The following is a 42,170-nucleotide window of genomic DNA, read 5'->3' on the forward strand; positions in this document are numbered from 1 at the left end:
GCTCGGCACTCACTTCCGAGAAGTTGTTGACGAAGTTCAAGGGGTTCTGAATCTCGTGGGCGATGCCGGCCGTGAGTTCGCCCAAGCTCGCCATCTTCTCTTTCTGAATGAGTTGGGCCTGGGTCGTGCGCAGCTCGGTCAGGGCCTGGGTGGTCTGGTCGCGCTGGGTTTGGATTTCGGCTTTCTGCTCGCTCAGCAGGGCGTTGGCCCGCTGCTTGAGTTGGTTGCTGCGCCACAGCAAAAACGCGAACCCGCCGATGAGCGCCAGCACCGCGAGCACGGCCCCGAGCACCCAGCGCTGGCGCCGGGCCCGGGCCACGTCCTGCTGCTGGGCTTGCCGCAGGCCGGCTATGCGCGCGGTCTGGGCACGGTCGGCTTGCTCGATTTCGTAGCGGGCCACGTGCAAGGCCCCTTCGCGCGCCTCGAGCGAATCGGCCAGCGCCAAGGCGGCTACCGCATAGCGTGCAGCCGGCGAGGACTGGCCGTGCTGCTGGTAAAAGCGGGTGAGCGCGCGCAAGTAGGCTAGGCGAAACTGGGTGCTGTGGGCATCGCGGGCTTTGCGGTAGGCCGCGAGCCAATGCGCTTCGGCGCCGGCCGCATTGCCCTGCGCCGCTTCATAGCCCGCCCAAGTTGCATCCAACTGCAGGGCACCTTGCGCCATTAGTAACGGGAGGTGGAGCGAATCGGCCAGGTGCTGGGCAGCTTGCAAAAACGGGTGGGCCAGCGCTGGGCGACCCTGCGCCACCAGCACCGCACTGCGAAGCGTAAAAACTAGGGCTTTTTTGGAAGCCATAGAAGAATACTCGTGTTCCGGGGGCACGAGGGCCTTGTCGAGCACGCGCAGCGCAGCCGGATAGTCGTGTCGCTGCACGTACACCTCGGCCATCATTTTATAGGCGTAGAAGCAGTCGTCGTGGCGGCGCTGCAGCCCGGCCACAGACTGCTGTAGGTAGTGGAGGGCCTTCGCCGTGTTGCCCCACGTGGCGTAGCGAGCGCCAATCGTGGCCAATTGGTTGTTGTAGGTATTGCCGTCGAAGAAGCGGTAGCATTGCAGGGCTTGCAGGTTATAGCTCAGGGCTTGGTTATAGTTGCCCTGCGCCCCGTAGTAGGAAGCTAAGCTCAGGTAGCAAGGCGCCAGGCTTTCGGGGGCCCCGCGCGGCTGGTAATACACCAGCCTGGCCTGGTAGTAGCGGCGCATGGCTTCTAACTGCCTCAGTTCGCCAAAGACGCTGCGCAGGGCATACAGCAGGTTGGAAGCAAGCCGACCCTGCTGGTCAAACGCCACCACGGCGGCCTGCAGGGTGTCCAGGGCGCGCGACACATCGTGGGCGTTGTAGAGCCGTTTTCCAGTCGCCATCAGGCGGTAAGCGCGCCGCTCGGGGCGGTGTAGCCGGGCACTGAGGTCGGCCGTTTCCATTATCTCCTCCACCTTTAGGTTCGTTTCGTTCCCTACCAGGAGGGACACATCGACCAGGTGCATGAGCGTGCGCAGCCGGGCCGTGTCGGCGCGCTGGGTAGCCAGCACCTGCCGCAAGGAATCAGGCCGGGCATCCCAATAGCGGTGGCGAGAGGCCGCCGGAGTTTGCGCCGATAGTGGCCCGTGGCTTAGCCCCAACAGCAAGAGCCAAGCCGCTACGCGGTAAAATGAAGCAGGAAACATAGGTTAGCCAGGTAAGGAGATAGTAAACGCGGTGCCTTCGCCCTCTTGGCTTTCCACGGTCAGGGAGCCGCCGTGGCCCTGGGCGATGATGTCGTGGGAGAGCGAAAGGCCCAGCCCGGTGCCCTCGCCCGTGGGTTTGGTGGTGAAGAAGGGCTGGAAGATTTTACCCTGCACGGCGTCGCTCATGCCGGTGCCGTTGTCCGTCACCTGGATCTGGACCTGCTGGTTCAAGACCAGCGTGCGCACCCCCACCTGGGGCTGGTAGCCGGGCTCGCCTTGCTGCTGGCGCTGGCGCACGGCGTAGAAGGCATTGGTAAAGAGGTTGAGCAGCACCCGGCCCACGTCGGCGCCCACCAGGGTTACTAGCGGCAGGTCGGCCATGAAGTCCGTATTTAGGGCCGCGTTGAAGCTCTTGTCTTTGGCGCGCAGGCCCTGGTAGGCCAGGCGCAGGTATTCGTCGCACAAGCGGTTCAGGTCCGTGGCTTCGCGCTCGCCGGCGCGGCTGCTCGAGTGCTCCAACATGCCCTTCACAATGCCAGCCGCGCGCTGCCCGTGCTGGGTGATTTTGACCAAGTTCTGGCGCACGTCGGCAGCCAGCGCCTTCGCTTCTTCCTCATCGCCGGCCGCTTGCGCTTCTTCCAACTCCAGCATGAGCTCGGCCGACACTTCCGAGAAGTTGTTGACGAAGTTGAGCGGGTTCTGAATCTCGTGGGCGATGCCGGCCGTGAGTTCGCCCAGGCTCGCCATCTTCTCCTTCTGGATGAGTTGGGCCTGGGTGGCGCGCAGCTCCGTGAGGGAGTTGTCGAGCAACGTATTGGCTTGCTGTTTCTGGCGGTTGCTGCGCCAGAGCACGAAGCCCAGGCCAGCGAGCAGGGCCAGCCCGGCCAGCGTAGCCCAGAGCACGCGGCGCTGGCGGCGGGCGCGGGCCGCCTCCAGCAGCTGGGTTTCGCGCAGGGCGGCGATGCGCTGCTGCTGGGCCTGCCCAACGCGCTCGGCCTCGTAGCCGGCCATATTAAACGTCCCCTGCCCGGCGCGAAGCGAGTCGCTCAGGGCCAGGGCGGTGCGGGCGTAGCGGCCGGCGGGTGCGGCCTGGCCCCGCCGGGCGTAGAAGTCAGTCAGCGCGCGCAGGTAGGCCAGGCGCAGCGGCACTGACCGGGAGCTTTGGGCCTTGTTGTAGGCGGTCAGCCAGGCTTTTTCGGCGCGAGCGGGCTCCCCGCGGGCGGCGTAGTAGCGGGCCCAGGTGGCATCCAGCTCCATCGCGCCGCCGCTGTTTAAAATGCCGAGCTTAAGCGAGTCGGCCAGCTGCTGGGCCCGCGCCAGTAGGGGGGCGGCCTCGGCCCCGCGGCCCATGTCGAGCAGGACGGCGCTTTTCAGCGTCAGCCCATAGGCCCGAACTTCCGGAACACGGGCGGCGTAGCGGCGGGTCGTATCTAAGGAAACGCCGGCCAGGGACTGGTCGGCGGCACGCAGGGCGGCGGGGTAGTCGCGTAACTGGCGGTAAGCCTTGGCCACGCCCCAGTAGGTGTAGGCGTTTTGGTCGTAGCCGTCGCGGCGGGGCAGCGCGGCCGCCACGGCCAGCGCCTGGCGCAGGTAGCGCAGGGCCTGGGCTGGGTTGCCCCACTCGGCGTAGTAGTAGCCCACCACCGTCAGGTGGTTGTGCTGCTGATACCGGTCAAATGAACTGGCTAGGTCGGCCGCACGCAGGTAGTGGCTGATGCTCTGGTTGTAGTCGCCCTGATTTGCGAACGGGTAGCCGAGCATAAAGTGGCAATAAGTCAGGTTTTGCCGGGACCCGCTGGCTTGGTACTGGGCCGCCTTGGCTTTCAGCCAGGCTATTCGTGCGGCCGGTTGTTTGCGCTTGGCAAAGAGCTGGGACACAGCTGACAGTGGCCACTCGATGGCCCAGCCCAGCCGGTCGAACGCCACCACGGCGGCCTGCAGGCTGTCGAGCCCCCGCCGCAGGCTGTCGCGCCCCGGCGCGGTGCCTAACCTGGCTTTGTTGAGTTGTATACCGGCCTGCCAAAGTCGAAAAGCGGGGGCTTCGGGACGCCGCAGCCGCCGCGTGAGCGTCACCTTTTCGGCCAGCTTGCGGTAGAAGTCAGCCTCTGAAAGGTAGCCGTCGAAGATGTGGTCCAGGTGCAGCAACGTGCGCAGGCGGGCGGTATCGGTGCGCTGGGTGTCGAGCACCTGGCGCAGCGAGTCGCCGTTGGCTTCCCAGTATTGGCGTGGAAAGGTTTGGGCCCGAAGCGAGCCGGCTGGCAGGAGCTGCGTCAGCAGACCCACGGTCACAGCAACCCGTTTGAGTAGCGTAGATACTAGCATAGCGACCAAAGGATTATGCAGGCAACGAGATGGTGAAGGCGGTACCCTGTCCTTCCTGGCTTTCAACAGCAAGGGAGCCACCGTGGCCTTGGGCAATGATGTCGTGGCTCAAGGAGAGGCCCAGGCCCGTGCCTTCGCCGGTGGGCTTGGTGGTGAAAAAGGGCTGGAAGATTTTCTGCTGCACGGCCGGGCTCATGCCCGTGCCGTTGTCGGTCACCTGAATGTGCACGTGCTGGTTGAGCAGCACCGTGCGCACCCCCACCTGGGGCTGGTAGCCGGGCTCGCCTTGCTGCTGGCGCTGGCGCACGGCGTAGAAGGCGTTGGTGAACAAGTTGAGCAATACTCGCCCCACGTCGGCGCCCACCATGGTGACCCGCGGCAGGTCGGTTAAGAAGTCGGTGGTGAGGGTGGCGTTGAAGCTTTTGTCCTTGGCGCGCAGGCCCTGGTAGGCCAGGCGCAGGTACTCGTCGCAGAGGCGGTTCAGGTCGGTGGGCTCGCGCTCGCCGGCTGCGGAACTGGAGTGCTCCAACATGCCTTTGACAATGCCCGCCGCCCGCTGCCCGTGCTGGGTAATTTTGCTCAGGTTCTGCGTCAGGTCCTCCAATAGCTCTTCTTCCAGGCCGGCATCCGCTTCCACTCCTTTGGCCCGTTCCTCGCGCAGTTCGGCCACCAGCTCGGCGCTGACTTCCGAGAAGTTGTTGACGAAGTTGAGCGGGTTCTGAATCTCGTGGGCAATGCCGGCGGTGAGTTCGCCCAAGCTGGCCATCTTCTCTTTCTGGATGAGCTGGGCCTGCGTGGCCCGCAGGTCGGTCAGGGAGCGTTGCAGCTCGCCCGTGCGCAGCTCCACCTGGTGCTCCAGCGTTTCGTTCTGTTCGGCCAGCAACGCTTGCTTTTCTTGCTCCTGGGCTAGGGTTTGCGCCGACAGCTGCTCCACCTCGCGCAGCTTCACTTGCAGCAGTTGCGCATCCAGGGCAAACTCACGGGCCAGAAACAGCGAAATCCCCAGCGCCGGCAGCAGGATGGACAACAGCAGAAAGAAGTTACTAAACAGCACAGGCAAGGGGAAGCCCAGCAACCTTAATCCCATGTAAACCACGATGACCAGTAGCCCTGCAGCATACCCCACGGCAATAATGCGCGCCCCCCGCCGATGCTGCCGCAACGCCTGCACGGTGAGGCGCAGTTGCTCGGCCAGCATGAGGGTCGCAAACAGCAGGTACGGAAATAGGTACCACGGCGAAATCAGGGTGAGCTCCTGCGCTACCAGGAACAAGCATCCGCTTGCCACCAAGCCCACGTAGACGCGGCCGGTCTGGAAGCCGAACAGGCTGTACATGGCCCGTGACATCCAGAAGGCACTGAGAAAAAGCAGTGTAAATTGAATCATCGACGTGGCGGCTGCCCACTCCCACGAGGGAACTTCCGTGTAGCCATGGGCCTGATACTTCACGCATAGCAGGCCCAGGCAAAAACACAGGGCGTAGCGGGCAAAATACCGGTTAGCCCGCTGGGCGGGGTTGTAGAGATAGAACGTGTAGTGCAGCAAGGCGAGCAGCAGAAACACCGTGGCCAACACCCAATAAATGGCATCCAAATTGGCAGAAAGAATCTCCCGGTGCTGCTGCTCTGGCACGGTAACCAACACCAATTGCAACGGAATTAACCGGTCGGCCCCAAGCAGCAGGGGGAGCCGGCGGGGCGCAAAGCGCACGGCCAGCACTTGCTCAGCGGGCCCATTGGGAGGCACTTCCAGCAGGCCGGGCTCGTAGAAGAATCCGCGCGTGCGTGCCCGGTGGGCACTGTCGGTCAGCAGCCGGCCGTTGAGGTAAATATCAACCGCGCCCATGCGGTAACATTGGAGCACCAGGGTGCGCTGGCGCAGGCTGTCGATTAGCCGGAAGCGCCGCCGTAGCCAGTACACCCCCGTTTGCGTAGTGCGGGGCATTTCGCGCCCCGGAAAGCGCAGCATCAGCGTGTCCCAGCGGCTGGCGTCGAAGTTGGGCCGGGCCCAGGCCGGGTTGTCGCCGGCGTGGTAGCGCCAGGCTTTGGCCAGCAGCAGCCTCGAGCGCGTGATGGTTGGCGCGAGGGTATCGGGGATTGGGCTGACGCCTTCCTTCGGTTGGGCCAGGCCCCTGGTGGTGCCTAACAGCACGAGTAGTACCAGTAAAGTGTGTTTCATGCAGGATAGAGAGGAGAATTAGCAGGGCAGGGTGATGGTGAAGGCGGTACCCTGTCCTTCCTGGCTTTCAACAGCAAGGGAGCCCCCGTGGCCTTGGGCGATGATGTCATGCGAAAGCGACAGGCCCAGGCCCGTGCCCTCGCCCGTGGGCTTGGTGGTGAAGAAGGGCTGGAAGATTTTCTGCTGCACGGCCGGGCTCATGCCCGTGCCGTTATCCGTGACCTGAATCTGCACCTGCTGATTGAGCAGCACGGTACGCACGCCTACCTGGGGCTGGTAGCCGGGCTCGCCTTGCTGCTGGCGCTGGCGCACGGCGTAGAAGGCATTGGTAAAGAGGTTGAGCAACACCCGGCCCACGTCGGCGCCCACTAGCGTGACCCGCGGCAAGTCGGCCAGGAAATCCGTATTAAGGGTAGCGTTGAAGCTTTTGTCCTTGGCCCGCAGGCCTTGGTAGGCCAAACGCAGGTACTCGTCGCAGAGGCGGTTTAGGTCGGTGGGCTCGCGCTCGCCGGCTGCGGAACTGGAGTGCTCCAACATGCCTTTGACAATGCCCGCCGCCCGCTGCCCGTGCTGGGTAATTTTGCTCAGGTTCTGCCGCAGGTCGCTCACCAGTTCCGCTTCCAAGCCAGCGTCGCGTTCCGGGCGGGCTTGCTCTTCGGCTAATTCGGTCAGCAACTCGCTGCTCACTTCGGAGAAGTTATTGACGAAGTTGAGCGGGTTCTGGATTTCGTGGGCGATGCCGGCCGTGAGCTCGCCCAGGCTGGCCATTTTCTCCTTCTGGATGAGCTGGGTTTGGGTGGCGCGCAGCTCGGTCAGGCTGGTGTCAAGCTGGTCGCGCTGGTTTTGCAGCTCCTGCTTCTGAGCCGTCACCGCTTGGTTGAGGCGGTTGAGCGCGGCGTTGGCCTGCTGCTGGCGGCGGTTGCCGCGCCAAAGCAAAAACGAGAATCCGCCAATGAGCGCCAGCAATACCAGCACGGCCCCGAGCACATAGCGCTGGCGCCGGGCGCGGGCCGCATCGAGCAGTTGGGTTTCGCGCAGGGCGGCAATACGGGCCTGCTGGGCACGGTCGGCCTGCTCGATTTCGTACTGGGCCACGTGGGTGGTGGCCTGGGCCGTGTTGAGCGTGTCGGTCAGGGCCAGCGCGGCCAGGGCATACGGATTGGAACGGGCGGGCTGCCCGCGCTGCTGGTAGAAGAGGGCCAAGGCCTGCAGGTAGGCCAGGCGCAGCGGCGTCCGGTGCTCCTGCCGGGCCTGGCGGTACGCGGCTTGCCAGGCCGCTTCGGCGCGGGAGGTGGCGCCCGTGGCCGTGTAGTACCGGGCCCAGGTTGCGTTCAGCTCGCAGTCTCCCACGGACGAGAACAGGGGCAGGCGCAGCGAATCGACCAGGTGCTGAGCGTATTGCAGCAAGGCAGGCACCTCGCCTTGCCGGCCCAGGGCCAGCAGCACGGCGCTTTGCTGCACCAGGCCCGCGGCTCGGTCGGCGGCCGACACGGTATCGGCGGGTGTGCGCGGGCGCAGGGCCTGCGTGGCGTAACGCAGGGCCAGCGGGTAACGCCCCTGCTGGAGGTAGATGCTGGCAATGGTGCGAGTCACGTACCGCTCACTACTAGGCGGCGTGCCGGACCAGTTCGCGCCTTGCTGCAGGTAGTGCAGGGCCCGGGCGCCATTACCCCAGGCGGCATAGTTGGCTCCAATGACGCGCATCTCATTGTAATACATGTATTTGCTAACGGTACGAAACAGTTCGACTGCCCGTAGCTCGTGACTAATGGCCTGGTTGTAGTCGCCCCGGGACAAATAGTACCCCCCGAGTCCGCGGTGGCAGTAAGCCACGTTTTCCGCGGCCCCGTGCGGCTGGTAGTAGGCGAGCTGGCGCTGAAAAAATACCCGCTTCGCCTCCGGCTGGTTCAAACCCCTGTAGCCGGAGCTAATAGCGGCTAGCAGCCTGGTCTGTGGCTTGGGCCCCAGGGCGTCGTAGTACGTCAAGGCCGTGCGCAGCGTGTCGAGCAGCGCCGCCTGGTTCTTCGAGTTGGCGACGTTGGACCAGTAGTAGGCCGCGAGGCGCAGCGGCACGCGCTCGGGGTAGTGCAGCCGGGCCGCCAGCACCGCGGCTTCTTGCCCGGCGGCTTCGTACGCCCGTTGTTGAGAAACCGTGACGGTGGGTACGTCCAGCACGTGCTCGAGGGTTTGCAGGCGCAGCGAATCCACGTGCTGGCCGGCGAGCACGCGTTGCAACGAGTCGAAGGGCGCATCCCAGTAGCGGTACCCGTAGTGGATGGCGCGCAGCCGGCGCTGGAACTGGGCCTTATCGGCCGGGCTGGGCTGGGCACGGGCTGCGGGGCTGAGCAGCAGCAATAGGGTTAGCCCACTCAGCAGGCGAAGTAGAAAAGCACGCATGGGCTAAACGGGAGAGACGGGTAAGCAAATCGTGAACGTGGTGCCCTGGCCGTCCTGACTTTGTACTGCCAGCGTGCCGCCGTGGCCCTGGGCGATGATGTCGTGGCTCAAGGAAAGGCCCAGGCCGGTGCCCTCGCCCGTGGGCTTGGTGGTGAAGAAGGGCTGGAAAATCTTGGCCTGCACCGCGACCGGCATGCCGGTGCCGTTATCCGTCACCCGGATGGCGACGTGGCCGTTCGCGCGCGCGGTGGCCACGCCGACCGTGGGCGCGTAGCCCGCCTCGCCGGTCTGCTGGCGCTGGTGCACGGCGTAAAAGGCGTTGCTGAACAGGTTGAGCAGCACCCGGCCCAGGTCGGCCCCCACGGCCTCGACCAGCGGCAGGCCCGGCGCCAAGTCGGTTTGCAGCGTGGCCTGGAAGCCTTTGTCGTTGGCCCGCAGACCCTGGTAGGCCAGGCGCAGGTACTCGTCGGCCAGCTGGTTGACGTCGGTGGGCGCGCGCTCGCCGGTGCTCGTGCGCGAGTGCTCGAGCATGCCGCGCACGATGGCCGCCGCTCGCCGCCCGTGCTCGGTGATTTTGCCCAGGTTCTGCCGCACGTCCACCGCCAGGGCCGCGACCTCTTCCGTGTCGCCGGCGGCCTGGGCTTCTTCCAGCTCGGCCATTAGTTCGGTGCTGACTTCGGAGAAGTTGTTGACGAAGTTGAGCGGGTTTTGGATTTCGTGGGCAATGCCGGCGGTGAGCTCCCCCAGGCTGGCCATCTTCTCTTTCTGGATGAGCTGGGCCTGGGTGGCGCGCAGCTCCGTGAGGGAGCGTTGCAATTCGCCGGTGCGCTGGACGACTTGCGTTTCCAGCGTCTCGTTTTGCGCCGCCAGCAGCGCTTGTTTCTCCTGTTCCTGGGCCAGGGTTTGGGCCGAAAGCGTTTCTACTTCCCCCAGCTTGACTTGCAGCAGCTGCGCATCGAGGGCAAACTCGCGGGCCAGAAACAGCGAGATGGCCAGCGCTGGCGGCAGAAACATGAGGGGATACATGAGCGCGCTTACCAGAGCAGAGTACATTGTCTCGCTGGTCACGATGGGTATGAACCCGAGCACGGCCAGCAGCGCCGCCGCGAAGCCCACCCCGATGATGGCCGCGCCGCCCCGGCGCTGGCGCAAGGCCCGGCCCGTCAGGCGCAGCTGCTCGGCCGTGGCGAGCACGATGGCCATCATGAAGCCGAAAAACGCGCCGTTCTGAAAGCTGTGGTGCACCACCTCCACCGCGGAGTAGGCCAGCAGGGCGCCGCAACACACGCACAGGCCGGCGTAAAGCCAGCCGGACCGAAAGCCGAACAAAGCATACAGCGCCCGGGCGGCCCATAAGCCGCTCGACACCAGCAGCAGCCATGTTAGCAGCTCGAAGGCCAGGCGCTCGACCGGCGAGGAGAAGGGCACGGCTGGAGTGGAGTAGACGCCCAGCGCACCCAGGCTCAGTGCGCCCGTGTAGAGGGCGAAGTACAGGTTGGCGCGCCGCGCCGGGTTGTAGTAGAAGAAGGCCAGGTGCAGGAGCATAAGTAGCCCAACCACACTCCCCAGTGCCAAAAAGACGGGCCCGGCGGCCGCTAGCTCGGCGGTGGCCTTCCGCCGTTGGGCCGCGCCCTGCAGGCGCGCGCTAAACGCATGCGCCTCGTCGAGGCTCTGGTGCAGCAGCGGGTGGTGCCAGGGGGCAAAGCGCACGGCCAGCACGTGGCCCGCGCGGCCGGTGGCGGGCAGCTCCAGCGGTTCGGGCGGATGGGGATTGACGCGCACCCGGTGGGGGTCGGGGTCCAGGGTGCCCTGGCGCTGCAGCCGTTGCCCGTCGAGGTACAGCTCCCAGGCGCCGTTGCCGGTGGTTTGCAGCAGCAGGGCGCGCAGGCGCAGGCTATCGCCGAGCTGAAAACGCAGCCGGAGCCAGCCGAGGCCCGTGTGCAGGCGCGTCGGCAGTTCGCGCCGGGGGCGGGTGGGATTCAGGGTATCCCAGCGGCTATCATCTAAGTCGGGGCGGGCCCAGGCGGGGTCATCCCCGGTGTGGTAGCGCCAGCCGTGGCTCAGCAGCAGGCCCTCGGCGGGCAGGCGAGCGATGCGCTGCCCGGCCGTGTCCGGCGCTTGGGCAAAAGCAGGAAGTCCCAACAGTAGCGACAGCAAGAGTAAAAAGTGTTTCATAAGCGGATGCCGATACCCTACTGAGGTAGCGCAATGGTGAATGCGGTGCCTTGTCCGGGATGGCTCTCGACGGTGAGGCTGCCGCCGTGGCCCTGGGCGATGATGTCGTGGGAGAGCGAGAGGCCCAGGCCCGTGCCTTCGCCCGTGGGCTTGGTCGTGAAAAAGGGCTGGAAGATTTTGGGCTGCACGGCCGCTGGAATGCCCGTACCGTTGTCGGTGACTTGAATGTGCACTTGCTGATTCAGCACGAGGGTGCGCACGCCCACCTGGGGCTGGTAGCCGGGCTCGCCCAGCTGCTGGCGCTGGCGCACGGCGTAGAAGGCATTGGTGAACAAATTGAGCAAGACCCGCCCGACATCCGTGCCCACCATGGTTACTCGAGGTAAGTCAGGCAGGAACTCGGTGGTAAGCGCGGCGTTGAAACTCTTGTCTTTGGCGCGCAGGCCCTGGTAGGCCAAACGCAGGTACTCGTCGCACAAGCGGTTCAGGTCCGTGGGTGCGCGCTCGCCAGCGCTGCTGCTCGAATGCTCCAACATGCCCTTCACAATGCCTGCAGCGCGTTGCCCGTGCTGGGTAATTTTGCCCAGGTTCTGGCGTACGTCAGCGGCCAAAGCGGCCACTTCCTCCCCGTCGCCGGCCGCTTGCGCTTCTTCCAACTCACTCATCAGCTCGCTGCTTACCTCGGCGAAGTTGTTGACGAAGTTCAGGGGGTTCTGAATTTCGTGGGCAATGCCGGCGGTGAGCTCGCCCAGGCTCGCCATTTTCTCTTTTTGAATCAGCTGGGCTTGGGTCGTGCGCAACTCCGTGAGCGAGGCATCGAGTTGGTCGCGCTGGCTTTGCAGGTCGTGCTTCTGCTCGGTGACCAGGCGCTTGAGCCGCTCCGAGCGGCGGAAGGCGGCGTAGAGGATGGCGGCCAGCGCGACCAGCAGCGTGGCCCCACCGAGCACCGCCCACAGCACCAGGCGCTGGCGCCGGGCGCGGGCGGCCTCCTGCACTTGGGCCTGGCGCAGGCCGGCGATGCGGGCCTGCTGGGTCTGCTCGGCGCGCTCGGCCTCGTAGCCGGCTACTTGAAACGTGCCCTGCTGGGTGCGCAGCGAGTCGCTCAGGGCCAGGGCAGTTCGGGCATAGCGGCCGGCGGGCGCGTCCTGCCCCTGCCGGGCGTAGAAGTCAGCCAGCGCGCGCAGGTAGGCCAGGCGCAGCGGCACCGACTTAATGCCGCGGGCCTTGCCGTAGGCCGCGAGCCAAGCCGTTTCGGCCCGTGCGGGCTCGCCGCGAGCGGCGTGGTAGCGCGCCCAGGTGGCGTCCAGCTCGAAGGGGCCGAAGGAGGGATTGATCAAGCCCAGGTGGAGCGAATCGGCCAGGTGCTGGGCGCGCGCCAGCAGGGGCCCGGCCTCGGCCACGCGTCCCAGGTCGAGCAACACCGCGCTTTTGACCACCCGCCCGTAGGCCTGGACCCTCGGCACCTCGTAGGCGTAGCTGCGGGTGGTGTCGGTGGGGGCGCCCACCAGGGACAAGCTGGCGTGGCGCAGAGCGGCGGGGTAGTCGCCCAGCTGCCGGTAGGCCTGGGCGATGGCCCAATTCGGGTAGGCGTTCCAGTCATGCCCGTCTAGGTGAGGCAGCGCTTGTTGCAAGGCCACCCGCTGGCGCAGGAAGTGCAAAGCCTTAGTCGGGTTGCCCCAGTCCGCGTAGTAGGTGCCCGCTACGCCCAGCTCGTTAAACTGGCGGTACCGGTTGTAGGCGCAACCTTGGTCGGCTGCCCGCAGGATATAGCTGATGCCTTGGTTGTAATCTCCTTGGCGTACATAAGTCCCCCCCAGCGCCCGGTAACACGCGTACAGATTCTCCGGCATGTCGCGCCGGCGGTAGTAAGCCGCCTGGGCGTGGTAGAACGCCAGGCTCGCCGCGGGGGACTCGAGCTGCCGGAGCAGCCCTCCGATCGTACCGATTAGCTCGGGCGCGGGCCGTCCCAGCCGGTCAAACGCGGCCAGCGCCGCCCGCGCCGTGTCGAGTTGTTGGGCTGGCGGTGCCTTCGCCTCGGCCAGGGTCAAGCAGGCCGCGGCCAGCCGGTAGGCCGGGGCCTCGGGCCGCCGGAGCCGGTGGGCCAGCCGGGCGAGTTCCCCGTTCCCCGCGCGCGCTTCCGCCGCGGAGATAAATCCGTCCACATCCCGCAGGTGCTGCAACAGGCGCAGGCGGGCCGTGTCGGTGCGTTGGGTGGCCAGCACCCGGCGCAGCGAGTAGGGGTTGGCTTCGTAGTAGCGGTAGCGGGCCAGGCGTTGGTTTGGCGTCTGGGCCAATGACGCTGGAATGGCTGACAGCCCCAGCAGGGCCAACAAAAGGAAGAAGCGCATACCGGCAGGGGCCACGCCGCAAGCCCTGCGGAAGTGGAATTAATTAAAGGGAAAGTTGAGCTTTGAACAGGCAAGCTACGATTCAATCGGTCGCTTTGTATCGATATAGCGGATTGACAATCAAAGTCCCCGAAAGGCCAGCAGTATCCGGGGTATTGGGTTAGCCAAACGCCCAGAAACGAAACGGCGGCCCGGCAGTTCGCTCGTTTCAGTTTAGACGGTGTGCATAGTACTGCTGGGACTATACACTAAAATTTAGTAGTCATTGGGCCAACACATTAAGAAAGCTGAAGACAATTTTATTAGCATCATCAAAACTAATATTGTTAGCATTGCCGTATAATTGCGAAGGCTAAGCAACTAAAGTGCATTAGCAGTCTACAATATTTACTACCCACCCACCGGCCTAATTCCCTTCCAAATGGACCATGTTATTCTATTGGGCAAAGCCTATCCCCTACTTTCTGCCCACCCCTTGCCGATGGTGAATGTGCTGCTGTCGTGCGGATTCCCGTCGCCGGCGGCCGACTACGAATCGGAGCTGGTGGACTTGAACCGGTTGATGCTGCGGCATCCGGACGCTTCGTTCCTGGCGCGGGCCCACGGGGAGAGCATGACGGGCGCGGGCATACACGATGGCGACGTGCTGGCCGTGGACCGCAGCATGAAAGCGCAGGACGGGGATATTGTGGTGGCCTGCGTGGAGGGGGAATACACGGTGAAGCGGCTGCAGAAGCGGGTGGATTCGGTGGCGTTGGTGGCGGAGAACCCGGCTTATCCGCCGATTGTGGTGCGCAATGCCGATGACTTGAGAATTTTTGGAGTGGTGGTGCTGGTGTTACACCCGCTGGTGACGGAGGGCAGACGGGGACTGAGCTACGTGCGGCCCCGGTAAACCTCACCCCCGGCCCCTCTCCCGTGGAGAGGGGAGCCTGACGATTAATGGATTCCTGTAACCTGGCCCCTTCCGAAAGAAGCGAGCCCACTACCCTACTGCCTTATGTTTGGCCTGGTTGATGCTAATAATTTTTACGCTTCGTGTGAGCGGGTTTTCCGGCCGGAGCTGGAAGGAAGGCCAGTTGTGGTGCTTTCAAATAATGACGGCTGTGTGGTAGCCCGGTCACAGGAAGCAAAGCAATTGGGGCTAAAAATGGGAGTGCCTTACTTCCAGGTACGGGAGCAATTTGAGCGAGACGGCGGGGTGGCTTGCTCCTCCAACTACGAGCTGTACGGGGACATGAGCCGGCGCGTGATGTGGTACCTGCAGCAAGTAGCGCCGGCCGTGGAAGTGTACTCGGTGGACGAGGCCTTTCTGGATTTGCACGGCATGCAGCGGCATTTTAACCTGGCCGGCTGGGCGGGCGACGTGCGCGGAGCGGTGCGGCAGCGCACGGGCATCCCGGTGTGCGTGGGCGTGGCTCCCACCAAGACACTGGCAAAGGTTGCTAACCGGCTGGCGAAGAAGGATGCCATTGCGGGGGAAGGCTCGGGGGTGTTGGTGCTGGACGATGAGATGCAGCGCGGCGAGGCCTTGAAGCGGGTGGCCGTGGAAGACGTGTGGGGCGTGGGCCGGCGCTCGGCCACTAAGCTCTACGCCGTGGGCATACGCACGGCCGCGCAGCTGGCGGGCGTGGGCGACGCCTGGGCCCGCAAGAACCTGGGCGGGGTGGTGGGCGCACGGATGCTGCACGAGCTGCGCGGGTTTCCGTGCTCGAGCGTGACGGTGGAGGACGAGGCGCGCAAATCGCTGTGCTGCTCGCGCTCGTTTGGCCAGGTGTTGACGCAGCTGGAGGACGTGGCCGGGGCGGTGGCCACCCATGCCGCACGGGCGGGTGAGAAGCTGCGGGAGCAAGGAATGGCGGCACGGCTGCTGACGGTGTTTATCGAGACTAGTCGGTTTGCGAACTTGCCCCCGCCCTACTCGTTTTCGACGCAGCTGACCATGCCCACGGCCACGGATGACACGCTGGTATTGGCAAGCTGGGCTCGGCGGGGACTGGAGCGAATCTGGCGGCCCGGCATGCGGTATGTGAAGGCTGGAATCGTGCTGGATGGGTTGGAGCGGGCCGGCGCAAACCAACAGGCTACGCTATTTGCGGATACTACGCGCTCACCAGAGCGAGCCAAACTCATGAGTGCGCTGGATTCTCTGAACAAGCGTTACGGAGGCGGCGCGGTGCGAGTGGGCGCGGCTGTAACAGCGCCAGGTAAGCAGGAACCGTGGGGGATGCGGCGGGGTGCGAAGAGCCCGGCGTTTACGACAAACTGGGGCGAGCTGTGGAGGGTGCGGTGCTGAATAATGCGGTTATCCTACACGATTAAAGCCACACTAACAATGTCTAATCTACCAATGCTGATTGGGGTCCGGGTTGAAACGCAGCCGGACCTGGAACGGGTAATTATAATTTGGCGCCAAGGTACGGGCAGTGAGTGGCGGGCAATCCTGCCGCGGTTGCTCGACCAACGGCCGGCAACGGCTACGCTGGTGGAGTACGTGATTAGGCTTTATCAGCGGCAGATGCCGGCTGAGGCAGCTGCTGCAGGTTGGCCGGTATTATCGATGCTGGTGCGCATGTCGCTTGGCATAGCCAATGGCGAAGAGGATGCCTGGGAAGCGGCGCATGTGGTGGAATAATAAAAACTAAATAATCGACATCTGTAGCCAGTGCAAGCCTGATAGATTAAGGTTATTAGGGAAGTCTATATTCAGGCGCAAATGGCTGGAATTAACTATCCGATTAGTGACAATTCGCTAATACAATTGGTGGCTTTCTAACAAAAGGGGTTGGAGCTAAATGACCAGGAAGGTATAAGGAATGTCGCGGTGCACCCGACTTGGTAATACCTAAGCAATGTGCTTGCTGGGGCTAGGTGGTATGAGGATGGTGTAGCACTAATGACGGAGCAGAGCTGCGAGCTTCGGCAGAACCCAGCACCACTTAGCTCTAGTGCCACCTGGGGTTTCTACTACCGCCAGCTAAAAAACCAATATTAATGATTATTAACTACAGCCAAATAAATACTATTCAGCTCGAATAGCAGCAGAATAATGAAATGTATCGGAAGCTGTCAACATTACGCTGCACTTGCACTAATATGAGTTTCAGCTGCTGGTGCTCTGAAATAGTGCTTCTTGAATTCGTGAAAAACCAGCTTGTAGGTCAGCAGGAAGGAACGCTTCCCATTCGGAAATAAAGCTATCAAAACTCATGTGTATTGTCACTTCTACATTTGATAAATATTGAACTGCTTGCCAAAGGATTGGTTGTTCGATGAATACAGGCAGCAGTTGCAGTGCTACAATTCTATTTGACTTTCTGTCAACTCGATTTTGATAAAGAGTATCCATAATTGATGTCAACCATTGGTTGAATGGGATATCTAGAATATTTTCTTCTGCATGTATGATATTATCGGCATATGAATTCAAACTATCAGAATATACTACCCAATTCGGATAGGGCGGATTAATTCTCCAATCTGATGCCATTTTTTTCAATGTATAAATTGAAGCAAGCTCACAAATTGCCTCTTCAAGCCAGCCAAACTTATCGCATTTTGGTGGAAAGGGGATATTAATAACATAATGGCAAAGTTCATGAGCGAATTGATATGCATACTGGCTCCAAGAGGTGTCTTGAGTAATTAAAAAAATGAAAGAAGTTTCATTGAAAGTAATGAGTTCAGGATAATCCCTTGGCGGATTGTGCAAACTTGAATGTACAACAAGCACTGGTCGTTCATTTATGATACCTTTATTAAGGTTAGAGTAAAAAATCGAAATTACATTATCAAGTAAGTTGACAACATCTCTGTGCTCCGCTTTACCCCAAGCTTGAGGATTGAGCAAGAAGTTCTGATGTACAGGGAATTGTACAGGGGTCATAAAACTAGTAGCTGACAATGGGTTAATAAAGAGAATGTGGTTTACCAATTGGGATTGTGCGCTTATGCTATGCTAATCAGGCAAAGATTTTTGCTTTGGCCTGACATCAATGGCCAATTTGTTTGCTTAATAAATCTGCGCAGCCTTATACAGCGACTTGCTCATTCACCGATACTTCTAATCCCTGCCATTCCTTGAAATCTAAGGCAATGAAGAGGTTATCGTACAGCGCAGATACCCTGCGTTCTACAGCCTGTTGCCAGGCTGCACGGCGCGAAACTGGCCAGTAACCTGGATGGCCACCGGCATCTACCCACAATTGGTGGTCGGTGCTCGGGATTGCAGACGCTTGCAGAAAATCTGCGGGGGAGACTAGCTGCAAGGTTGTAGCAACCTCCGAGTTTATTGCATCAGTACTTTTTAAGTGCAGCTTATCAGTATGACACTTATTGCCATCGGAACGATTAGCCCACGCCGGCCACGCCCGCAAATTGCCCAACGAGTTGATATAGAACCAGCGGTGGCCATAGAACCGGTCGGCGCCTTTTCCTTCCTCGTACAGCTTAAGCGTCCGGCCTGAACAGACTGCGTGCGAGTAAGGAAGAATATGGTCGTAATCGAAAGGGGTATCTGCAGCATCTTGGCTCATTGGATCATAGCCAACAAACCACTCCTGCAGGTAGGCACGCTGAAACCAGAGCATGAGTTTGCTATGGTGCCAAAAGTGTGAACGAAAACTATGGTATGGGTCGGCTGACAACTCTTCTGTGGCTTCGGAGCGGCCAAATAGTTCTTGCCCATTGCTCAGCCAGCCAGCGGTGGTATTGGCTGGTATATCGAGAATGATTTGCTGCAAGCCAGGCATAGCTGGAGCACCCGCTTTTCGCATCCACTGGCTGAAGATGGCCTGGTCAGGAAAGCACTGGCCACCAGATTGGCCAGTCAGTACCTCGCCGGCTAACCTAGCAAATTTCTGTGCGTCGGGATTTACTACTACTGCGTACATTAAGTACCTCAGCATAGACAATCGACTAGCTGCCAGCAAGTCAGAACTAGATAAGTTAGCTAATATCCAGCTGAACACTGGATGCATTAGTAAAGGGTTGACTTCGAGCAGAAGCTTTTTAGGAAGACCGGGGTCAGTCTGTGAAGCTTTAGGGTTGTAGAGCGCGAGTTTACAGAATTCCACCAGCGTTTGCTTGAAACGGGCAGTGGATTGGTTGTCACCGGGCGCCAGCAAATGCTCCATGCACTGCAGAAATGGGTTTGCTTCCGTGTTAGTAGATGCATGGCTTAACCAACGCCGAAACTGGGGTACCGACGGATTAAGGTCTTGGTAACCTTGTTGACGCCGAGCTAAACGAGCCGCGGCCATAACAACCTTGGTAGGTGACAGCAGATAGCCTACCTCCTTGTCCTCAGTTATCTGCGTGACTAAGTCATAAGCCTTATCCCAAGTTGATTTGAGAAGTGAATAGGACATCTCCTCGCCTGCCAAAACGGTTCCACCAGCATTCACTCGCTGGAAAAGCACCTCTATGGCGTCAGGGGCATTTTCCTTATCGGGATTTGCAGGCTGAATGTCGCCGGGATGCAGGAGCAGCGGTAAGCTACGAGATGGCATGCCTTCAGCTGAGTTGCTGGAAAGCAGCTGTTGCAAGGCAACGAGCAGTTGGTCTAAGTGAATTGGCGCAACTGTGGGTTTCGAAAAGTACGGCGGTATGAGCAGGCTAACTTGCTCCCAAGTAGGCATTTTAAACTGGCCACTCCAACCGCGACATAGACTAATTAAAGCATCGAGCGGCACCGGAACTTCTGCATCAGCTGGCCAGGAAATAGCCTTGGCATCCTCGGATGATGAAGCTACTGGGGATGTGAGGTAATCGTAGCGGGGCTTGCTAGGCAACTCCCGGCGTGCTTTAAATTTCTCACTTTCGTTCAGCCCCTCTGTGGGGTTGCGCCGACGCATGCCCCAAGGCTGATGATTGGTCAGTAAGCGCAGGATAAACCGGCGGTCGTTGTGTTCCGGTTTATCAGAAGGTATCTCAGAGGACAGGTCGACCCACAGGCGGCTGGTGGCGCTGGGTTGGAAACCAAGCAATAATGCCCGGGTACGCTGCTGCCCATCAAGCAAAAAGAAACCATCTAATGTGCTGGTGCTTTGTAGGCTAGAAGTCAGCTGACGGGAATTTTGGCTGCTCTTTCGATGACCTAGCAGCATGCTTCCTATTGGAAAGCCACGCAGAAGGGAGTCCCACAGGCGCTCAACTTGCGCGATGTTCCACACCGCGTTGCGCTGAATAGGTGGAAGCTGAATCAGGTTGTAATGAGAGTTTTCAGCGTCCAAATACCAGGAAATATAATCTGAAACGGAAACGACTGCGACGTCTTGTTGGCCGAAGGGGAAAGACATTATTTGGGTTTTAAACAAAAAGAAGGTTATTCCTTGCGACTCTGGAAGAAGCGGCCGGTTTCCTCATCCTGGAAGTAAACGTAGCACCCTTGTGTGCCGCGAGTCATTAGCACAAATCAAATTTTAATGTTATCAATGCTAGGGTGCAGACTTGCTATGTTCAACGCTGCCTCTTTTTCGTCCCTTATATTCATGATTTTTGCCATAAAGAACTCTAGATCACCTTCCATAACAAAACCACTAGTATCCAGCACAGCGCTGATAAAGCTATGCTTGTCAGTATAATACATGTTTGGCCCTGGCTTTATTATGGAACCAACGAAGTCAATTGCATCAAAAATTTTATCATTACTTATGCTATCCAAATCATCTTCCAATACCTTATAGACCATATACACTAAAAATTCTTTTGGTAAAGAATCTAGATTTTCAACCTTTTCAAAATGTATGTCATCAATAGTCTTGTCGTTATTTTTTCTAAATTTATTCAAATAGATATCATAAATAGTATAAGCTAAAAAGACCTGTGCGTACAATGGTGAATCTGTATTGCCATTAAACAGATTATGAAGAGGGTGCCTTGAATTGATGCTAGCCTGATATATCTCTTTAAATACTATCTTAGCTGAAGCATAAGCAATGTACGGCTCCTCATAAAATGAAGAATACCAAAGCGTAAGTGGCAACTCATTTTGAACGGATTTTTGAAGTGATGTACTGAATGAATTTGTAAAAACTTCACCCCGCTTTGTAATATAACCAATATTCTTATTTTCAAAAACAGTTTTGATATAAGAATTGAATTTCTTATTACTTAATTTATCCTTGAAACTAATTGCGCTTTGGGTATTCGTCGCATCAGTTATCATATCAACCAGTTCAGGATTATCGGTTTGATAGAGCTTTACGGTCAAATAGACATCTGTCAACTTGGACTTATCTTTTAAGAACTCTTGGTATAACAGATAGGTCGTTTGAAGCCCATTTACAATCACTGGATTCTTAGTAGGGATTGCATACTTACCCAACTGAGGATTATGTGGTAACTTAAATTCCTCGCAGATAATTGTTATACCATTATTCAAAAAGGGGAAATAAAAATTATTATCGCTTTGGATAGTTTCAATTATTTTTTCATTTGTCAAATTCGTGCGACCTAAGAACCATCTAATATTATCTGAAAAAGCCTTTTCAATTGTTCCATTTATTCGAAGCTCTTCTTCAAGTAATTCACACAATTGGAACGCATGAAGTCTAAATATTGCTGCCTTAACCTCATATATCGAGAAACTGATGAGGCCTTGATTATCTTTTGATGAAGTAATGTTTGAATTTTCAGGCTTGAAAGTAAAGCCGACAGACTTTCTTCTGTTTTGAGACTTTACTAATGAGCTTATTTTGGCATAAATGTCATTTGAATCAAGTATTTCAAACTCACCCTGCACATGATAGGCATTGTAGAGGTCGGTGTTCTGCGTATATTTTTTGTCTGACCTGTCACCATTGTATAAGAAATGCAGTTTTATCTGCATTACCATTCCACTGTTTACTAACTTTTCATATTCCTTAATTTTAGGCAGTAAGCTGTCTATATTTTGTTTATTTATTTTATTACCGTCTATAAAAATGTCTTTAAAATCATTTCTAAATTTATCGATATCGTTTTGCTTCAAAGATTTCGAATTCTTACATTGGAAAGCGTGTATTGTGTAATCCCCATTATCTCCTTCAAAGTAAATCCCATCGATTCCGCCATCTTGCTTTCCTTTAACAATAATGTCAGAGTGGACTTCATCAAACGGCCTGTCAAGGATAGCAGCAATAGATAAGATTTCAAATGCCTCATCAATCGGTATAGTAAATCTCTCAGCGATTTTATTCAAATAGCTGCTAATAAACATTTGGCAGTTGTTCAATTTATTGGTAGAAGGTGTGCTCATTAGGCTGAAAGTGAAATGTTGTATGTACAATTTGAGGGCAAGCTAGCACGTGATTTGGCTTAACTGGTGGTGTCTTTTTCCATATAGGCCTGACCAGTGGCCAGGGCAGAAGAAATTTGAAAGCAAGTGCCCGCCTCAATTATCTCGCCGATAGCGGAGTAAGTGGCTCACGTCGTGCAATGTTGTTTTCCTTGAGCCCTTTGAATTTGATGAAGTGGGCAACGTGTTTTTTGCCGTTCAGCGGAAAGGTGCCACATAGCCATTTTTTTTTCCTGAAATAGGGGGTATTCAGCTATCGCCAAGTGAGAAATTGAGTCCAAAGACTGTTAAAGTAGGCAGATGAAACCAGCTTGAGATTAGGGTGTAGGCTGCCAATCACGGCGCTCCTTGCGCTGGGTGGCCTGACGGGCCTCGGCGCGTTGCTCAGCGGCTTGCTCGGGGGTGATAAAGCCGCGGACCTCGCGGGCCTTGGTAATGGAGAGCTTTTGGCGAAGGGCCGTAGCGTTTGGGTGGTCGGCGGGGATTTGCTGGGCCACGTGCTCGAGCATCCGCGGCGCGGCCTGGCCGAGCAGCTGCACCGTGGTGGCTTCGGTGCTGGCCCCGGTGGCCTTTTGGTCAAGGTGGCGGTGTTCGAGGTAGCGGGCCTTGCGGTCGAAGTACTCGCTGAGCAGGCGGTAGAGAGTGCTCACGTCGAGGGATTGGAAAAAGTTGGTTCCGTGGGTGCGGGCTTCTTTCAGGGCCAGGATGATGTCCTTGAGGCTGTCGTGGGTGTAGGTTTGGGCCAGGGTGCCGGCCAGCTCGATGAGGTCGGCGGCGTCGGGCTTCTCCTTGACGCGGAGCGAGTCGACGAAGGCGCGCAGGATGACGACGAGCAGCTTGACGACTTCGCGCTCGCCGAAGCGGTGGGTGAGCTGGAAGAGCTTGGGGGCGGCCAAGGCCTGGGCTGGGGTGAGGCCGATGCTGATGTCGGCCAGCATGGCGCGCAGCTCGGGGGTGGTGCTGCGGGCCAAGGCGCTAGTCGTAGCGACTAGAACGGTAGCCAGTAGTTGGGATTCCGGTGTCGGCGTAGGAGCCGGCGCCAGGTTCGTGGAGCTGGGTGCCGGGGGCGAGCTTGAGGCGGTTGTCGGCGGCATCGTTGAGGAAGAATTGCTTAGAGGTGGCGAGCCAGTCGCGGCGCAGGGGCACTTCGCCTTTTTGGCGCCAGTTCAGGATTTTCTCGTGGTAGAAGCGCAGGTCGGCCAGCGCGTAGTCGGTGCCGGCGAAGGCGGCGGTGAATGCGTCGAGGTCGGCGAGGTCGGATTCGGCGAAAGGAATTTCCGGGCGCGGCGGGCGGCGGGTGGTGGGGGCCTTTCCTTTTCGCGCAACTCGGCCCGCTTGATGCGCGGCGGCATTGAAGGGTGGCTCCTGGGCAGTCAGCTCGGAATCGTCGGGCATTAAAAGCTCCTCGTCTGAGGGAGGCTCCTCCCCTCTTTTTTTTTTAGCTGCCGCCTCATCCAGTTTGATTGATAGAACGGGTTTATTCCTGTTTACTATAGTTTCTACCTCTTTATCAAAAGAGACTACGGCTTGACCACGGCTTGCACCAGTGCTTGCACCACTTTTGGTGCTAGTGCTTACATCAGATTTGGTGCAAGCCGTGAACTCATTTGAGTACAGTGCTTGCACCACTTCTGGTGCAAGCGGTGGTGCGAGCTGGGCGGGCTTCAACTCGTGCATGAGGCAGCGGCTGGGGCGGTATTCGGACCGGGAGGGCAGGTAGGTAATGAGGCCGTAGGCCGACAATTCGCGCAGGCACTTGAGGTAAGTGCTGGCGCTGCCGATGTGGGCGGCTCGCATGACTTCGGCCCGCACCAGCATCACCGACTCGGGAAACCGCTCCTCGTTCCATTGGCTGAACAAGGCCACGTACAGGCTGACGTGGTGCGGGGTGGCGTCAGGGTGCCGAGCCAGCAGATCAAAGGCCGTGCGGATGTGGCGGATGAAGTTCATGAGGGGGTCAGCAGAGTTACTGGGCCGGGCCTATTGGGGCGGAGAGCCCGAACAGGTCGAGCTGGCGGTAGTCTGTGCACTTGCCGCGCAGGGCGGCTTCAACTTCGGCAAGGGCGGCGGCGAGGGTAGTTTCGAGCAGGCCAGCGTAGGGGTAGGTTGCCAGCTCGTCGTCGAAGGATTGGTAGGGCGTGGTGAGGTTTAGGACGCGGCCACCGGTGAGCACGCGCTGGCCGATGAGCGTGGCGCCGCCCTGGTGGCGGGCTATAGAGAAACCGGTGACGGTGAAGGACACGAAGAGGGCGGGGAGTTCTTCGGAGTCGTCGGGCCAGTAGTCGGCAGTTTCGGTTAGCTGCTCGGTGAGCAGGCACAGGTGAGGCACCAGGCGGCTGAAGGCGTGGAGGAGGTCGGGGTGCACCTGCTCGGCGCAGGTGAGGGCGAAAGCACGGAGTGGCGCGTCGTCGGTGCGTTGCTCGGTGAATTCGCAGGTCAGATGCAAGTCTTTGAGCTTGACTTTCTGGATGGTGATGATGGAGGTAGATGCCTCGGGACTGTCGGGTCCGACCATAGGGAGTAGCTGGGACATGATGGGAAGGAATTAAGCTGCCTGTGACATCAGCGGGCGGCCCTGGGGCACGGCCGGGGACGGCGGCAGCTGGCGGTGGTAGCGTTTCACGTAGCGGTCGAGCTCAGAGAGGCGAAAGCCCCACTCCTTCTCGTTGAGGCGCACACCGGTGAGGCGGCCGGCCCGGCGGGCCTTGCGGATGCCTTCGGGCGTGAAACGCAGATATTCGGCGGCTTCGCGGACGTTGAAAAGCCGGTCGGGTGGCGCGGGGGCGGGCTTGTTGGCCTCTTCCAGGGCTTTGAGTCGCTGGACGTCGGCGAGCAGCTGCCGCCACTCCTGTTCGGGCACTAGCAGGGCGACTTGCATGGCTACGCAGCTGTGACTTTGGTGGCCCGGGCTTCGAGGGCAGCAACTCGCTCCTTTTCGGTTTCGACCACGCTGATGAAGGCCTCGGCAACGTCGGTGTTGTGGTAGCGGCCGGTGAGGATGTTGTAGACCTGCTGCTTGGAATAGGTCTTGCCCTGGGAAGCCAGTAGCTCAACTGTGCGGCGAGCGTAGTCGTTGCGTTTGGGCAAGGTGGCACGCAGGTCAGAAATAATCTTTGCGAAGTGTTCCATTTTGTTTGCTATTACGTATCTTTGTTTAGATGCTGAGTGTCAAATTTGCCTACTAAAGTTGACAACAGCAAAAAAAGTTTACTAGCTAACGGCAAAAGAAGTGGACCCAAGAGCGCACGTCGGAACCCGCATCAGTGACCTGATGAGCCATTATAACCTGTCGGCCTATCAGTTAGCCAAGAATTTAGGCTATGAAGGTCCACAAAAATTGTATAAGCTCATTCAAAATAAATCCAAGCCGGGTTATGAAACTTTAATGGACATTCTAGACCACTACCCTGAGGTGAGGTCGGAATGGCTCATGCGGGGCATTGAGCCGATGTTCAATAAACCGGAGCCTAAGCCCGAGGCCAAGGAAGGTGCTTATACTGGGATGCCCTACGCCGTCACGGTGGACACGCATGGGCAGGAGGTAATCAGCCTGGTATCGGTGAAGGCCGAGGCTGGCTACCTGCTGGCCCGCAATGTGGACGACACCATGGGCGACCTGGAGACGCTGAGCATCCCCGGGATTCGGGGCGGTAAGTCAGTGCGCGCTTTTGAGGTTGCCGGGAACAGCATGCAGCCCACGCTGAACCAGGGAGACCTGGTGGTGGCTTCTTATACCGAACGACTGGATTTGATTCAGCCCAAACACGTGTACGTGGTGGTGGCTCACGACCGGATTATGGTTAAGCGCCTGCGTGGGCCGGTGAAACGCCACGAGCCCATTGAGCTGCTGTCGGACAATCGGTTTTACGACCCATTTGTATTGCCACAAAATGACTTGAAGGAGCTGTGGCAAGTGCAAGCAGTGCTCACGCGTAGCGTGCCAGCTAACACCAATGACTCCTTTGACCGGATGCTTGTGCTGCTAGAAATGCTGGCGCAGGATTCGCAGCATCTGCGTAGCATTCTGCTGGACGTTGCTGCCCGGTATGATGTGAAGTTGGTAGGCGAAGCAAGTTAATTGCCCCAGCTCGGCTAAACCTGCTAACACGTTACCTAAGGAATGGCTGCTCTACCCAAGTGGTACGTAGGCTTTGAGATTCTATTACTGATTCGTCTGTTTCAAAAGCCCACCCTGCTAGGTGCACTACTAACCCAATGGCTGAAAGCCCAAAACTGGAGGCTTCAAGATTGACGGGTAGGAATGCAGTAAGCGGTTGTTTAAGCTGACCCCCTTTACATTAACTGCTTTCACTAACTATGTTAGTAGTACTGACGCACATTTAATTTGCTAATATTTATAGCAGACAGTAGTAACAGAGCAGCTATTTGGCTACCTTAGCAGAAAAAAGCTGCTATGCTCTTAGACCGGATTATATTTCAAGGCCACGATACTTTCTTGTGCCGCAACAACTGGTTGAAGAAGGGTTACGACTTTATTCAGGGTGGGGGCAATTTCAACAATCCGGAAGCGGTAGTACAACTTGGCGTGGGCAAAAACATGGTTTCTGCCATTCGGTACTGGCTCAAGGCCTTTGGCTTAACGGATGAGGCCGACACCTTGCGTCCAGTGGCTCACGAGCTTCTAAGTGCCGACGGCTTCGACCCTTACATTGAGGACACTGCCACCCTATGGTATTTGCATTACTTGCTGGTAAGCACGGGACGGGCGTCTCTATACCATTATGTATTCAATGAGCTGCGCAAGGAAGGGTTCTCCTTCAGTCGGGTTCAGCTACAGCACTTTGTTACACGAAAGTGTGGGGAGCGGAATACGGCGGTCAACGAGAATACGCTTGATTCGGACATTACCGTGTTTGTGCGGAGTTATGCCCCATCAGGCAAAGATGCCGCCAAGGTTGATATTGAAGAGGAGTCTACTGGCTTGCTACAGGACTTGGGGCTACTCACAGTTAGCAAGACGGATGGGATTCGCTACCATATTGAGAACCTCGAGCGCCCTGAGCTTCCTTGGCAGGTGGTTTTGCGCGTCATCCTGGAAAACAAGGCTTACGGCGAAACCATCAGCTTCACGGACCTTGAAGTTGCGCCCGACTCTCCAGGGCTGGTCTTTGCGCTGAACGAGAAGGGCCTGTTTCACAAAATAGAGGAAATGATAGCGCAGTACCCAACGGCTATCATTTACTCGAGCACCGCGGGCAACCGCGTGCTAACTATCAAGAAAGAGGAAATCAACCTCACTGAGGTACTGAAAGACTATTATGGCCAGACCGTTTAGCCCATCCGTCAATATCGTGCGCGATGAGGCGCAAGAGCTGTCCTACCACCCTACCCCAAACGCCCAAACCGTTTTTGGGCAGTTGGTAAACAACTACCTCTCGGGCATCCACTGCTTTAACATTGTCGGTGCCTATGGCACCGGTAAGTCGGCTTTCTTGTGGGCGTTTCAGCAGACGCTGAGTAAGCAACACGCCTACTTTCCAACCAAAGTGGGCTTTAAGGGCGTCAAAGGGTTTCGGTTCGACCATTTTGTGGGGCAGTATGCTTCGCTGAAGCAAACCCTGGCGCAGCACTTTGTACCTGGCGCAAGTGCTGACACCCCAACAGCCACCATCATAGCAGCGCTGAATGACCAATACCAAGGCTTAGCTAAGGATAAAAAGGCGCTGGTGTTGGTGGTCGATGAGTTTGGCAAGTTTCTGGAATATGCCGCCAAGGAAAACCCGGAGGAAGAGCTGTACTTCATTCAGGAGCTAGCCGAGTACATTAACGACGCACGCAAGGACATTCTCCTGCTGACTACAGTTCACCAAGACGTGAGTGCCTATGCTATGGGGCTCACGCGCACCCAGCGCCAAGAATGGGAGAAAGTAAAGGGTCGATTGAAGGAGCTGACGTTCAACGAGCCCGTGGAGCAGTTGCTGTTTCTAGCAGCACAACAGCTAGGCGCTACCCCCTTCCCCACTGCTCCAGAAGCGGCGACTAACGCCCGGCTGTTTGAGGTAATTGCGAAGGCCAATGCCTTCCCTCTGCGGGACTACTTCACCCTGGAGGTGCAGCAACAGCTATGGCCAATGGACTTGCTATCGGCAGCGGTGCTGGTGCAAGCACTGCAGCGGTACGGGCAGAACGAGCGGTCCTTGTTCTCCTTCCTGCATTCTAATGACTACCTGGGCTTAGAGCAGCATGCTACTCTGGGTAGCTACTATGGCCTTAGCCGGGTGTATGACTACCTGAGCTTCCACTTTTACTCTTTGCTGACTTCACGGTATAACCCCCACTTTGCACAGTGGGCCATCATCCGGTCGACGCTCGACCAGCTCGAGAAATACTTCGCGGACCCAACTGAGCTGGACACAGCCAATCAGCTGGTGAAAACCATCGGGTTGCTGTCAATCTTTGCGCCGGCAGGCGCCGAAGTCAGCGGTGAGTTCCTCGATAGTTATGCCCAGCTCAGCCTAGGTACTTCGGCGGTGGCACCGGTGTTGCAAGTATTACGGCAGCAAAAGCTTATTCGCTTGGTGCCTCACAAGAATAGCTTCATTCTGTTTGAAGGTACCGACTTAGACATTGAGCTGGCCATTGATGAGGCGGGCAGCCTTGTGGAGCAGGTGACGGACGTGGCAACGCGCCTGCGAGAGTTTTTCACCTTCCCTTACATCGCGGCCAAGCAGATTTCGTTTGAGAAGGGTACGCCCCGCATTTTCGAAGTGCGCATGACGGATGACGTGCTGCTGGACGAACCCAAGGGTGAAGTTGACGGCTTTGTCAACTTGATTTTCTCGGATACGCTCACCCTGGACAAGCTGCGCCAAACGGTGGGCACCCGCCAAGATGCCGTGTTGTATGGCATCTACGGGCGCTCGGGAGAGATTAAGAAGCTCATCCGGGAGATTGACAAGGTGCGCAAGGTGCGCGACGAGAACATCAACGACAAAGTGGCCCGGCGCGAGCTGAACGGCATCCTAGACCACCAGGAGGCACTGCTGCGACATTACGTAATCGACAGTCTCTACGCGCAGGACGGAGCTATTAAGTGGTTCACTACTGGGCCAGCTCCGCTGACCTTCACTGGCCGAAGAGCATTCAACCGATGCCTATCCGCCATTGCAGCTCATGTGTACCCCAACACCCCTACTTACCGGAGTGAATTAGTCAACCGCACCAAGCTGTCATCGGCCATTGCCACGGCTCGCAAGAACTTCATGCGGACGCTGTTTGAGAACTGGCAGCTTCCGGACTTGGGGTTCCCGGCCAAGAACTTTCCTCCGGAGAAGACTATCTATCTATCTCTGCTTAAGGAAACGGGTATTCACCAAGTACTCAATGGCGAATACACACTTACCACTCCTACGGACCCTTCATTTCAAGCGCTGTGGCAGGAAGGAGAAGCGTTTTTGAAACGTTCGCAGGAAGCACCGCTGAAAATTTCGGAGCTGATGCAGGCGCTGTTGCGCAAGCCGCTGAAACTGAAGCAAGGGTTTGTGGACTTCTGGGTGCCGTTGTTTCTCTTCATGAAGCGCCACGAGTTTGCGCTGTACGGGGAACAGGGCAAGTACATTCCGGAGCTACGGCTGGAAGTAGTTGACTTGTTCAGCAAAAGCCCGACTCAATACACAGTGAAGGCCTTTGAATTGCTGCCTGAAAAGCTGGCCCTATTCAATGACTACCGTGAATTGCTGCAATTAGGACCGACCGAGCGGGTTTCAAATGCAGCCTTCATCGAGTCCATCAAGCCCTTCCTGACCTTCTACCGGCAACTGCCCGCGTACGCACAGCGGACCCGTAATCTGCCGGCCGTGACGCAACGGCTGCGCGAAAGCATTGCCACAGCCAGAGACCCAGAAGCGGCTTTCTTCGAGAAGTTTCCCGGAGCTCTAGGATTCAACTTGCCGGAGCTACAGCGCGACGCGGCGACGCGGGAGCGGTATGTGACTACCCTGCAAGAGCACATCACACGGCTGCGGCAGGCCTACCCTGCCCTGCTTGTGCGCCTAGACGAATTCATTAGCAGCCAGGTAGTGGGTAAGACAGTGGACTTTGACCATTACAAACGGCGGCTGCAGGAGCGTTTCAAAGGCTTGGAAAAACACCGCGTGCCAGCAGAACTGCGCGTGTTTCAGGACCGCATCATGTCCAAGCTTGATGACCGGGAATCGTGGCTCAACTCCATGGCGAACTGCATTCTCAACAAAAGTTTGACTAGTTTCGAAGATGCGGACGAGCGGACTTTCCAAGACCAGTTCCAGCAACGCATTTACGAACTAGACAACCTGTGTGAACTTGCGAAAGCCAATCCAAACGCTGAGGAGGAAGACATCTTCCGCTTAGGCATTTCGGCCTTTGGCAAGAAAGAGCAAACCCGCATTATTCGGCGCCCCAAACAACTTAGCGAAGGCGATGCTTTGGTAGAAAATGAGATTAGGGCCTTGCTAGGCTCCGACAAAGCCCGCAGCTTAGCCATCCTAGCCCGCCTATTACAAGAACAACTATAAGTGATGACTAAGCCCCTACGGCACGTACTCGGTATATCTGGAGGAAAGGACAGCGCCGCGTTGGCCATTTACCTGCGCCACAAGCACCCAGAGTTGCAACTTGAGTACTACTTCTGCGACACTGGCAAAGAGCTGCCTGAAACTTACACGCTCATCAGCAACCTTGAAAATTACCTAGGACAAAAAATCACGCGCTTAGAAGCTGCTGAAGAGAGTCCCGAGAATTCGTTCGACCACTTCGTTAAAGTGTACGGAGGCTATTTACCTTCGTCGAGTGCCCGCTGGTGCACTAAGAAGCTCAAGCTAGAGCCTTTCGAGAAGTTCGTGGGGAATGAGCCGGTGGTGTCGTACGTAGGCATCCGCGGCGATGAGGACCGAGAAGGCTATATATCGCGCAAAACGAACATTCAGTCCATCTTCCCCTTCCGCCGCAATATTTGGAGCGAGGACGTGGTGCAAAAGGTGCTGCAGGCCGATGGGCTGGTGCGGCTACGTGAGCTTTATGAGGAACTAAGCGAACCAGCGCAGCAGGCACGAGTCGTGACGCTAGCTGAAACGCCTTTATCTCGCAGCTTCACACAGACACAGAAGCTCAACGCGCTTTTAGATGCGGACACCCGCCTCTTTAACAAGGTGGTGTTTCAGATGCTACGTGACACCGGGTATCCTCTTTCGCAGGCGGAAGACTTCTCGCTGCTTAATAACGACGATAATCTGATTCGGGCAGACATTTTCAAACTGTTGCGCGAAAGTGGTGTCGGGGTACCAGCTTACTATGAGAAGATAACCTTTGAGGTAGACGGGCTGCAAGGCGAGTACGCTCGGAGCCGCTCCGGGTGTTTCTTCTGCTTCTTCCAACAGAAGATTGAGTGGGTATGGCTCTATGAGCAGCACCCCGACCTTTTCCAGCGGGCCCTAGCCTATGAGCGGGACGGCTATACGTGGATGGAAGAGTCGCTATCTGACCTTATAAAGCCAGCTAGGTTGCGGCAGATTAAGCTTGATGCAATTAAAAAGCAGAGCAAAGCAAAGGGACCATCGAGCATGTTCTTGCTTGACATTCTAGATGATGAGGAAGAGGTGGGATGTGCCTCCTGCTTCATTTAGAATATGAAATTAGAACGGAAAGACATCGAGTTTCCGCTCTGGCGGAAGAAAGTAGATGCCTCGGTGTTCAAAGACGCAATCACACCTATCCCCAAATTTTTGTGGAAGATGTGGTGCATTGAACAACTGTTTGAGACGCCTGAATTGCTAAAGGATGGCAAAGTTCCAGTGCGGGTCACCTATGGCAAAAAGTCGTTTGAAGGTGCCTACATCCGGCATGACCCTAGCAAGTCGATGTACCGTCTTTACTTTACCAAACCCCTTGGAGACGCACTAAAAGACGTCTTCGTGATGAGCTACATGCGTAGCATTGAGCAAGACTTACGCAAGTCAAAGGCCAAATACGAAGATGTAGACATAGAGGAAGAAATACCGTTTTGGGAATTCCTAGACATCGAATTTAATGTTGAGCAGCTTGAATTTAGGTTCAAAGCCTATTACACCCAGAAGCCAATTTATACGGAGCTTTTTCAAGAACTGATTAAGTCTCATATCTTGAAGCGTATCGATGATGACCTTCATGATAAAGACCAATTCCGCTTCACAAAGGGCGTTTGGAGAGGACGAGATGAATTAGGCAGTCAGGTAGAGGCTTTGAATGTCATCTACAATCTGATTGATACTAAGAATCGCAAAATCTATGTCGGAGAAGCGGAAAGCCTCACAAAAAGGCTAAAACAAGAGAAAGAGAGTATACACGATTGGGACTTTTATCGATTTGACACATTGCCCGAAGGGCTGTCCAAACGCCAACGCATTGCGATAGAGAGGCTAATCATTCGAATATTCGCTTCATTTTTTGAAAGCAGTAGTGATGTAAAATCAATGAATGTGTCGACTTTCATCTTAGCTAATAAGAAGATTGACGTCTAGGTATATTACCCTTTTAGCGCACGAAGGATAACAGCACACTTAAAGCACCTTAGAATATTGTAAACCAATGACTTTTGAGCAACTCCTGCTGCGTGCAGATGAAGATACCATTGGTGAATTACTTGGGAAGGAAGCTATCAAGCTCATTGGGATTTTAGCTGAATCGGCTTTTAGGCTTGGGGCCCTAAGGGACATTCTGCTTTCCCTTCATTCACCGGAGGAGCTGCTACTAAGTGCTCAATCTAGAGTTCTTCTCATAGATTTAATGCCAATTGCCGATGCTCACAGGCTTACGCAGGCACTTGACCTAAACGTTAAGGACGAATATGCGGGTTTGAAAGCTACCAAGTTTCCTAGAAACTCCTGGCGCGCCAATACTTTGCTTAACTTTTTTGGGCTCTTGCATCCCCAAGATGAAGAGCTAGATGCACCGCCTTCTACCAGAGAAAGCGCAGCTCAATATGCCCTATTTAAGCATCAAAGAATAGCGGCAAGAAAAACAACTGCTATCCTAGAGGAGAATGGTCGGGTGTTACTTCATATGCCCACAGGTTCTGGAAAAACCAGGACGGCTATGAATATAGCATGCGAACACCTACGAAGACATGAGCCAGGAATAGTAGTATGGTTCGCTTTTAGCGAAGAATTATGCGAGCAAGCGGCAAGCGAATTCGAAAAGTCGTGGACTTTCCTTGGTAACAGGACAGTCAATGTTCACCGGCTCTGGGGCAATGTGAGTCAGAGCTTAGAGGAAATACAAGATGGAATTGTGATAGCGGGCCTCGCAAAGCTGGGAAGGATGCTTGATAGTTCACCTACAGCACTTTCCTTATTAGGAAGTCGTACCACCTTACTTATTATGGATGAAGCTCATCAAGCGATAGCTCCTACGTATAGCTTACTGCTTGAAGCGTTTTACAATCTTAGAACAGACGGTCGCTTATTGGGTCTTTCGGCTACACCAGGCAGGACATGGAATGACGTAGATGATGACCAAAGGCTAGCTAACTTTTTCGGTGGTCGTAAGGTCACGCTCGAAGTAGAAGGATATGACAACCCGGTAAGGTACTTAATCGAGGAAGGGTACCTGGCAAGGGCGAAATTTGAACAATTGCACTACACTCCAGGAATTGAACTGAGCAATAATGATATCAAGATGCTCAGCGAAAAATTGGATGTACCGGAGAGCTTATTAGGTAAGCTAGCCTTAGACCAAGTCCGGAACTTAACTATCCTTAATAAGATAGAAGAAATGGTGCTTCGGCACGAACGCATCATTGTATTCGCCTCCAATGTTGCTCACGCGGAGCTTTTGGCAACGGTACTGAGAGCGCGCGGCATTCAAGGTAGTTCAGTAACTGGTAATACTTCTAGCTCAGCAAGGGCCCGCATCATTGCTGAGTTCAAAGATGATTCAATAGGGTCCAAAGTGTTGTGCAACTACGGTGTGTTAACAACCGGTTTCGATGCACCAAAGACTAGCGCTGCGATAATAGCACGTCCGACAAAGTCTCTAGTGCTTTACTCGCAAATGGTTGGTCGAGCTATTCGTGGAACAAGGGCTGGCGGCAATGATGAAGCCGAAATAGTCACTGTTGTTGATTTTAATCTACCTGGCTTTAATAGCATTGAAGATGCTTTTATCAACTGGGAGGACGTATGGACTAATTAATCTTGTACTTAAATACACTTACACCTTAATCCACTCACATAAAAATTTTCACATTAAAAACCCAAAAAGCAAATGCAAGCATCTTCTACCCAGGTTGATTTAGAATACGACATTGTTCCAACGCATCTAGCTGTGCGTGCCATGCGGGACAACGGCTACAAAAATACATCCTTTGCCGTAGCTGAACTCATTGACAACGCTATACAAGCTGGAGCAAAACAGGTGGAGCTTCTTTGTAAGGAGCGCACTGTGCAGCGAGGAGCCTCAAATGTGTCAAGTCTCGATTGCATCGCAGTGCTTGATAACGGATTGGGAATGACACCTGACGTCTTGAGGATGGCCCTACAATTCGGTAACGGCACTCGCCTAGACCCAACGCAACACACCGGCATAGGTCGTTTTGGCATGGGGTTACCGGCTTCCTCGATATCTCAGTGTAAGCGGGTTGATGTCTGGTCTTGGCAAGAAGGCGTTGCTTCAGCTTGGCACACTTTCCTGGACTTAGACGACATCCTAAATACTGGGCAAAAGTCAGTTCCTGAACCCGTTCAGGCAAAAATCCCTGCTCTGTGGGGAAAAGTAGGCAAGTCATTTGGCGAGTCAGGCACACTCATCGTTTGGTCGAAGGTAGACCGGTGCATGTGGCGCACGGCGAGCGGACTAATCAAAAATTCTGAGTTATTGATTGGCCGCGTTTATCGCAAGTTCTTGGACGAGAACAAAGTGAGAATCAGAATGACCGAATTCAATGAGGGAAACATCAGCGGGAGCATGAAGGAGAAGTGGGCTAAGCCTAATGACCCGTTATATCTTATGCCCGAGACCTCATGCCCTACTCCTTGGAATAATACTTCCATGTTCGAGCAATGGGGAACGGATGTAGTCTTTAAAATAAATTTTAATGGCGAGGAGCATCCAGTTACTTTAAGATATTCACTCGCAAAAAAGGAAGCCCGTGAAAAAGACAACAGCGGAAGTGAGGGCTATGGGCAGCACGCAAAGAAAAATGTAGGCATTTCCATAGTTAGGGCTGGCAGGGAGCTTGATTTGGACCAAGGACTCATCAACGCTTATGACCCCAGGGAACGGTGGTGGGGCGCTGAGATAGACTTCCCCCCTGCGCTTGATGAATTGTTTGGTGTTTCCAATAACAAACAGTCGGCTCGTAACCTCTCTGACCTTTTCTCGCAGGACCTAGAGACGCTGCTTGATGGTGAAACACTGCAAACTGTCAAGGAACGAATGAAACAAGAAGATGACCCTAAAGGGCCGTTACTTGATATAGTACAGCAGGTTCGGGCGACGCTAAATGTGTTGAGAGGCCTTATAAAACAGCAAGCTGCAGGCAAGCGAGGAAAGAAACGACACGAAACATCTACCGCAGAAACTACGGCTACACAAAAAACCAAACAACGTCAGGAACAAGGCTACACTGGCAAGTCTGATGCGGATGAGGGTATGCCCGACAGCGAGAAGAAGAAGGAGCTTACAGCCATCCTCACAAATGAAGGAATTTCAACTCAGGATGCTACTCAAATGGTAGCACATACTGTTTCAAATGGCTTGAAGTACCTGTTCGCACATTCATCTAGTGACTCGTCTGCCTTCTTCTCAGTAAAGCCTAAGGCTGGTGTTATCACTATTCTACTAAATTCTGACCACCCGGTTTACGATAAACTGGTTGACATTCTAGAGAAGGAAGTTGAAGAGGTTGACGTGGCTACGCTACAAGAGCGATTGACAAATGCATTGGAAGGACTTAAGCTTCTGCTCTCTGCTTGGGCACGTTATGAAGATGAGCTTGAAGGGCCAAGAAAAGCAGCCGCTCAGGATGCTAGAGGAGATTGGGGTAAAATTGCTAGAGACTTTCTTGCCACAGAATAGTATTTAATTATGCATCTTTTACTAGGGGAGCAACTTGAATCACTTTGCAAAAATGCTATTGACGAAGTTTTGCTTGTTGCTCCCTTTGTAAAAGGGCACATATTGCAACGATTACTAGGTTGTATAGAGCCCAAAGTAGCGGTTCGTATCGTGACACGGTGGAACCCACTTGAAATTCAGGCTGGAGTATCCGACTTAGGTGTGTGGCCCCTTATTGACGGCCGAGAAAACAGCTCGCTGTACCTGTGCTCTCATCTTCATGCGAAGTACTTCAGGGCGGATAAAACCTGCTTGATAGGCTCAGCGAATCTCACTGGCCGAGCACTTGGGTGGAGCAAACAGGCTAATCTGGAATTGTTAGTAAAGCTAAATTCACAATCCTCAGGATTACCTGACTTCGAAGAGGCAGTAATTCTCAATTCTGCTTTAGTTGATGAATCCGTCTATCAGAAGACGAAAGATGCTGTCAATTCTTTGCCAGAAAACTTCATGCTGTTTTCCACCGAGGGCTCAAAGTATGATGAGGCTGGTGACCAAGAAGGCGCAAGCAGCCTAAAAGTATTTCTTCCTACTGAGTGGCTACCTGTTACTCGTTTCCCTGATGTGCTATTCAAAGCATATAGTGGCGACATTAGTAATCTTTCTCAGGCCAGTAAAGAAATGGCAAGCTTAGATTTGGCCTTCTTAGGAATTCCCCCGGGGCTCCCCCTAGTTCCCTTTAAGCACTGTGTGGGCGCATTACTCTTGCAGAGCCCAATAATTGCCCGAGTCGACGAATTCTTGATATCACCGCAGCGCTTTGGCGCCGTCACGGCTCTCTTGAAATCGCTGCCGTGTAGCCTTAACTCTGACTTTGATGCTAATCACTCTTGGCAGACCCTGATTAGGTGGTTCTTATTTTTCTTGCCAGGCCGGTACTCACAAATCAATTCAGAATATTCGGAAGTGTTTATTCGAACAAATACTTAATAAAAAAGCTGAGCCTTATAAGGCTCAGCTTTTTTATTAAGTATTATATGTTTTATATATTAAACACGGCACAAGCCATGTCATTAAGCTCATTGGCTCTCGCCATCACCTCTGCCGCGCTCCACTGTGCTTTCTGGGCGATTTCCTTATTCATAGTTACGGAAGAGGCTGCAAAAATTTGCTTTTTAGATGCAAAGTTTCCATTGCCTCCTTTTCCATTGTCAGCTTGACCCATAAACGTCAGGTTTCCAAGTCTATTCTTTAGAGGCTCTAAATTCAAATCTTTGCCTGCCGGAGGAGCATTCCTAGGATAAATATGCTCAATGGTGCTTCCCGTGAAATCGTAATTTCGCGTCTTGTCTTTGCAAATCGGGCCGCCATGTTTACCATCCGTATACCAGCGCCTGTAGTGTTCCAGGGTTATTAGGAAATATTTCAAGACCTGGTTTGTTCCTCCTGGTTTGTATTCCAAATCATTAAGTAATGTCTTAAATGTATCATCTGACACTGCAGTTACCTGCAACGCATGCAATTGACTCTCAAGACTAGCGACTGAATAAGCCGCGGGATTATTTCTAATACTTTTTGAGTGCGAGTATATTATGCTATTGAGCGGCCCAATTTCTTTATTGCCAATCGTTTTAAATCTAAACATAAAGCGCTCAAGCACTTGTACGACATCCGAGAATTTCTTATATTCTAGCTCAATAGCTGATAACAGCAAAGGTATCACAACTGTAACATGTAATACATTCACAAGTAAGTTCAACCTATTTTCGTCCCAATCTACAATTGGGCTCTTGCTAGGAAATGGCCATTCACCAGCATCCAATTTCCTACAAAAAACGACATTCCTATTTATCTCTTGCGTAGACCTTACTAAACCATTAGCAGATGCAGCGCTCGTTATGGGCGCAGAGGCGCCATAAAACACATGCATAAAATCATCAACAAAATTATTTGTATCGGCTCTTTTGCCTTGCTTAGAAATATAGAGCCATTTCAAAAACTTTTCGGTAGTTGCTGGGTCATCAGCGAGAATTTGGTCCCACAAGCTTTCAACAGAGTCCTGCTGACTTGGATACTTCTCCAGAATTTCTAGCACTCTTGCCCTTAAAAGTTCACCATCAGTTAAACTTTTCCCTCTATCATTAAGGACACGGAATAGAGTATAAGCTTCTAGTTCATTATATGTTACAATATGCAGTAGTGATAAGTCTTCGCTGATTAATGCATCAAATATTTCCAACTGTTCAAGTTTTCCTTTAATATCTGCTGCGTCTACAAGATTAGCAACAGCCTGTACAATTGTCGCATAAGCAAACTTCAAGCGTCGATGAGAGTCTCTGCTTGGTGACGGGTTATGCCCTCTAATTAAATCCTTAAAAAATTGTCTATCCGCTTTGGACAAAACAAGGACATCTACCTTGTGAAAAGCTCCCTTTTTCTTTTGGTTGAACTCAACAAACCGCTTTTCCAGTGTACTGACTTGTTCTTTAATGAAGCTTACAGTTTCATTATTTCCTGCTTTTGAAGCCTCTTCTTCTAATTCTTCGTAAATTTTTATAGTAGCAACCATTAACAATACAAAAGTTGCCATCCGCTGCTGCCCGTCCACTAACTCATACAGCTTTTGCCCCGCCACGCCCGCAATAGTGTGCTCAACGCTGACTATACCCCCAAAAAAATGATTTATAGGTTCTGATGATTGACGTTTCTTGAAGCACTTGGTTATGTCATTGATAAAATCCTCAATCTCCGATTTTTCCCAAGCATATCCTCTTTGGTACTTCGGGACCGCATACATCGGATTCTGTCCGAAAAACACTCCAACCGTGTCATGGGTTGGGTCTACTTTCATTAAGTGTTGCTGGGTACTTGTGCTAGGCATCTCGGTTTGGGTAGAGTTAAAATCACAGGTTACATTAGTACATTAACAACTTAAAATTGTCAGTTTTTATATTTAAGTTGTTATCGCACCCAATTATAGGGTATTCTCTACCGCAAACCTATTTCAGCAGGGGGTTTAGTATATCTGTACTACTGACACTATTCAGTAATGCTGTGCCGTATGTTGCCCAGGACCGTGTTGTGTATTGTAGGTTCTTACGGGGCTGCGGCGGGAGATAACCAATTTAAACGACCCGGCCCCACTGCCGCTCCCAGCAAATTTTGTAAAATGGGTTTGATCTTTTAATTTGCTTGCTCAAAGCGCATTACGCTGCACTTTACAGGGCTTGCACTGGTTCCGTCCAGACCGCTACCGTTTGCAAAAAAGGCCATTTCCACATCGGAAATGGCCTTTTTTATTGCCCAAATAAAAAAGGGTGGCAGTCAGACATCAATTTGTGATGTACTTGGCCACCGTGCTGGGTGAAATCTTTGTGCCCGGGCGATGTAGCCATTCGAATTGCCCTCCCCTTTTAGAGCGAGCGTCTGCTCGACGACAGCCACGGTTTTGGTCGGGGCCTCCAGCTTGATGCCAGCGGCCTTCTTCTTAGCGAGCAAGGCTTTTGTGTTTTCCAAAATCTTTATCAGGTCCTGGGCCGCGATGGTGGCCAGCACCGAGACAATGATGTCACCGAACGGCCCGAGGCTGTCGAGGTAGGGCTCGGTGAACGATTTATAATTCACCCCATGGTCGCGCAGTTCCTTCAGATACTTCAGCGTAGGCAACGCGCCCTCCCGACTGAAACGGTCCAGGCGCCAGAACGCGACTAGGTCGAACTTCTTCTGATACGCCTCGAGCAGTTGCTGCTTGAATTCGGTGCAGTCGGACTTGCTGCCCGACACTTCCTCGGTGAATACTTTATAGCATGGTGCCGTGCTTCTCTGCGAAGTCGCGCAGCTGGTGCGCCTGGTTCTCCGGGTCCTGGCCTTTGTCGCGGGTCGACACCCAGGCGTAGATGGCGACTCACATAGGTCCACAGGTATTCCCGCGTTAAACCTCCCGAGTACTACCTCACGTTCTGCATTGCCAATTGCAATGACTTTTCTCAGAATATCATCCGGAGTGCCCGGATTCTGGTCTCGCAACATTTTCATTAGCAACGCTTCATCATTTGATGCATGCCCATCTACGACATACCACAATGAGTTTTGCAACGCCGCAGCCAGTCGACGGTTACTAAAAATTGATTTTAATGACCTTCCATGAGCAGTTTACATGCTGCTGTCTCTCACCGCAGCAAGCGCTTTTTGGCGACTCTCTGCTAGCTCTGCCTCCAGTTCAAGAATTTTATCATTCTTTTCCTGGCCCTCGGGCAACAGGTTAATCTCATCGCGTTTGGGTTGTGCCGTCACGGCCAGTGTAGCATCAACAGCCGCTACCTGAGCCTCCACTACGACTTTGGCTCCAAAGGCCTCGACGTTGCGCACATTACTTATTAAGGTTTTAATCTCCTTCCCAAAACGCAAAAGGAACCATCCCCCAAGCACTAAGATGATGGGCGGCCAAGAGAGAAACACCTTCAGGTATTCCAGTACCGCCTTGGAAGTTATCACACAATCACAGTCCATAGAATTGATGCCTTAAAAAGTGAGCTGACAAAGCTAATCGTATGATGCTGCCCATGAACCCTCATATCGGTGAAATGTAGGCTTGAACACCCTCGAATAAAGGGTGTAAAAAAACGGCCCGGAAAACCTGCGTTTCCTGGCCGTTTGGGCACTACTAAAAACCCTCCAGAATACGAGCATTTTTTGGAGACCCACTAGTTTACGAAACTCATCTCCCTCGTGCGTTTCTTAAACTTTGAATGCTGAACGAGTTTCTTAAACTCCGCCAGTGCTGCAGCGGCCTGTTGGCCGCCTTTTGCCAAGCTGCTGGAGTAGTTTAAGAAATAGAGCGTTATCATTGAAGTCGCTTTCCTGCAACTTGCGTGAATACCCAATTGCTCAAGTCACTTTTCACGCCAGAGATGATTTTTTACGACTACGAGACCACTACCGGGTTCAAGTTCCATCACCTGGATGTCGAGGGAGAATTTCTCTATGTCGAATCGAACAAGCTCCCGCAAACCCTTGAATTTATCCGTGCGCACGGCCCCATTCGGCTGACCTTGAACGCGCAACGGGGCTTCGCCCTGCCCGACCTGCGCTTCCTGCAGGGCATTGAGCACCTGATTGAAGGGCTGGCGATTGTGGGGGGCGGCCTGGACCTGCAAGGGTTGGAGCAATGCGTCAACCTGAAGTACTTGCAACTGGACGATGACCGGGCTCAACCCCTTGATTTCGGTCGGTTTCCGCACTTACGCCACCTCCGTTTGGACTGGAAACCGCACTACAGCCAAACAACCTTCCCCGACAGCCTGACGGCCGTGCATTTGTGGGGGTATCGTCCCCAAACTGGTTTTAACGAAACCTCCTTGCACAACCTGCGGAACGTTACCACCCTGTCCTTGGTCCAAGCCGCCGGCCAGGATTTGTCGTTGCTCCAGCATTGCGGGCCGTTAACCCGTCTGGGCGTGGCCTACGGCCGGTCCTTGACCGACATCAGCGCCCTGGCCCGGCACGCGGGCACCCTGCAACGAGTGGACTTGGACAAGTGCCGGAAAATCAGCGACTTTTCTGTCTTGGCTCAGCTCACTAAACTGCAGTGGCTCAACGTATGCGATTGCGGGGCCATTCCCAGCGTCTCCTTTGTGCAGCACCTGCCCGAATTGCGCCACTTGGTGTTCCTCGGGACAACGGTCAACGACGGAAATCTGTCGTTTCTGCAAGGCATTGAGTACGTTCGCTTCAACAACAAGCCGCACTACTCCTTGAAAGTAAAGCACTTTGAGGAAGGGTAAGGAACAGCGGCAGGTTGATTTGGTGTAGTGCTCAATACTCTATTTGCCTCACGTATTTGAGTTCAGCCAAACGGTCCCAATAGCAAGAGGGTCGACCTAGCGGCAGCAAGCGCACCCTACGCCCCGCCTCGTACTTTCGGGACGGGCTGCTCTTCCCAGCCCGGGCCAAAGATGCGCGACAGGTTACGAATGAAGCATGGTACGTGCCTAGGCAGTCTGTGCCTGCTCTTGCTGCTCGCGCAGTGTCGCGAGAAAGAGGTCAACCCGGTGACCGTGCCCGTGGGCTTTCTGCCGGAGGCCACCATCGCCCCGAGTGCCCGCACCCTGCCGCGCGGCGATACGCTCTGGCTTGACCTCAACTTCTCCGACTCGCTACTTGACCGCCACAACGGGCGCCGCTACCGCGTCCGGCCCCAGGACGTGGCCTTGCAGTCGTACATCTCCATTCAGCGGTTGACGGGCGTCGGTAACCTGCCGGTCGGCATTGCCCCCTCGTTCCGATTCGTCGAGCGGGTGGGCCGCGCCGCCGCGCAAGGCACCACCACCGCCAGTCTCCAGCCCGTGTACGACGGCAGCCGCTACCGGGCGCGCATCGGCCTGGTTCCAACCCAGGCCGGGGTGACCGCCATTGTCGTCCGCTTGGTGCCGACCGACAGCCGGGGCGAGGGTCGCTTTCTGCCCTTCATTCAGCTGCCGCCCGATGCCGAGGGCCGCGAACAGAAGGCCGTGCTCGGTCTTTCGTTCTATGACATCAACGGGGGCAAGGCCAACAACTTCGACCTGTTCGCCCAGCACACCCGCGCCTTCGCCACCGACCCCGGGGCCGGACCCGAGACCATCCTTTACGAGCAGCACAGCACGTTCACCGTGGAGGTGAAATAAGGCGGCAGTCCCGGGCGCTTCTTGGTAGCCCGTTCAGCAAAACGGTCGTGGCTGTTGCAGAAGTCATGTCCTGCATGGTGCTGCCCTTCGTAGCAGAAGGATGCAAGGCAAGAAGTTG

At 55.2% G+C, this 42,170-nt stretch carries 30 protein-coding genes (1 of these 30 running past the window's edge); 13 read left to right on the forward strand and 17 right to left on the reverse strand.

Annotated elements, in window-relative coordinates; translation table 11 throughout:
• The 6 genes in view from LJ738_RS16015 to LJ738_RS16040 are tightly spaced (at most 18 nt apart) and all read right to left on the reverse strand, a layout consistent with a single transcriptional unit that may run on beyond the window.
• Positions 1 to 1,660 carry the 5' portion of an ATP-binding protein gene (locus tag LJ738_RS16015; protein WP_227787397.1) on the reverse strand. 656 nt of this gene lie to the left of the window's left edge, so 1,660 of the gene's 2,316 nt are visible here — the first part of the coding sequence; it begins with the start codon at positions 1,658 to 1,660; its stop codon lies beyond the left edge, outside the window.
• 3 nt (positions 1,661 to 1,663) lie between these two features.
• Positions 1,664 to 3,982, reverse strand: a complete 2,319-nt coding sequence (locus tag LJ738_RS16020) for an ATP-binding protein (protein ID WP_227787398.1) — start codon at positions 3,980 to 3,982, stop codon at positions 1,664 to 1,666.
• Positions 3,983 to 3,995: 13 nt separating this feature from the next.
• Positions 3,996 to 6,161 carry an ATP-binding protein gene (locus LJ738_RS16025; RefSeq protein ID WP_227787399.1) on the reverse strand — a complete coding sequence of 722 codons (2,166 nt, stop codon included), beginning with the start codon at positions 6,159 to 6,161 and terminating at the stop codon, positions 3,996 to 3,998.
• Positions 6,162 to 6,179: 18 nt separating this feature from the next.
• The gene (locus LJ738_RS16030; protein WP_227787400.1) at positions 6,180 to 8,558 is read right to left on the reverse strand and encodes an ATP-binding protein; all 2,379 of its coding nucleotides are present in this window, start codon (positions 8,556 to 8,558) and stop codon (positions 6,180 to 6,182) included.
• Positions 8,559 to 8,561: 3 nt separating this feature from the next.
• Positions 8,562 to 10,733 carry an ATP-binding protein gene (locus LJ738_RS16035; RefSeq protein WP_227787401.1) on the reverse strand — a complete coding sequence of 724 codons (2,172 nt, stop codon included), beginning with the start codon at positions 10,731 to 10,733 and terminating at the stop codon, positions 8,562 to 8,564.
• 17 nt (positions 10,734 to 10,750) lie between these two features.
• The gene (locus LJ738_RS16040) at positions 10,751 to 13,081 is read right to left on the reverse strand and encodes an ATP-binding protein (protein WP_227787402.1); all 2,331 of its coding nucleotides are present in this window, start codon (positions 13,079 to 13,081) and stop codon (positions 10,751 to 10,753) included.
• A gap of 421 nt (positions 13,082 to 13,502) precedes the next feature.
• Between LJ738_RS16040 and umuD the strand changes: the two genes are divergently transcribed.
• The 3 genes from umuD (at position 13,503) to LJ738_RS16055 (ending at position 15,716) form a co-directional block, all read left to right on the forward strand.
• Complete coding sequence (gene umuD, locus LJ738_RS16045; protein ID WP_227787403.1) at positions 13,503 to 13,976, forward strand: translesion error-prone DNA polymerase V autoproteolytic subunit; 474 nt, start codon at positions 13,503 to 13,505, stop codon at positions 13,974 to 13,976.
• A gap of 105 nt (positions 13,977 to 14,081) precedes the next feature.
• Positions 14,082 to 15,377 carry a Y-family DNA polymerase gene (locus LJ738_RS16050; RefSeq protein WP_227787404.1) on the forward strand — a complete coding sequence of 432 codons (1,296 nt, stop codon included), beginning with the start codon at positions 14,082 to 14,084 and terminating at the stop codon, positions 15,375 to 15,377.
• Between the two features lie 39 nt (positions 15,378 to 15,416).
• On the forward strand, positions 15,417 to 15,716 hold the full coding sequence (locus LJ738_RS16055) for a hypothetical protein (protein WP_227787405.1): 300 nt from the start codon (positions 15,417 to 15,419) through the stop codon (positions 15,714 to 15,716).
• A 468-nt stretch (positions 15,717 to 16,184) separates the two neighbouring features.
• Here LJ738_RS16055 and LJ738_RS16060 read toward each other — a convergent pair whose 3' ends face one another.
• From LJ738_RS16060 to LJ738_RS16095, 8 genes are all read right to left on the reverse strand, one after another.
• Positions 16,185 to 16,967 carry a hypothetical protein gene (locus LJ738_RS16060; RefSeq protein WP_227787406.1) on the reverse strand — a complete coding sequence of 261 codons (783 nt, stop codon included), beginning with the start codon at positions 16,965 to 16,967 and terminating at the stop codon, positions 16,185 to 16,187.
• Between the two features lie 145 nt (positions 16,968 to 17,112).
• On the reverse strand, positions 17,113 to 19,398 hold the full coding sequence (locus LJ738_RS16065) for a DUF262 domain-containing protein (protein WP_227787407.1): 2,286 nt from the start codon (positions 19,396 to 19,398) through the stop codon (positions 17,113 to 17,115).
• A gap of 98 nt (positions 19,399 to 19,496) precedes the next feature.
• Positions 19,497 to 21,263, reverse strand: coding sequence for an AIPR family protein (locus tag LJ738_RS16070; protein WP_227787408.1), 1,767 nt, complete (start codon positions 21,261 to 21,263; stop codon positions 19,497 to 19,499).
• A 413-nt stretch (positions 21,264 to 21,676) separates the two neighbouring features.
• A complete protein-coding gene (locus LJ738_RS16075) occupies positions 21,677 to 22,330 on the reverse strand; it encodes a hypothetical protein (RefSeq protein WP_227787409.1) in 654 nt (217 codons plus the stop codon).
• Positions 22,331 to 22,334: 4 nt separating this feature from the next.
• Positions 22,335 to 23,309 (reverse strand): hypothetical protein, encoded by a 975-nt coding sequence (locus tag LJ738_RS16080; protein WP_227787410.1) that lies wholly within the window; start codon positions 23,307 to 23,309, stop codon positions 22,335 to 22,337.
• A 16-nt stretch (positions 23,310 to 23,325) separates the two neighbouring features.
• Complete coding sequence (locus LJ738_RS16085) at positions 23,326 to 23,892, reverse strand: hypothetical protein (RefSeq protein WP_227787411.1); 567 nt, start codon at positions 23,890 to 23,892, stop codon at positions 23,326 to 23,328.
• A gap of 12 nt (positions 23,893 to 23,904) precedes the next feature.
• The gene (locus LJ738_RS16090; RefSeq protein WP_227787412.1) at positions 23,905 to 24,237 is read right to left on the reverse strand and encodes a helix-turn-helix domain-containing protein; all 333 of its coding nucleotides are present in this window, start codon (positions 24,235 to 24,237) and stop codon (positions 23,905 to 23,907) included.
• Positions 24,238 to 24,239: 2 nt separating this feature from the next.
• Positions 24,240 to 24,488, reverse strand: coding sequence for a hypothetical protein (locus LJ738_RS16095; protein ID WP_227787413.1), 249 nt, complete (start codon positions 24,486 to 24,488; stop codon positions 24,240 to 24,242).
• 256 nt (positions 24,489 to 24,744) lie between these two features.
• Here LJ738_RS16095 and LJ738_RS16100 point away from each other — a divergent pair, with 256 nt between their 5' ends.
• The 8 genes from LJ738_RS16100 to LJ738_RS16135 all read left to right on the forward strand — a co-directional run bounded on the left by LJ738_RS16100 (position 24,745) and on the right by LJ738_RS16135 (position 36,377).
• On the forward strand, positions 24,745 to 25,437 hold the full coding sequence (locus tag LJ738_RS16100) for a S24 family peptidase (protein ID WP_227787414.1): 693 nt from the start codon (positions 24,745 to 24,747) through the stop codon (positions 25,435 to 25,437).
• A 336-nt stretch (positions 25,438 to 25,773) separates the two neighbouring features.
• Entirely contained in the window at positions 25,774 to 26,655 is an 882-nt protein-coding gene (locus tag LJ738_RS16105; RefSeq protein ID WP_227787415.1) for a DUF4007 family protein, read from the forward strand.
• A gap of 157 nt (positions 26,656 to 26,812) precedes the next feature.
• A complete protein-coding gene (locus LJ738_RS16110) occupies positions 26,813 to 29,872 on the forward strand; it encodes a hypothetical protein (protein ID WP_227787416.1) in 3,060 nt (1,019 codons plus the stop codon).
• Positions 29,873 to 29,875: 3 nt separating this feature from the next.
• Positions 29,876 to 30,979, forward strand: a complete 1,104-nt coding sequence (locus tag LJ738_RS16115) for a phosphoadenosine phosphosulfate reductase family protein (protein ID WP_227787417.1) — start codon at positions 29,876 to 29,878, stop codon at positions 30,977 to 30,979.
• Between the two features lie 3 nt (positions 30,980 to 30,982).
• On the forward strand, positions 30,983 to 31,852 hold the full coding sequence (locus LJ738_RS16120) for a hypothetical protein (RefSeq protein ID WP_227787418.1): 870 nt from the start codon (positions 30,983 to 30,985) through the stop codon (positions 31,850 to 31,852).
• A gap of 67 nt (positions 31,853 to 31,919) precedes the next feature.
• Entirely contained in the window at positions 31,920 to 33,524 is a 1,605-nt protein-coding gene (locus LJ738_RS16125) for a DEAD/DEAH box helicase (protein ID WP_227787419.1), read from the forward strand.
• Positions 33,525 to 33,596: 72 nt separating this feature from the next.
• Positions 33,597 to 35,408, forward strand: coding sequence for an ATP-binding protein (locus LJ738_RS16130; RefSeq protein WP_227787420.1), 1,812 nt, complete (start codon positions 33,597 to 33,599; stop codon positions 35,406 to 35,408).
• Positions 35,409 to 35,417: 9 nt separating this feature from the next.
• Positions 35,418 to 36,377: a phospholipase D family protein gene (locus tag LJ738_RS16135; RefSeq protein ID WP_227787421.1), complete on the forward strand. Its 960-nt coding sequence runs from the start codon at positions 35,418 to 35,420 to the stop codon at positions 36,375 to 36,377.
• A gap of 52 nt (positions 36,378 to 36,429) precedes the next feature.
• On the opposite strand, the gene LJ738_RS16140 is transcribed toward LJ738_RS16135, so the two are convergent.
• From LJ738_RS16140 to LJ738_RS16150, 3 genes are all read right to left on the reverse strand, one after another.
• A complete protein-coding gene (locus LJ738_RS16140) occupies positions 36,430 to 38,238 on the reverse strand; it encodes a DUF262 domain-containing protein (protein WP_227787422.1) in 1,809 nt (602 codons plus the stop codon).
• 473 nt (positions 38,239 to 38,711) lie between these two features.
• Positions 38,712 to 39,422, reverse strand: a complete 711-nt coding sequence (locus tag LJ738_RS16145; RefSeq protein ID WP_317206807.1) for a recombinase family protein — start codon at positions 39,420 to 39,422, stop codon at positions 38,712 to 38,714.
• A gap of 117 nt (positions 39,423 to 39,539) precedes the next feature.
• Positions 39,540 to 39,881 carry a hypothetical protein gene (locus LJ738_RS16150; RefSeq protein WP_227787423.1) on the reverse strand — a complete coding sequence of 114 codons (342 nt, stop codon included), beginning with the start codon at positions 39,879 to 39,881 and terminating at the stop codon, positions 39,540 to 39,542.
• 377 nt (positions 39,882 to 40,258) lie between these two features.
• Here LJ738_RS16150 and LJ738_RS16155 point away from each other — a divergent pair, with 377 nt between their 5' ends.
• Both LJ738_RS16155 and LJ738_RS16160 read left to right on the forward strand, forming a co-directional pair.
• Entirely contained in the window at positions 40,259 to 41,170 is a 912-nt protein-coding gene (locus tag LJ738_RS16155; RefSeq protein WP_227787424.1) for a leucine-rich repeat domain-containing protein, read from the forward strand.
• 189 nt (positions 41,171 to 41,359) lie between these two features.
• Entirely contained in the window at positions 41,360 to 42,052 is a 693-nt protein-coding gene (locus LJ738_RS16160; RefSeq protein WP_227787425.1) for a hypothetical protein, read from the forward strand.
• The last annotated feature ends 118 nt before the right edge of the window (positions 42,053 to 42,170 follow it).

The organism is Hymenobacter plasmatis (assembly GCF_020711255.1).
GTDB lineage: Bacteria > Bacteroidota > Bacteroidia > Cytophagales > Hymenobacteraceae > Hymenobacter.

What these genes read in the sequence shown, in the direction of transcription:
- LJ738_RS16120 (WP_227787418.1), top strand. Translation starts at nt 30,983, where the DNA reads ATGAAATTAGAACGGAAAGACATCGAGTTTCCGCTCTGGCGGAAGAAA.
- LJ738_RS16060 (WP_227787406.1), bottom strand. Translation starts at nt 16,967, where the DNA reads ATGACCCCTGTACAATTCCCTGTACATCAGAACTTCTTGCTCAATCCT.
- LJ738_RS16080 (WP_227787410.1), bottom strand. Translation starts at nt 23,309, where the DNA reads ATGAACTTCATCCGCCACATCCGCACGGCCTTTGATCTGCTGGCTCGG.
- LJ738_RS16055 (WP_227787405.1), top strand. Translation starts at nt 15,417, where the DNA reads ATGTCTAATCTACCAATGCTGATTGGGGTCCGGGTTGAAACGCAGCCG.
- LJ738_RS16025 (WP_227787399.1), bottom strand. Translation starts at nt 6,161, where the DNA reads ATGAAACACACTTTACTGGTACTACTCGTGCTGTTAGGCACCACCAGG.
- LJ738_RS16095 (WP_227787413.1), bottom strand. Translation starts at nt 24,488, where the DNA reads ATGGAACACTTCGCAAAGATTATTTCTGACCTGCGTGCCACCTTGCCC.
- LJ738_RS16115 (WP_227787417.1), top strand. Translation starts at nt 29,876, where the DNA reads ATGACTAAGCCCCTACGGCACGTACTCGGTATATCTGGAGGAAAGGAC.
- umuD (WP_227787403.1), top strand. Translation starts at nt 13,503, where the DNA reads ATGGACCATGTTATTCTATTGGGCAAAGCCTATCCCCTACTTTCTGCC.
- LJ738_RS16030 (WP_227787400.1), bottom strand. Translation starts at nt 8,558, where the DNA reads ATGCGTGCTTTTCTACTTCGCCTGCTGAGTGGGCTAACCCTATTGCTG.
- LJ738_RS16135 (WP_227787421.1), top strand. Translation starts at nt 35,418, where the DNA reads ATGCATCTTTTACTAGGGGAGCAACTTGAATCACTTTGCAAAAATGCT.
- LJ738_RS16035 (WP_227787401.1), bottom strand. Translation starts at nt 10,733, where the DNA reads ATGAAACACTTTTTACTCTTGCTGTCGCTACTGTTGGGACTTCCTGCT.
- LJ738_RS16125 (WP_227787419.1), top strand. Translation starts at nt 31,920, where the DNA reads ATGACTTTTGAGCAACTCCTGCTGCGTGCAGATGAAGATACCATTGGT.
- LJ738_RS16040 (WP_227787402.1), bottom strand. Translation starts at nt 13,081, where the DNA reads ATGCGCTTCTTCCTTTTGTTGGCCCTGCTGGGGCTGTCAGCCATTCCA.
- LJ738_RS16020 (WP_227787398.1), bottom strand. Translation starts at nt 3,982, where the DNA reads ATGCTAGTATCTACGCTACTCAAACGGGTTGCTGTGACCGTGGGTCTG.
- LJ738_RS16050 (WP_227787404.1), top strand. Translation starts at nt 14,082, where the DNA reads ATGTTTGGCCTGGTTGATGCTAATAATTTTTACGCTTCGTGTGAGCGG.
- LJ738_RS16140 (WP_227787422.1), bottom strand. Translation starts at nt 38,238, where the DNA reads ATGAAAGTAGACCCAACCCATGACACGGTTGGAGTGTTTTTCGGACAG.
- LJ738_RS16130 (WP_227787420.1), top strand. Translation starts at nt 33,597, where the DNA reads ATGCAAGCATCTTCTACCCAGGTTGATTTAGAATACGACATTGTTCCA.
- LJ738_RS16160 (WP_227787425.1), top strand. Translation starts at nt 41,360, where the DNA reads ATGAAGCATGGTACGTGCCTAGGCAGTCTGTGCCTGCTCTTGCTGCTC.
- LJ738_RS16085 (WP_227787411.1), bottom strand. Translation starts at nt 23,892, where the DNA reads ATGTCCCAGCTACTCCCTATGGTCGGACCCGACAGTCCCGAGGCATCT.
- LJ738_RS16105 (WP_227787415.1), top strand. Translation starts at nt 25,774, where the DNA reads ATGCTCTTAGACCGGATTATATTTCAAGGCCACGATACTTTCTTGTGC.
- LJ738_RS16145 (WP_317206807.1), bottom strand. Translation starts at nt 39,422, where the DNA reads ATGAAAATGTTGCGAGACCAGAATCCGGGCACTCCGGATGATATTCTG.
- LJ738_RS16090 (WP_227787412.1), bottom strand. Translation starts at nt 24,237, where the DNA reads ATGCAAGTCGCCCTGCTAGTGCCCGAACAGGAGTGGCGGCAGCTGCTC.
- LJ738_RS16100 (WP_227787414.1), top strand. Translation starts at nt 24,745, where the DNA reads ATGGACATTCTAGACCACTACCCTGAGGTGAGGTCGGAATGGCTCATG.